The organism is Streptomyces sp. NPDC059398, from assembly GCF_042751845.1.
Taxonomy (GTDB): Bacteria; Actinomycetota; Actinomycetes; order Streptomycetales; family Streptomycetaceae; genus Streptomyces.
On record NZ_JBHYWP010000030.1, the window covers coordinates 1 to 57671 of the forward strand.

General features: G+C 71.0%; 45 protein-coding genes and 1 pseudogene (1 of these 46 running past the window's edge). 21 read left to right on the top strand and 25 right to left on the bottom strand.

The genetic code is table 11. The annotated features are described in order from the left end of the window. Positions 1-95: 95 nt before the first annotated feature. Positions 96-1292, bottom strand: coding sequence for an elongation factor Tu (gene tuf / locus ACFXBC_RS13725; protein WP_385023057.1), 1197 nt, complete (start codon positions 1290-1292; stop codon positions 96-98). A 385-nt stretch (positions 1293-1677) separates the two neighbouring features. Between tuf and ACFXBC_RS13730 the strand changes: the two genes are divergently transcribed. Both ACFXBC_RS13730 and ACFXBC_RS13735 read left to right on the top strand, forming a co-directional pair. After that, positions 1678-2382 carry a TVP38/TMEM64 family protein gene (locus ACFXBC_RS13730; RefSeq protein WP_385023059.1) on the top strand — a complete coding sequence of 235 codons (705 nt, stop codon included), beginning with the start codon at positions 1678-1680 and terminating at the stop codon, positions 2380-2382. Positions 2383-2688: 306 nt separating this feature from the next. Then, positions 2689-3156: a nucleotidyltransferase domain-containing protein gene (locus ACFXBC_RS13735; protein WP_385023061.1), complete on the top strand. Its 468-nt coding sequence runs from the start codon at positions 2689-2691 to the stop codon at positions 3154-3156. Positions 3157-3190: 34 nt separating this feature from the next. Here the strand turns inward: ACFXBC_RS13735 and ACFXBC_RS13740 are convergent, their stop codons facing one another. Genes ACFXBC_RS13740 through ACFXBC_RS13750 form a run of 3 tightly spaced genes read right to left on the bottom strand, consistent with a single transcriptional unit; the run spans position 3191 to position 6096 of the window. Next, entirely contained in the window at positions 3191-4315 is a 1125-nt protein-coding gene (locus ACFXBC_RS13740; protein WP_385023063.1) for a slipin family protein, read from the bottom strand. Positions 4316-4324: 9 nt separating this feature from the next. Beyond that, entirely contained in the window at positions 4325-4810 is a 486-nt protein-coding gene (locus ACFXBC_RS13745; RefSeq protein ID WP_385023065.1) for a hypothetical protein, read from the bottom strand. Then, positions 4810-6096, bottom strand: a complete 1287-nt coding sequence (locus ACFXBC_RS13750; RefSeq protein ID WP_385023067.1) for a molybdopterin-dependent oxidoreductase — start codon at positions 6094-6096, stop codon at positions 4810-4812. Before ACFXBC_RS13750 ends, ACFXBC_RS13745 begins: the two co-directional genes overlap by 1 nt. Before the next feature lie 194 nt (positions 6097-6290). Between ACFXBC_RS13750 and ACFXBC_RS13755 the strand changes: the two genes are divergently transcribed. After that, positions 6291-7688, top strand: a complete 1398-nt coding sequence (locus tag ACFXBC_RS13755) for a hypothetical protein (protein ID WP_385023069.1) — start codon at positions 6291-6293, stop codon at positions 7686-7688. 77 nt (positions 7689-7765) lie between these two features. Here the strand turns inward: ACFXBC_RS13755 and meaB are convergent, their stop codons facing one another. The 5 genes from meaB to ACFXBC_RS13780 form a co-directional block, all read right to left on the bottom strand. After that, a complete protein-coding gene (gene meaB, locus ACFXBC_RS13760; RefSeq protein WP_385023071.1) occupies positions 7766-8761 on the bottom strand; it encodes a methylmalonyl Co-A mutase-associated GTPase MeaB in 996 nt (331 codons plus the stop codon). Between the two features lie 141 nt (positions 8762-8902). Further along, on the bottom strand, positions 8903-11104 hold the full coding sequence (scpA, locus tag ACFXBC_RS13765) for a methylmalonyl-CoA mutase (protein ID WP_385023073.1): 2202 nt from the start codon (positions 11102-11104) through the stop codon (positions 8903-8905). Continuing rightward, a complete protein-coding gene (locus tag ACFXBC_RS13770) occupies positions 11104-13008 on the bottom strand; it encodes a methylmalonyl-CoA mutase family protein (RefSeq protein ID WP_385023075.1) in 1905 nt (634 codons plus the stop codon). Before ACFXBC_RS13770 ends, scpA begins: the two co-directional genes overlap by 1 nt. Positions 13009-13175: 167 nt before the next feature. Further along, positions 13176-16883: a S8 family serine peptidase gene (locus ACFXBC_RS13775; protein WP_385023076.1), complete on the bottom strand. Its 3708-nt coding sequence runs from the start codon at positions 16881-16883 to the stop codon at positions 13176-13178. A gap of 321 nt (positions 16884-17204) precedes the next feature. Beyond that, positions 17205-17987, bottom strand: a complete 783-nt coding sequence (locus ACFXBC_RS13780) for a crotonase/enoyl-CoA hydratase family protein (RefSeq protein ID WP_385023078.1) — start codon at positions 17985-17987, stop codon at positions 17205-17207. Between the two features lie 227 nt (positions 17988-18214). Here ACFXBC_RS13780 and ACFXBC_RS13785 point away from each other — a divergent pair, with 227 nt between their 5' ends. Further along, on the top strand, positions 18215-18745 hold the full coding sequence (locus tag ACFXBC_RS13785; protein ID WP_385023080.1) for a nuclear transport factor 2 family protein: 531 nt from the start codon (positions 18215-18217) through the stop codon (positions 18743-18745). A 123-nt stretch (positions 18746-18868) separates the two neighbouring features. Then, the gene (lnt, locus tag ACFXBC_RS13790) at positions 18869-20440 is read left to right on the top strand and encodes an apolipoprotein N-acyltransferase (protein WP_385023082.1); all 1572 of its coding nucleotides are present in this window, start codon (positions 18869-18871) and stop codon (positions 20438-20440) included. On the opposite strand, the gene ACFXBC_RS13795 is transcribed toward lnt, so the two are convergent. Continuing rightward, on the bottom strand, positions 20364-21269 hold the full coding sequence (locus ACFXBC_RS13795; protein ID WP_385023084.1) for a Gfo/Idh/MocA family protein: 906 nt from the start codon (positions 21267-21269) through the stop codon (positions 20364-20366). The genes lnt and ACFXBC_RS13795 overlap by 77 nt on opposite strands. A gap of 270 nt (positions 21270-21539) precedes the next feature. On the opposite strand from ACFXBC_RS13795, the gene ACFXBC_RS13800 reads away from it, so the two are divergent. Both ACFXBC_RS13800 and ACFXBC_RS13805 read left to right on the top strand, forming a co-directional pair. Then, entirely contained in the window at positions 21540-22052 is a 513-nt protein-coding gene (locus ACFXBC_RS13800) for a DinB family protein (RefSeq protein ID WP_385023086.1), read from the top strand. Positions 22053-22127: 75 nt separating this feature from the next. Then, positions 22128-22640, top strand: a complete 513-nt coding sequence (locus ACFXBC_RS13805; RefSeq protein WP_385023088.1) for a hypothetical protein — start codon at positions 22128-22130, stop codon at positions 22638-22640. 78 nt (positions 22641-22718) lie between these two features. On the opposite strand, the gene ACFXBC_RS13810 is transcribed toward ACFXBC_RS13805, so the two are convergent. The 6 genes from ACFXBC_RS13810 to ACFXBC_RS13835 form a co-directional block, all read right to left on the bottom strand. Further along, positions 22719-23159, bottom strand: a complete 441-nt coding sequence (locus tag ACFXBC_RS13810; protein ID WP_385023160.1) for a hypothetical protein — start codon at positions 23157-23159, stop codon at positions 22719-22721. 133 nt (positions 23160-23292) lie between these two features. After that, entirely contained in the window at positions 23293-23976 is a 684-nt protein-coding gene (ung, locus tag ACFXBC_RS13815; RefSeq protein ID WP_385023090.1) for a uracil-DNA glycosylase, read from the bottom strand. A gap of 191 nt (positions 23977-24167) precedes the next feature. After that, positions 24168-24923 (bottom strand): SDR family oxidoreductase, encoded by a 756-nt coding sequence (locus ACFXBC_RS13820; protein ID WP_385023092.1) that lies wholly within the window; start codon positions 24921-24923, stop codon positions 24168-24170. A gap of 24 nt (positions 24924-24947) precedes the next feature. Beyond that, positions 24948-25709: a 3-oxoacyl-ACP reductase FabG gene (fabG, locus tag ACFXBC_RS13825; protein ID WP_385023094.1), complete on the bottom strand. Its 762-nt coding sequence runs from the start codon at positions 25707-25709 to the stop codon at positions 24948-24950. A gap of 145 nt (positions 25710-25854) precedes the next feature. Then, on the bottom strand, positions 25855-26253 hold the full coding sequence (locus ACFXBC_RS13830; RefSeq protein ID WP_385023096.1) for a DUF3037 domain-containing protein: 399 nt from the start codon (positions 26251-26253) through the stop codon (positions 25855-25857). After that, positions 26250-27116 (bottom strand): HipA family kinase, encoded by an 867-nt coding sequence (locus tag ACFXBC_RS13835; protein WP_385023098.1) that lies wholly within the window; start codon positions 27114-27116, stop codon positions 26250-26252. Before ACFXBC_RS13835 ends, ACFXBC_RS13830 begins: the two co-directional genes overlap by 4 nt. A gap of 406 nt (positions 27117-27522) precedes the next feature. On the opposite strand from ACFXBC_RS13835, the gene ACFXBC_RS13840 reads away from it, so the two are divergent. The 7 genes and pseudogenes from ACFXBC_RS13840 to ACFXBC_RS13870 all read left to right on the top strand — a co-directional run bounded on the left by ACFXBC_RS13840 (position 27523) and on the right by ACFXBC_RS13870 (position 39111). Then, the gene (locus tag ACFXBC_RS13840) at positions 27523-28101 is read left to right on the top strand and encodes a GNAT family N-acetyltransferase (protein ID WP_385023100.1); all 579 of its coding nucleotides are present in this window, start codon (positions 27523-27525) and stop codon (positions 28099-28101) included. A 90-nt stretch (positions 28102-28191) separates the two neighbouring features. After that, complete coding sequence (locus tag ACFXBC_RS13845; protein WP_385023102.1) at positions 28192-28584, top strand: DUF3592 domain-containing protein; 393 nt, start codon at positions 28192-28194, stop codon at positions 28582-28584. Between the two features lie 848 nt (positions 28585-29432). Then, positions 29433-31394, top strand: coding sequence for an ATP-binding cassette domain-containing protein (locus ACFXBC_RS13850; RefSeq protein ID WP_385023104.1), 1962 nt, complete (start codon positions 29433-29435; stop codon positions 31392-31394). Positions 31395-31417: 23 nt separating this feature from the next. After that, positions 31418-32758 (top strand): annotated as a pseudogene (gene fxlM / locus ACFXBC_RS13855) (methyltransferase, FxLD system); the annotation flags it as partial. A 461-nt stretch (positions 32759-33219) separates the two neighbouring features. After that, positions 33220-33507, top strand: a complete 288-nt coding sequence (locus ACFXBC_RS13860) for an NUDIX domain-containing protein (RefSeq protein ID WP_385023106.1) — start codon at positions 33220-33222, stop codon at positions 33505-33507. A gap of 563 nt (positions 33508-34070) precedes the next feature. Then, positions 34071-34334 (top strand): NUDIX domain-containing protein, encoded by a 264-nt coding sequence (locus tag ACFXBC_RS13865; RefSeq protein ID WP_385023108.1) that lies wholly within the window; start codon positions 34071-34073, stop codon positions 34332-34334. Positions 34335-35892: 1558 nt separating this feature from the next. Further along, the gene (locus tag ACFXBC_RS13870; RefSeq protein ID WP_385023110.1) at positions 35893-39111 is read left to right on the top strand and encodes a DNRLRE domain-containing protein; all 3219 of its coding nucleotides are present in this window, start codon (positions 35893-35895) and stop codon (positions 39109-39111) included. 61 nt (positions 39112-39172) lie between these two features. Here ACFXBC_RS13870 and ACFXBC_RS13875 read toward each other — a convergent pair whose 3' ends face one another. The 3 genes from ACFXBC_RS13875 to ACFXBC_RS13885 form a co-directional block, all read right to left on the bottom strand. After that, on the bottom strand, positions 39173-39652 hold the full coding sequence (locus ACFXBC_RS13875; protein ID WP_385023112.1) for a hypothetical protein: 480 nt from the start codon (positions 39650-39652) through the stop codon (positions 39173-39175). Positions 39653-39973: 321 nt separating this feature from the next. After that, positions 39974-40729 carry a lysozyme gene (locus ACFXBC_RS13880; RefSeq protein ID WP_385023114.1) on the bottom strand — a complete coding sequence of 252 codons (756 nt, stop codon included), beginning with the start codon at positions 40727-40729 and terminating at the stop codon, positions 39974-39976. Positions 40730-41105: 376 nt separating this feature from the next. Further along, positions 41106-41555 carry a spore-associated protein gene (locus ACFXBC_RS13885; protein WP_385023116.1) on the bottom strand — a complete coding sequence of 150 codons (450 nt, stop codon included), beginning with the start codon at positions 41553-41555 and terminating at the stop codon, positions 41106-41108. Between the two features lie 736 nt (positions 41556-42291). On the opposite strand from ACFXBC_RS13885, the gene ACFXBC_RS13890 reads away from it, so the two are divergent. After that, positions 42292-42549 (top strand): hypothetical protein, encoded by a 258-nt coding sequence (locus ACFXBC_RS13890; RefSeq protein ID WP_385023118.1) that lies wholly within the window; start codon positions 42292-42294, stop codon positions 42547-42549. 262 nt (positions 42550-42811) lie between these two features. Beyond that, on the top strand, positions 42812-43726 hold the full coding sequence (locus ACFXBC_RS13895) for a hypothetical protein (RefSeq protein ID WP_385023119.1): 915 nt from the start codon (positions 42812-42814) through the stop codon (positions 43724-43726). Positions 43727-43843: 117 nt separating this feature from the next. On the opposite strand, the gene ACFXBC_RS13900 is transcribed toward ACFXBC_RS13895, so the two are convergent. After that, on the bottom strand, positions 43844-44527 hold the full coding sequence (locus ACFXBC_RS13900; RefSeq protein WP_385023121.1) for an alpha/beta hydrolase: 684 nt from the start codon (positions 44525-44527) through the stop codon (positions 43844-43846). Between the two features lie 74 nt (positions 44528-44601). Beyond that, positions 44602-45546, bottom strand: a complete 945-nt coding sequence (locus tag ACFXBC_RS13905) for an amidohydrolase family protein (protein ID WP_385023123.1) — start codon at positions 45544-45546, stop codon at positions 44602-44604. A gap of 59 nt (positions 45547-45605) precedes the next feature. On the opposite strand from ACFXBC_RS13905, the gene ACFXBC_RS13910 reads away from it, so the two are divergent. Beyond that, complete coding sequence (locus ACFXBC_RS13910; RefSeq protein WP_385023125.1) at positions 45606-46133, top strand: MarR family winged helix-turn-helix transcriptional regulator; 528 nt, start codon at positions 45606-45608, stop codon at positions 46131-46133. A gap of 86 nt (positions 46134-46219) precedes the next feature. Here the strand turns inward: ACFXBC_RS13910 and ACFXBC_RS13915 are convergent, their stop codons facing one another. The 4 genes from ACFXBC_RS13915 to ACFXBC_RS13930 form a co-directional block, all read right to left on the bottom strand. After that, a complete protein-coding gene (locus tag ACFXBC_RS13915) occupies positions 46220-46936 on the bottom strand; it encodes a DUF6215 domain-containing protein (RefSeq protein WP_385023162.1) in 717 nt (238 codons plus the stop codon). A 180-nt stretch (positions 46937-47116) separates the two neighbouring features. Continuing rightward, a complete protein-coding gene (locus ACFXBC_RS13920; protein ID WP_385023127.1) occupies positions 47117-48385 on the bottom strand; it encodes an ATP-grasp domain-containing protein in 1269 nt (422 codons plus the stop codon). Then, positions 48382-49632, bottom strand: a complete 1251-nt coding sequence (locus tag ACFXBC_RS13925) for an MDR family MFS transporter (protein ID WP_385023129.1) — start codon at positions 49630-49632, stop codon at positions 48382-48384. The genes ACFXBC_RS13920 and ACFXBC_RS13925 overlap by 4 nt, the downstream gene beginning before the upstream one ends. A gap of 71 nt (positions 49633-49703) precedes the next feature. Next, positions 49704-51524 (bottom strand): AMP-binding protein, encoded by a 1821-nt coding sequence (locus tag ACFXBC_RS13930; protein WP_385023131.1) that lies wholly within the window; start codon positions 51522-51524, stop codon positions 49704-49706. A 492-nt stretch (positions 51525-52016) separates the two neighbouring features. Here ACFXBC_RS13930 and ACFXBC_RS13935 point away from each other — a divergent pair, with 492 nt between their 5' ends. From ACFXBC_RS13935 to ACFXBC_RS13950, 4 genes are all read left to right on the top strand, one after another. After that, positions 52017-53294 carry a condensation domain-containing protein gene (locus ACFXBC_RS13935; RefSeq protein ID WP_385023133.1) on the top strand — a complete coding sequence of 426 codons (1278 nt, stop codon included), beginning with the start codon at positions 52017-52019 and terminating at the stop codon, positions 53292-53294. Between the two features lie 166 nt (positions 53295-53460). Next, positions 53461-55905 carry an ATP-grasp domain-containing protein gene (locus tag ACFXBC_RS13940; protein WP_385023135.1) on the top strand — a complete coding sequence of 815 codons (2445 nt, stop codon included), beginning with the start codon at positions 53461-53463 and terminating at the stop codon, positions 55903-55905. Between the two features lie 30 nt (positions 55906-55935). Beyond that, complete coding sequence (locus ACFXBC_RS13945; protein WP_385023137.1) at positions 55936-57615, top strand: carbamoyltransferase C-terminal domain-containing protein; 1680 nt, start codon at positions 55936-55938, stop codon at positions 57613-57615. Continuing rightward, a protein-coding gene (locus ACFXBC_RS13950; protein WP_385023139.1) for a KamA family radical SAM protein crosses the window boundary here: on the top strand, positions 57615-57671 show its start. It continues 1326 nt past the right edge of the window; 57 of the gene's 1383 nt are visible here — the first part of the coding sequence; it begins with the start codon at positions 57615-57617; its stop codon lies beyond the right edge, outside the window. The genes ACFXBC_RS13945 and ACFXBC_RS13950 overlap by 1 nt, the downstream gene beginning before the upstream one ends.

A 57671-nucleotide genomic window follows, 5' to 3' on the forward strand; every position in this document is an offset into this window, starting at 1 on the left:
GCCCCCCGTCACCCCCGCCCACTCGCGCCCGCCCGCGGGGGCGGGCGCCCCCCCCCCCGTTTCCGCGGGGGGGGGGCCGCACCGGGTCCGGCCGGTCAGGCCCCGTCGCCGGTGACCTCGGTGACGGTGCCGGCCCCGACCGTGCGGCCGCCCTCGCGGACGGCGAAGCCGAGACCGGGCTCCAGCGGTACGTCACGGCCGAGCGAGACGGTCATCGTGACCGTCTCACCGGGACGGGCCACCGAGAGCCCGCCGAGGTCGACATCGCCGACCACGTCCGCGGTACGGATGTAGAACTGCGGCCGGTACCCGGTCGAGACCGGGGTGGTCCGGCCGCCCTCGGCCGCCGACAGGACGTACACCCGCGCGGTGAACCGGCGGCGCGGTGTGACGCTGTCCGGGGCGGCCACCACGTCGCCACGGCGTACCGCGTCCCGTGGCACCCCGCGCAGCAGCAGCGCCACGTTGTCCCCCGCCTCGGCCTCCGACATCGGCTTGCCGAAGGTCTCAAGGCCGGTGACGACCGTGCCGTCCGGGCCCGCGTCGGCGCCCAGCAGCTGAACCCGGTCGCCGACCCGGATCCTGCCGCGCTCGACGGCACCGGTGACGACCGTGCCGCGGCCGGTGATGGTCAGCACGTTCTCAACCGGCAGCAGGAAGGGCGCGTCGGTGTACCGCTCGGGCATCGGGACATAGGTGTCCACCGCGTCGAGCAGCGCCTCGACCGAAGCGGTCCAGCGCGGGTCGCCCTCCAGCGCCCGCAGCCCCGACACCCGTACGACGGGGGCCGCGTCCCCGCCGTACCCGTGGGCGGAGAGCAGTTCCCTGACCTCCAGCTCGACCAGGTCGGTCAGCTCGTCGTCCCCGGCGTCCGCCTTGTTGAGCGCGACGACGATGTGGTCGACGCCGACCTGACGGGCCAGCAGTACGTGCTCGGCGGTCTGCGGCATGATCCCGTCGAGCGCGGAGACGACGAGGATCGCCCCGTCCAGCTGGGCGGCGCCTGTGACCATGTTCTTGATGTAGTCCGCGTGGCCCGGCATGTCGACATGGGCGTAGTGACGGGTGTCGGTCTCGTACTCCACGTGCGCGATGTTGATGGTGATGCCACGCCGTGCCTCCTCCGGGGCCCGGTCGATCCGGTCGGAGGAGACGAAGGAGGTGCCGCTGTCCGCGCGGTCGCTGAGCACCTTGGTGATGGCGGCGGTCAGGGTGGTCTTGCCGTGGTCGACATGGCCCATGGTGCCGATGTTGAGGTGGGGCTTGGTGCGCACGTATGCCGTCTTGGGCATGGCCTGTTCTTCCTCAGGATCTCGAAGCGTGGGACCCCCGGGTCCGGCCGACCCTCCCCCTGCGGGGTCCGCCGGACGATCCGGGAAGGGTCAGCTTCGGGCGCCGCCGAGGGTGGCGGCGGCAACGGCCTTGCCGTGCTTGGCCGTTGCCGGCGGAGCGAGGAGACCGGCAGCCTTCGGCGCGTCCGCGACTGCGGACGGCGCTGCGGGCAAGGCGTACCGGAACATGGTGCTGATCCTGCCCCGGGTCCGCCCGCCCGTCGACCGGTTTTCCGCCCGTGCGCGGCGCCGTGACGGTCCGCCGGGCGCTCCGGGGCGGGTCGGGGGTCGGCTCCCGGGCCTGAGCATTACGGCGATCACACGCGGGGTCGGTTAGTCTCCCGGGATGCTGGAGCCCGCTGCCCGCCCCACCGCCGGCCTGACCGCGCGCTGCGTCAGGGCGCTTGCCTCGCCCTGGTCCCGGCTCTCCCTGCTCGTGGTGCTGCTGGTCGCCGCGGCGACGCTGATGCTCCTCTTCCAGCCGCAGCGGCTGCTCGCCGCCGGCTGGCCTCCGCAGCTCAGCGGTGTCTCGGCCGTGGTGCTTTTCTCCGCCGCGTACGGCGCGTGCACGGCCGCGTTCGTACCCCGGCCGCTGCTGAACCTCGCCGCGGGCGCCCTCTTCGGCAGCCAGGCCGGGCTCGCCGCGGCCGTCGCGGGGACGGTGCTGGGTGCCGGTGTCTCCTTCGGTCTCGGCCGGCTGCTCGGGCAGAGCGCGCTGCGGCCGATGCTGCGGGGGCGCTGGCTGAGGGCGGCCGACGGCCAGCTGAGCAGACACGGCTTCCGCTCGATGCTCGCGCTGCGGCTCTTCCCGGGTGTGCCGTTCGCCGCCGCCAACTACTGCGCTGCGGTGTCCCGGATGGGGTGGCTGCCGTTCCTGCTGGCCACCGGGGCCGGATCGGTGCCGAACACGGCGGCGTACGTGGTGGCGGGCAGCCGGGCATCGTCCCCCACCTCTCCGGTCTTCCTTGCCGCGATGGGGTTCATCGTGGTGTCGGGGGCGGGGGCCGCGTGGATCGCCTGGCGCAAGCGGCACCGGCTGCCCGGTCGCTGACGGCGTACGGGGGCCGCGGGCGCGGCAGTCGGCCGGTGGGGCAGGGGGCGAAATGCCCGCGCGGGCGGCGGCCTCACCGCGTTAGGGGCTGTCCGGCGGATCAGGGCGCAGGTGTCGCCGGTTCCCAATCGGTCCTGGTGAGCGGGGTCTGGTGCGTCCAGCTGCAAGGCGGAGGAGGGCGGCGACGCGGAGCGTCGTCAACCGACGACAACGCCGCAGATGGGCGTGCCAGACCCCGCGTCTGCGGCATGATCCGCCGGACAGCCCCTAGTGTGCTGCTCGTGATGACCGCGCGGGACCTGCTCGATGATCGCCCTGCTGCGCCGGGCGGGCATCGGGGTCTGGCTCGCGGGCGGCTGGGGCATTGACGCCCTGGTGGGCGAACAGACCAGGGAACACCGCGACATCGACCTGCTGCACCGCGCGGAACAGGAGCCGGAGCTGCTGGCGGCGCTGTCGGCGGCCGGTTTCACCGAATCGCTCGACTGGCGCCCGGCCCGCTTCGTGTACACGCACCCCTCGGGGCGCGAAATCGACCTGCACCCCCTGGTGTTCGCCCCGGACGGTTCGGCCGTACAGCAGTCGCTCGATCCGGCGGAGCCGTTCCGCTACCCCGCGGAGTGCTTCGTCTCCGGCAGCGTCGCGGGACGGGCCGTCGACTGCGTCTCCGCCGAGCAGCAGGTGCTCTTCCACCAGGGATACGCTCCGGCCGACCGGGACCGGCACGACATGGCGCAGCTGCGGCGCGTCTTCGGGATCGGCACACCCTGCTGAGGGATCGGCACAACCTGCCTAGCGGGCGGCCGGCTCACCTTTCGGTCTCTTCTCCGGTCCCGGGGCCCAGGTCCTGATCGCGGGGCTGCGGTCCTGACAGGTCGTCGTCCGGTACGGGAGGACCGTCCTCGATATCGCTCCCGGTACCGCCCTCGGACTCTGCCCGGCCGGTACCGGGCGGGGCAGAATCCGGCCTCCGGGACTGTTCCAGCGCCTCCAGACCCGGCAGCGGTATCCCGAGCGAGGACAGGTCCACCTTCGCCGCCTCGACCTCGTCCGCGGAGAGACCCGGTACGGCCGCCTCCACCGCGTCGGCCACCGGAGTGTCGGATGTCTCGGCGGGGGCCTCGCCGGTGTCTGTGGTGGCCCCGTCCGCCGCATCCGCGCCCGGCGCCTGCTGGAAGCGCTGGGCCCGTTCCAGGAACCGGAGCAGCTCCACCGGGAACGGCAGGACCAGCGTGGAGTTCTTCTCGGAAGCGACCTCGGCCACGGTCTGCAGCAGCCGGAGCTGGAGGGCGGCCGGGTGTTTCGACATCACTTCGGCGGCCTGGGCGAGTTTCTTCGATGCCTGGAGCTCGGCGTCCGCGTTGATGACCCGGGCCCGCCGCTCCCGGGCGGCCTCGGCCTGCCGTGCCATCGACCGCTTCATCGTCTCGGGCAGCGACACGTCCTTGATCTCCACCCGGTCGATCTGTACGCCCCAGCCGATCGCCGGGCTGTCGATCATCAGCTCCAGGCCCTGGTTCAGCTTCTCGCGGTTGGACAGCAGATCGTCCAGGTCGCTCTTGCCGATGATCGAGCGCAGCGAGGTCTGTGCCATCTGCGAGACCGCGAACCGGTAGTCCTCGACGGCGATGACCGCGTCAGCCGCGTTGACCACCTTGAAGTAGACGACGGCGTCGACCCGCACCGTCACGTTGTCGCGGGTGATGCCCTCCTGTGCGGGGACCGGCATCGTCACGATCTGCAGATTCACCTTGTGCAGCCGGTCCACCCCCGGGATCACCGTGGTGAAACCCGGCAGCCGTTCCGCCTCGCGCAGTCGGCCGAAGCGCAGCACCACACCGCGTTCGAACTGCTTGACCACACGGGCCGCGGAGAGTCCGTAGACCGCGGCGAGACACACGATCACCACGATCACTGCCACCAGTACTTCCATGACGACTCCCTAGGGCACGAGTCGCTTACGTTTTCCACGATATGCCCCAAATGCCGCACTTGGCGATCGGCGCAGTGCCCTGCCCGCTCTCCAGAGGACCGCGAGCGCGAAGAGCGCCGCCGTGATCAGCAGCCACCGGGTCAGGAACACTCCGCCGGGCAGCCCCGTGGCCCGCCCATAGCGCTCCGGCGGCCCGAGGATGAGGGGGAACCAGACGAGCAGCAACAGCCCGGACAGCGCCGCCGGCACCCTCAGTGTGTTGGTCCAGCCCCGCCGCACCACGCCTGGCAGCGCCCGCAGGACCCGGTCGGCCAGCGAGTACAGCGGGATCAGCACCAGATCCTGGACGAGCGCGGCGCCCACGAACCAGACGACGGTCCCGTACGGGTCGCCGGACAGCAGCCGCATCCCCGCGTACGCCGCCACGGCGAAGGAGGCGAGCAGCACGGCGAGCTGCGGCGGCCTCGCCCCGTACCAGCGCTCGAACCGCCGCATCACAGCTCCCCGAAGGACAGTGAGGCCACCCATTTGGTGTTGAGCACACCGGGAGCGGCCGGGACGATGATCCGGGCCGGGTAGCCGTGGTCGGGCGAGAGGTCGGCGCCGTTGACTCGCAGCGCCAGCAGCGACCGCGGATCGCCGACCTGGTTGTCCCGCAGCGCCGCCTCCCGGAAGGAACCGTGCTGCTGAAGGGAGCGTACGAGCACTCCCGGCGGCCCGTCGGCGCCCACCAGGGCGGCCAGGTCCCGCAGCCGTACGCCGCGCCAGTCCTGGTCCGGTGTCGACCAGCCCTCCACACAGGCGATGGGGAGGTGCGCGCCGTGTTGCGGGAGGCGCAGCAGTTCCTCGCGCGTCAGCCGCACCGAACCTCCGGGACCCCGTACCTCAAGGCGCCAGCTGTCACCGGTGTCCCGGGACCTGATGCCGGCCGGCGCCGTGGTCTTGTTGATCTGGAAGCCGTTCGGGCCGGGCCCGGGCTCCGCGCCCCCGTGCGGCGCGAGCAGGGTCACCCGGCGCAGCGGCCCGCCGGTGCTCTGGCCCGCCGTCACCACGAGCAGCAGGAGTGATCCGCCGCCGACCAGCCCGATCAGCCCGCGCCGGGAGAGCGTCATCGGGGCGGGACGGGGCGTGACCAGGCCGGATCCGTCGGGCGGCTCCTGCTGACCGGCCGCCGGGTCCCGCAGCGGTGCCCGCAGCCCCCTCTCACGCAGGACCCGGACCGCCGCGGGAAGGCGGAGGGCCACATGTGCGGCGAAGGCTCCGGTGAACACCCAAGCCCCGTAGAAGTGCAGCGTGTAGAACGACCCGGGGAAGAGGTAGTCGAGCTGGATGTTGAGCAGCCCGGTGGCGAACTCGAAGAGCACCCCGCCGACCAGCAGCAGCAGCGAGACCCGTTCGAGGGCGTGGGCCACCGACCGGGCCGGCGGCAGCGCGAAGAGCTTCGGCACGACGGACCAGAGTTTGGCCAGCAGCACCGGCACGAGCACGACGCCGAGGGTCACGTGCGTCCCCTGCGTGAGGCGGTAGAGCCAGTGCGGCCGGGTGGGCCACGCGAAGAGGTAGAAGCCGAGCAGCCCCTTGCCCGGGGTCTTGTCGTTGACCGCGGCCAGATCCGGGTTGTAGGCGGCGTAGGAGAGCAGGCCCGTCACGACCAGCACGGTGATACCGGCCAGCAGGACCAGGCCGAGCAGCGCCGTCAGCCAGGGGCCGCGCAGCGGACTGCGCCAGAACCCGGGCGCGGTGGGCGAGATGATCTGCGGGGCGTTCTGCTTGGCACGCATGGCACTTCCCGGACGGCTCCGGCGGTGGTCGTCCACGGCCGCGCTCCGACGTTAGGCCGCAGAACCGGCCGTGCGAGGCCCGGAACCGATGACGAAACTCTGACGTCGACGGCGCCCGTACGGAGATCTGACGGTTCCGTGACGGACGGCGCCGCCTCGCCACCGCGCACCGGGCCGCCGCCTAGCGTGGGCCCGTGACAGCCCCCGCTCCCCTCACCCGGACATCCGCCGCCCCCGCGTCTCCCACGCGCCCCGGACGGCGTTCCGACGTCGTCGCCGCCATCGCCGGGGCGCTGCTCGTCGCCGTGGCCGCCGTCGTGGGCACCGTCGTCCAGAACACCGACGGCACCCTCCACGTGTCATGGCCGCCGCTGCTGGCCGAGTGGCTGCCGCATGTGGGGCCGGGCACTCCGGCGGCTCTCGCCGTCGCGGCCGTGGTGATCGTCCAGGGGCCGGTGCTCGCCGCCCGGCTGTCCTGGCGGACACTGACGTTGACGGTCTACGGGGCGTCGCTGGCCTGGATCTGGTCGCTGGCCCTGGTCGACGGCTGGCGGCGGGGCGTGGCGAACCGGCTCGTCAACAGGAACGAGTACCTCAGCGTCATCGACCGCTTCGCACACATCGGGCCGACGCTGCGGAGCTTCGACGAGCACATCCTGATCGGGCACCCGGGCAACTGGCCCGCCCATGTGGCCGGGCATCCGCCGGGCGCGACGCTGACCTTCGTCTGGCTGGACCGGATCGGCCTGGGCGGCGGTGGCTGGGCGGGCGTCTGGTGCATCACCGCCGGCGGATCGGCGGCGGTCGCCGTACTGGTCGCCCTCCGCGCCCTGGCCGGGGAGCGGACCGCGCGCCGGGCTGCGCCCTTCCTCGTCCTGGCCCCGGCCGCCGTCTGGATCGGGACATCGGCCGACGGCTACTTCGCCGCGGTCGCCGCCTGGGCGGTCGCCCTGCTCGCCCTGGCGGCCACCCGTACGGTCCGCTCCCCCGCGCTCGTCGCCCTGGCCTCCGGAGTGCTCTTCGGCTGGGCGCTCTATCTCTCGTACGGGCTGACGCTCTTCGCGGTACCGGCCCTCGCGGTGCTCCTCATCGCCCGTACCGCACGGCCGCTGGCGCCCGCGCTGGCCGGAGCCGCGCTGGTGGCACTCGTGTTCACGCTCGCGGGCTTCAACTGGTGGGAGGCGTACGGCCTGCTGGTGGAGCGCTACTACCAGGGGGTGGGCGGCGACCGGCCGCAGAGCTACTGGGTCTGGGGCAACCTGGCCTGCGCCGTGATCATCACCGGGACGGCGGCCGTGGCCGGACTGCGGCGGGCGGGGGCCGCGGCGCCGGGTGCGGTCCGCCGGTGGCGCGGGGCCCGGGACGAGGCAGCCGACCGGCTCGGGCTGCTGGTCCTGGCGGTGCTCATCGCGTTGCTCATCGCCGATCTGTCGGGCATGAGCAAGGCGGAGACGGAGCGCATCTGGATCCCGTTCGCGCTCTGGCTGCTGCCCGCGGCGGCGCTGCTCCCGGCCCGGGGCCGGCGCCGCTGGCTGGCACTCCAGGCGGCCCTCGCCCTGCTCGTCAACCATCTGCTGCTCACCACCTGGTGAGCCGCCCCACGACCTGGTGGGCACCGCCCGGCAATGCCCCGGCACCGCCCGGCGCCCCGCAGCTGGCTGACGCCCCCTCAGCCGGCTGACAGCCCCCGGAACGCGCCGAGGATCCGCTCGGCTGCCAGGGTCGGTGTCAACGTGCCGCCGCGCAGCTCCTGTTCGAGCAGCGGCGCGATCCGTCTGACCTCCGGATGCTCGTGGAGTTCCTTCAGCAGCCCCTCGCGCACCATCGTCCAGGCCCAGTCGACCTGCTGGTCACGCCGTTTGGCGGCCAGCCCGCCGGAGGAGTCCAGGACCTTGCGGTGCTGTTCGAGCCGCTCCCACACGGTGTCGAGCCCGAGCGACTCCCGGGCGCTGCAGCTGAGCACGGGCGGGGTCCACGCCGTATCGGACGGGTACATCAGCCGCAGCGCACCCGCCAGTTCACGGGCGGCGGAGCGCGCGTCGCGTTCGTGCGGGCCGTCCGCCTTGTTGACGGCGATGACGTCGGCCAGCTCCAGCACACCCTTCTTGATGCCCTGGAGCTGGTCGCCGGTGCGGGCCAGGGTGAGCAGCAGGAAGGAGTCCACCATCTTCGATACGGCGGTCTCGGACTGGCCGACACCGACGGTCTCCACCAGGACGACGTCGTAACCGGCCGCCTCCACGACGACCATGGCCTCCCGGGTGGCCCGGGCCACTCCGCCGAGGGTGCCCGCCGTCGGCGAGGGCCTGACGAAGGCGGCCGGGTCGACGGCCAGCCGCTCCATCCGGGTCTTGTCGCCCAGGATGGAGCCGCCGGTCCTGCTGGACGAGGGGTCGACGGCGAGCACCGCGACCCGGTGACCCAGCCCGGTGAGCAGGGTGCCGAAGGCGTCGATGAAGGTGGACTTCCCGACGCCGGGCACCCCGCTGATCCCGATCCGGCGCGCTCTCCCGGAGTGCGGGAGCAGCGCGGTCAGGAGCTGCTGGGCGAGGGCCCGGTGGTCCGCCCGGGAGGACTCCACCAGGGTGATGGCCCGTGCGACGGTGGCCCGTGACCCGTCGAGGACGCCCTGGGCATAGCGGTCCGGGTCGATGTGCGGTGCCATGGGCTGGGGCCTTTCGTTCGGGTCAGGCCGGACAAGGGAGCGGGGTCTGGCGCGTGCGGCTGCAAGGCGGAGGATTGAAGCAACGCGAAGGGGGTCCCCGTGCCAGACCCCGCGAGCCCGGCCTGACCCGAACGAGAGGCCCTACAACTCGTGGCCGAGTGCGGAGGCGAGCCGGACCACCAGGTCGTACGCCGCGTCCGGGATCACGGTGCCCGGCGGGAAGACGGCGGCGGCGCCCGCCTCGTGCAGGGCCGGGATGTCCGCGGGCGGGATGACCCCGCCGACGACGATCATGATGTCCTCCCGGCCCTCCGCCGCGAGCTCCTCCCGCAGTGCGGGGACGAGCGTGAGGTGTCCGGCGGCGAGCGAGGAGACACCGACGATGTGCGCGTCCGCCTCGACCGCCTGCCGTGCCACCTCGCCCGGTGTCTGGAAGAGCGGGCCGACGTCCACGTCGAAACCCAGGTCGGCGAAGGCGGTGGCGATCACCTTCTGGCCTCGGTCGTGGCCGTCCTGCCCCATCTTGGCGACGAGAATGCGCGGACGGCGCCCCTCGGCCTCGTCGAACGAGTCCACCAGCCGACGTGTGCGCTCCACGGACGGCGACTCCCCTGCCTCGGTCCTGTACACACCGGAGATCGTACGGATCTGTCCGGCGTGGCGCCCGTAGACCTTCTCCAGGGCATCGGAGATCTCACCGACGGTGGCCATCGCCCGCGCCGCGTCGACCGCGAGCGCCAGCAGATTGCCGTCCAGACCGGGTCCCGGTTCGCGGCCCGCGGCATCGGTCAGCGCCCGCAGCGCCTCCTGGCAGGCGTTCTCGTCGCGCTCCTCGCGCAGCCGCTTCAACTTGGCGACCTGCTGGGTGCGCACCGAGGAGTTGTCGACCTTGAGTACGTCGATCTCCTCGTCGGTCTCCACCCGGTACTTGTTGACGCCGACGACGGGCTGGCGTCCTGAGTCGATACGGGCCTGGGTGCGGGCCGCCGCCTCCTCCACCCGGAGTTTGGGGATGCCCGCGTCGATGGCCTGCGCCATCCCGCCGGCCGCCTCGACCTCCTCGATGTGCTGCCAGGCGCGCCGCGCCAGATCGTGGGTGAGCTTCTCGACGTACGCGCTGCCGCCCCACGGGTCGATGACCCGGCAGGTGCCCGACTCCTGCTGGAGCAGCAGCTGGGTGTTGCGGGCGATCCGGGCGGAGAAGTCGGTCGGCAGCGCCAGCGCCTCATCGAGTGCGTTGGTGTGCAGCGACTGGGTGTGGCCCTGGGTGGCGGCCATCGCCTCGACACAGGTGCGGGTCACGTTGTTGAAGACGTCCTGCGCGGTGAGCGACCAGCCGGAGGTCTGCGAATGAGTGCGCAGCGACAGGGACTTGGCGTTCTTGGGGTCGAACTGCCCGACCAGCCTGGCCCAGAGCAGCCGGGCCGCGCGCAGCTTCGCGATCTCCATGAAGAAGTTCATGCCGATCGCCCAGAAGAAGGAGAGCCGCGGCGCGAAGGAGTCGACGTCCATCCCGGCGGCGATCCCGGCCCGCAGGTACTCCACTCCGTCGGCCAGCGTGTAGGCCAGCTCCAGATCGGCCGTAGCACCGGCCTCCTGGATGTGGTAGCCGGAGATGGAGATGGAGTTGTAGCGCGGCATCTTCTGCGAGGTGTAGGCGAAGATGTCGGAGATGATCCGCATCGAGGGCTTCGGCGGATAGATGTAGGTGTTGCGGACCATGAACTCCTTGAGGATGTCGTTCTGGATGGTCCCGGCCAGCTTCTCCGGCGGTACGCCCTGCTCCTCGGCGGCGACGATGTAGAGCGCCAGTACGGGCAGTACCGCTCCGTTCATCGTCATGGAGACCGACATCTTGTCCAGCGGGATGCCGTCGAAGAGCTGACGCATGTCGTAGAGGGAGTCGATCGCGACACCCGCCATGCCGACATCGCCGGTGACGCGCGGGTGGTCGCTGTCGTAGCCGCGGTGCGTCGGCAGGTCGAAGGCGACCGAGAGGCCCTTCTGACCGGCCGCCAGATTACGGCGGTAGAAGGCGTTGGACTCCTCGGCGGTGGAGAATCCGGCGTACTGACGGATCGTCCAGGGCTGGTTGACGTACATCGTCGGATAGGGGCCGCGGAGGTACGGCGCGATCCCGGGGTAGGTGCCGAGGAAGTCGAGGCCCTCGGTGTCCTGGCCGGTGTAGAGGGGTTTGACCGGGATGCCCTCGGGGGTCTGCCACACCAGTTCGTCGACGCTGTGGCCGGTGGACTCCTTCACGGCCGCGCGCCACTGCTCGTCGGTCGCCCGGGCGGGGCCGGCGGGCCCCAGGTCGATCTCTGTGAAGTCCGGGATCTGCATTACGCCACTCCCATACGGTCGAGGACGGAGGTCAGCACGGCCACCACGTCTCCTCCGGCGAAGACGAACTCGTCCACACCGGAGGCCAGATACGCGTCCCGCCGCTCACCGGGGCGGCCGGCGAGGAACACCTGCCGCGCTCCGGCGTCCTTCAGCGCGGTGGCGGCGTCGGCCGCCTGTTCGGCGTAGACGGCGTCGCTCGAACAGACACAGGCCAGGGTGGTGCCTGCGTCGGCGAACGCCGCCGCGGCCGTGCCGGGGGCGCCCGGCACCGGTCCGTGCACCGGCTCGATGCCGCCCGCCTGGAAGAGGTTGGAGGCGAAGGTGGCCCGTGCGGTGTGCGCGGCGGCGGGGCCGAGTACGGCGAGGAACACCCGGGGGCGGGCACCGGTCGCCGCCAGATGGGCGTCCGAGCGGGCCCGCAGGGCTTCGAAGGCGTCGTCGCGGTGGACCACGGGAAGACCGCCGCCGGGGGCGGCGGGCACCGGGTCCCGGACGACGGCGCGCTCGTCGAGCAGCAGGAACTCGCTGACCCCGGTGATGGGCTCGCTCCGTACGGCCAGCTTCTCGCTGCGCCGCTCCCAGGTGGCCGCCAGCCGTCCGGCGATCAGCCCGGACCGCAGGGCCTGCTCCTGGCCCCCTCCGCCTTCGATCTCCTGGAACCACTCCCAGGCCGCCTGCGCCAGTTCACCGGTGAGCCGCTCCACGTACCAGGAGCCGCCCGCGGGGTCGATCACCCGTGCCAGGTGCGACTCCTCGACCAGGACGGTCGATGTGTTGCGGGCGATACGGCGGGCGAAGTCGTCGGGGAGGCCGAGCGTGTGGTCGAAGGGCAGCACCGTCACGGCGTCCGCGCCCCCGGTACCGGCCGCCAGACAGGCGACCGTCGTACGGAGCATGTTCACCCACGGGTCGCGCCGGGCCATCATGACCGGCGATGTCACCGCGTGCTGGTGCTGCGCCCCGGCCGCCGGAACGCCGCTCGCCTCGGCCACCCGGGCCCAGAGGCGGCGCGCCGCGCGCAGCTTGGCGATCGTCAGGAACTGGTCGGCGGTGGCCGCGTAACGGAATTCCAGCTGTCCGAAGGCGGCCGCGGTGTCGAGTCCGGCCGCGGTGAGCGCGCGCAGATACGCCACGGCGGTGGCCAGCGCGCACCCGAGTTCCTGGGCCGCCGATCCGCCTGCCGTGTGGTACGGCAGCGCGTCCACGACGACTGCCCGCAGCTGCGGATAGCGCTGGTGGCACAGCCCGGCCAGTGCGGCGGCCTGCGCGGTGTGCCCGGCGAGGCTCTCGTACTCTCCGGTCCGGGCCGCGTGGCCCAGCGGGTCCGCGCCGAGGGTGCCAAGCGCCGCCCCGGGGGCGACACCGCGCGCGTCGAAGAGCCGCAGCAACTCCCTTGCCGCGCTGTCGAATTCACCGCCCGCTTCGAGGACGACCGGGGCCAGGTCGAGATGGACCCCTTCGAGGGCGGTACCGAGACCGGTCACCGGTACACCGGCATCGCCCACGGTGAGCCATACGGAGGAGACACCGTTCTCCAGATCCGCGAGCACGGCCTCGTTGGTGCGCGCGGCGTCCGGCCTGCTGTGCCGCTGGCGTACGTCCCAGCCGCCGGTCACCCGGCCGGCCGGGGTACTGCCGCGGGTGAACGGGGCGAACCCCGGCAGCCCGGCCGGGGCCGTGGACGCGGTGGCCCCGCCGTCGCCGCCCTCCGGTGCGGTGTAGAGCGGCTGTACGACCAGACCGTCGTCCAGCTCGGTGGAGAGTGCTGTTTCCGCCGCCGTATCCGGGACATCCTTACCCGATTTGCGCAGCACACCTTCCACAAGGCGCTGCCACTGCTCATGGGTCGCATGCGGGAATCCGGCGGCCAGGGGGAACCCGTTGTCGGGCAGGACCGTCATGCTCAGATGCTAGGCGAGGGTGCCAGGTGTGCAGTTGAGAGAACCACTGTGACCTTGGACTCTCTCGCCCGTGCGGGAGCCCGGCACGGTCTGCGCCGTACCGGGCCCCTGGTCCGGACCGATGGCCCGGAGTCGCGCCGCTTCCGCTATGTCACGGCTGCTTTCGGCTACTTCACCCCCACTGCCCGGATGATCTCCTGCTTCACCGAGCCGCCCCGGTCGTCGGTGGCGGAGGCGCGCAGCGAGACATACCCGGCGTCCCTGGGCACCCGCAGCGAGCCCTTCCAGGCGGCTGACGCGCCGTGGACCGCGCTGAGCCCGACGGACTTCCAGGTCTTGCCGTCGTCGTAGGAGACCTCCAGCGTCCCCGACCGGATCTTGCCGGTGTCCGCGGCGCCCTTGACGTACTCGGCGCTGATGGAGACCGGCAGTGTCCGTCCGGCGCGGACGTTCCCCGCGAGGTCGGTGGCGACGCCGAAGCCCAGGTTGAGCAGGGGCAGATAGGTGGCGTGGTCCGCCGGGGTCTGCGCGGAGCGGAAGGTCCACTCGGAGTGGCCCTTCGTGGACAGCACCCAGGTGCCCGGGTCACGTGTCGTGTCGGTGACCACCTTGTACGTGGTCTCGGCCGGATCGGCGTCCCAGGCGTAGGCGCCCGAGCTGGTCTTGTGGTCGACCTGAACGCCGTTCGCGTACACATCGGTGGTCTGGGTCATGGAGTCGTCGTTCCAGACGTCCCCGAATCCGGTGTGGTCGGGGCCGGAGTCGCCCCAGCCCGGGGTGTTGAACTGGAGGTCGTTGCCGGTGCGCTGCTGACCCCAGCCGAGCCCGGTGCCGAGCCAGGGGTGCAGCACGGGCCTGAACCAGTCGAGCGGCCCGCGGCTGCCGCCCCGGTAGGTGACCAGACCGCTCCGCTCCTCCAGCGAGGACTCCGGTCCCGCGGTGACGGACTGCATCCAGGTCTGGCCCTTGCCGGTGCTGACGTAGTCGGTGCGCGTGGCCGGGTAGTGCATCCGCTCCGCGAATCCGAAACCGACCGGGAAGGTGCCGGTGACCGAGTAGCGGAACTCACCGCCGTCGACGGGCTTGGCGGCGTAGAACGTGGAGTCCAGTGTGGCGAGGTCCTTCTTGCCCGGCTTGTACGTCAGGTTCTTCGGTACCGCCCCCGGGTGGCCTTCGGAGAGGTCGTAGACATAGGGCGTGTACTGGGTTCCGGTGAGCTCGACCGTGCCGTGGCGGCGGGCGGTGGCGGCCAGCAGTGCGCCGTCCGCCGCGTTCACGGACGCCACCTGCAGCGGAGTGTCCGACCCGTCGTCCGCGCCGAACCAGGAGCTGAGCCGCCCCGGTGCGTCGTCCGTGACGAACAGCGAGACCGCTCCGGCCTGCTGTGCGGCGGCGGTGAGCTGCTGTGGGGTGACATCGGGCGTGGCACGGACCAGGACGGCCTTGCCGCGTACGTTCTTGCCCTGGTAATCAGCCGCGGTACCGGTCCCGAGATCGGCGATACCGGCCCGGTGCCGGCCTTCGAGGATGGTGGACCCGGCCTGTACGAGGGTGTCACCGAGCCGCTTTCCGCCCGCGACCGCCTCAAGGAGCGGCTTGCCGAGGCGCCAGACGGTGCGGTACTCGAAGGTCCCGTCGGTGACCTTCCTGGTGGGCGCGGCGAAGATGCTGTCGTACATGAGGGGCACCTGGACCGCTCCGCCGAAGTCCGCGCCGTTCGCCTTGCGGTCGAACTCCATCAGCAGCTGACGGGTCTGGGTGCGCCGGGGTACCTCCGCCTTGATCTGGTGCAACCGGCGGCCGTCGAGGGTGATCTCACGGTCGCGGTCCATGGAGATCTGCGGGTCGGTGAGGAAGCCCATCCCGAGCGAGTCCTTGCCCTTGGCCCCCCGTACGTCGAGGAAGGACGCCACCGAGTAGGTGCCGGGCTTCAGCCGCAGGGTGAGGGTGCCGGACTCGCCGACGGACGCGCTGTACGGGTCGGTCCCCTTGGCCAGTTCCTGTACGGCCAGGTCGGCGGCGGTGGGCGCGCCGTCCCGGTCCTTCACATGGACGGTGAGGGTGTACCGCTCCTCCTCCTTGACCAGGCCGAAGGCGGTGTGCGCGACGACTTTGCCGCCGGCGCTCGCGGTGATCTGCCCCGAGGTGTTGCCGACCGGTGCCTTCGCGCCGTCGCCCGTGACGGTGGTCTGCGCGGTGGAGTGCGCGGGCACGGTCAGGCTGGTGTCCTTGAGTTTCACGGTGCCTTCGGCGCCGCCCTCGGCGGCGAGCGCCAGGGTCACGGGGGTGTCCGAGGAGTTGGCGTAGGTCACCGTGCGGGTGACCGGCTTGTCGTCCTCGTAGGGCCATGAGTAGAAGCCGAGGTCGGCGCTGCCCGTGGCGGTGATGCTCGCGGTGGTGGCCGCCGGGACGTCGACGCGGCCCGCGCCCAGTGTGTACACCGGGTCGGGCAGCGTCTTGGACGTGGACATCAGCGCGTCCTTGAGCTGCTGTCCGGTCCAGTCGGGGTGCTTCTGGGCGAGCAGCGCGGCGACTCCCGCGACATGCGGGGTGGCCATCGAGGTGCCGCTCATGGTCTGGTACGGGCCACTGCCCTCGGCGTACTGCGAGCGGGCGGCGAGGATGTCCACACCGGGGGCCGACAGGTCGGGCTTGAGCGCGTTGTCCCCGAGCCGCGGCCCCTGGCTGGTGAAGTAGGCGGGCTGGTCGGCGGAGTCCACCGCGCCGATGGTGAGCGCCGAGTCGGCCGCGCCGGGCGAGCCGATGGAGGTGGGGGCCCCGGTGTTGCCCGCGGCGACCACGAACAGCGCGCCGGTGTCCTTGGAGAGGGTGTTGACCGCCTCCGCCATGGGGTCGCTGCCGTCACTGGCCTCCTGGGAGCCCAGGCTCATGCTGATGATCTTGGCGTGGATGTCCTTGGCGGCCCACTCCATGCCCGCGATGATCTCGGAGTCGGTGCCGGAGCCCTCGTCGGAGAGCACCTTGCCGACGGCCAGGTCGGCGTCGGGGGCGACGCCCTTCTCCTTGCCGTCGGAGGCGGCGCCGCTGCCGCCCACGGTCGATGTGGTGTGGGTTCCGTGGCCGTTGCGGTCGGTGGTCTCCTCACCCGCGATGAAGGACTTGGACGCGCTGATCCGGCCCTTGAGGTCGGGGTGGTCGGAGTCCACCCCGGTGTCGAGGACGGCGACCTTGACGCCCTTGCCGGTGAGTCCGGCCTGCCAGGCGGCGGGGGTGCCGATCTGCGCGTTGCTCTCGGCCATGTCGGCCTTGACCCGGCCGTCGAGCCAGACCTTCCCGACGCCGTCGCCGAAGGAACGGGCCTGCCGGGTACGGGAGTCGGTGATCGACTTCCAGAAGGTGCCGGAAGCGGCGGCCCGTACCGCGGCGCCGCCCACGCTGGGCAGGGACCGGACGGTCGTGGCGCCGTGCGGTGCGGCGCTGCGGGCGCCCTTGCCGTACGTGACGATGAGCGGCAGCCCGGCGGCCTTTCCGGTGCCGAGCCCCTGCTCGATGAGGCCGGTGACGTCGAACAGCCGCTTGTCGAGGACGCCCGAGCGGAGATAGGGCAGGGCCTCGTCGGGCAGCACGGTGATCCGCCCGTTGGACGTCTGGCTGCGGACGGCTCCGCTCGCACCCTTCGGGCGCTCGACGGTTACCGTGCTGTGGCCGCCGCCGATGTCGGTGACGGTCACCCGGTCGCCGGTGATCAGCGTGACGGCGTGGGTGGCGTGAGCGGTGGCGGACGGCGCGGTGCGGGACGGCGCGGGGGTCTTGCCCGCCCCTGTCGCCGCGAGCGCCTGCCCTGCCGGGAGCAGTACGAGCGCGAGTCCGGCGGAGAGCCATCCGGCTCTTCGCCACGCAGGTGCTCTGGTCATGGTGCCCCTCTCTCCGGGGCCCGGCCTGAAGGGGGTCGCGCCGGGCACTGCGAAGAGTCTCGGGGCGCTCGCGGCGGCCGTGGGGTGAAAGGGCTGGCGGATAGGTGCCATGGCGGTTAACTGCCAGCGGCCGACGTGCGGGCAGGTCAGTGGCGGACCGGGGCTGGGGCGGGTGCGGGCCGGGGGCGCGCTGTGGGCCAGGGACCGGGCAGCGGGCCGGGAACGGTCGGCCGGCGGGGGACCCGGCAGCGGGCCGGGGCGGGCTGTGGGACAGAAACCGACTACGAGCCAGGGACCGGCCAAGCAAGGACCGGTGGCGGGTCAGGGATCCGGCGGCGGGTCGAACGATCCGTGCCGGCCCGCGCCCGCGGCGAACTCGTCCGCTCCTCGCCGGGCCCGGGTGAGGGAGACCAGGCCGTGCCGCAGTTCGCCCGCCAGTGCGTCGGCCTCGGAGAGACCGCCCTGCTCCAGCAGGGCGAGGCGGTCCTCCCGCAGACACATCTGAGGGAACGCCGCGATGGACACGGCGAGTTCCTCGGCGGCCGCCCGCGCCGTACCTGCGGGGACCACCCGGTTGGCCAGCCCGATCGCGAGCGCCTCCGCGGCATCGACCGGGCGGCCGGTCAGGACGAGGTCCATCGCCCGGCTCTCACCGATGAGGCGCGGCAGCCGTACGGTCCCGCCGTCGATCAGCGGAACGCCCCAGCGGCGGCAGAACACCCCGAACACCGCGTCCTCATCGGCCACCCGCAGATCGCACCAGAGCGCGAGTTCGAGCCCTCCGGCCACCGCGTGACCGGAGACGGCGGCGATCACCGGCTTGCCGAGTCGCATCCGGGTGGGGCCCATCGGGCCGTCCCCCGCGCCGACGGTCGCCGTGACGGTGTTGCCGCGCGGGGTGCCGATGGCCTTCAGGTCGGCGCCCGCGCAGAAGGTGCCTCCTTCACCCCAGAGCACGGCCACAGAGGCGTCCGGGTCGGCGTCGAACGCACGGAAGGCATCGGCGAGAGCGCGGGCGGTCGGGCCGTCGACGGCGTTGCGCGCCTCGGGCCGTGCGAGCACCACGGTGGTGACGGGGCCGTTGCGTTCGATGCGTACGGTCATCCGGGCAGCACTCCTCCATCGCGGCCGGGGCAGGCCCGGACCGGACAGGGCGGGCCGGGTCTCCTCCGGGCGAGCAGCTCTAGCACGGTGACCGGCGGGCCCACAAGCGCGGGCCCACAAGCGCCTGCCCACAGGCGGAGTTGCGGCCACCGGGGCCGGCCGTCCAGAACCGCGGGCGGCCGTGCAGACCCCTTGGCCCGGGGCACCGGGTGCCGGAGACTGAGCCGATGACTCAGCGCGTGGAACTCGCTACCGTGATGGACCGCCTGGACATCGACGACCTGATCACCGGTTACGCGGCAGCCGTGGACGACGGCCAATGGGACGACTACCGGGCCCTGTTCGCCCCGGACGGCCGGGCCGACTACCGCTCGGCCGGCGGGGTGGAAGGGCCCGCGGCGGAGGTAGCCGACTGGCTGGCGGAGACGATGCGGCTCTTCCCGGTACGCCAGCACCTGATCGTCAACCGGCGGCTGCGGCTCCAGGACCTGGGCGGCTACCCGGGAGACCGGGCGGAGCTGCGGGCCGACTACCTCAACCCGATGCGGCTCCAGTCCCTGCCGTCCCAGCCGGCCCAAGGTGCCGGTGAGGCCGGGGCGGGTGGTTCCGGCGAGGGCGACGCACCGGCCGCGCCCAACTTCGTCTCCGCCGGCCGCTACGCCTTCAGCCTGGTGAGGACCGAGCCCGGGTGGCGGCTGCTCCGGGTCGTCGTGCAGGAGAAGTGGCGGCGCGTTCCGGGCGCGCCGGGCGACGCCTGATACGCCGTACGGGTGGGGCGCACTGTCGGCAACCGTTCCACTCCCCCACACTGTGGGAAACGACAACTCGGCGGAGACCATCCGCACGAGGCTGCTCACGGGGCGGGAGCGAGGAGGCGCTGGATGCGGATCCCCCTGGAGCGACTGCGCGGGGCCGGCCTCTCGCCCTGGTGGCGCGGCGCCGCGGCGCTGCTGGCCGGGGCTCTTCCGGCGCTCGCCTTCCCGGCGCCGTCCCTCTGGTGGTTCGCCTATGTGGCCCTGGTGCCCTGGATGCTGCTGGCACGCGGGGCGCCCACGGGGCGGCGGGCCGCGCTGGACGGCTGGCTCGGCGGCACCGGGTTCATGATCTCCGTACACCACTGGCTGATTCCCAGCCTGAATGTCTTCATCGTGGTCCTCGCGGCGCTGCTCGGGCTGCTCTGGGCGCCCTGGGGGTGGCTGGTCCGCTGGATGCTGGGCGGGGCCGCGGGCGCCGCGCGGGTGGCGGCGGCGCTGCTCGTGGTCCCCTCCGGCTGGCTGATGGTGGAACTGGTGAGGTCGTGGCAGGGACTCGGCGGCCCCTGGGGCCTGCTCGGCTCCAGCCAGTGGCAGGTCGCTCCGGCGCTGCGGCTCGCGTCGGTGGGCGGGGTCTGGCTGGTGAGCCTCCTCGTGGTGGCGGTCAACACCGGGGCCGTGGCGCTGCTCGTGGTCGACTCCGCGCGTACGACGGCGGTGGCGGGGGTGCTGGCCTGCGCCGTCCTCACCGGGGCGGTCTGGCTGTGGGCGCCGCGCCCCGAAACGGGCGGCGGGACCCGGGTCGCGGTCGTCCAGCCGGGGGTCGTACCCGGCGTCGATGCCCGGTTCGACCGCAGCGAGGCCCTGACAAGGCAGCTGGCGGGCCGTCATGTCGACCTGGTGGTGTGGGGTGAGAGCAGCGTCGTACACGATCTGACGGCCCGCCCGGACCTGACGGCGCGTATCGCCCGGCTGTCCCGGCAGACCGGCGCGGACATCCTGGTCAATGTGGATGCCAGACGGTCCGACGCCCCGGGCATCTACAAGAGCTCCGTACTCGTCGGGCCCAAGGGGCTGACCGGCGACCGCTACGACAAGATGCGGCTGGTCCCGTTCGGCGAGTACATCCCGGCACGTTCACTGCTCGGCTGGGCGACATCGGTGGGCCGGGCCGCGGGCGAGGACCGCAGACAGGGCACGCACCAGGTCGTCATGAAGCTGCCCGGCGGACTCCGGGTGGGGCCGCTGATCTGTTTCGAGACGGCGTTCCCCGACATGAGCAGGCAGCTGACGAAGGACGGCTCGCAGCTCCTCGTCGCCCAGTCGTCCACCTCGTCCTTCCAGCACAGCTGGGCCCCCGAGCAGCATGCGTCGCTGGCGGCGCTGCGGGCGGCCGAGAGCGGCCGCCCGGTGGTGCACGCGACGCTCACCGGGGTGAGCGCGGTGTACGGCCCTGGGGGCGACCGGGTGGGCCCGTGGCTGGGGACCGGCCGCAGTACGGCGCAGCTGTACGACATCCCGCTGGCCCACGGCACGACGCTCTACGTCCGGTTCGGTGACTGGCCGGTCCACGGCGCGCTGGCCGTCCTCGCCGTGCTGTGCGCGGTCGAGGGGCTGCGCTCGGTCAGGCGGCCTGCTCCTGAGCCCGCAGGACCACACGCTCACAGAGTTCATGGGTCAGCAGGGCGTCCCTGGCGCTGAGCAGCCTGCCGGCCGCCACCGCATCGAGGAAGCCCCGTACGGACTGCTCGATACCGCGCTGGCGGGCCACCGGGACCCAGTCGCCGCGCCGGCGGATGGTCGGTTGCCCCTTGTGATCGATGATCTCCGCGAGATTGACGACCTGTCGCTTGGCGCCGCCGCCCGAGACTTCGAGGATCTCCTCGGTGGAGCCGCTCAGCCGGTTCATCGAGCCGATCGCGGAGAAGCCGTCACCGGAGAGGTGGAGCACCACATGGTGCATCAGCCCTTCGCGGATCCGGGCCCGTACGTCGATGTGCTCGACGGGGCCCGGTGCGAGGAAGCGCAGGGTGTCGACGACGTGGATGAAGTCGTCGAGGACCAGGGTGCGCGGGTCCTCCGCGAGGTCCGTCCGGTTCTTCTGCATCAGGATCAGATCGCGGGGCTGTTCTGCGCACTGGGCGTAACCCGGCGCCAGCCGCCGGTTGAAGCCGACGGCGAGGCTCACGCCACGGTCTTCGGCGAGGTCCACCAGCCGCTCGGAATCGGCGAGTTCGTAGGCGAGCGGCTTGTCGACACAGGTCGGCACACCCGCTTCCAGCAGCCGGCTCGCGATCTCGGGGTGCACGGCGGTCGGGGCGTGGACGAACGCGGCGTCCAGCCCCTGAGCCAGCAGGGAGTCCAGGTCCCGGTGACAGCGGTCCGCCGGGATGTGGAAGGTCTCGGCGGTACGGGTGAGGGTGGCCGGGGTCCGGGTCTGGAGGTGCAGTTCGACCCCGGGCAGGGCCGTCAGTACCGGCAGATACGCCTTCTGTGCGATGTCCCCGAGCCCAATGCAGCCGACCTTCACAGGGGCCTCCCCAACCGTGTCTCGCTCGTATGCCGATGCCGTCGGGCCGGCTGATCCAGCCGACCTGGTCGATGTGTCCGTCTGTCGATACGCCGCTCAGCCGACCGGTCGTGGACCGGCCTGCCAGGCCCGGGTGCGACCCCGGTGCCGTGCGCCTGGGCAGCATACGTGTGCCGGTCCCGCATGCCGTCGGGGCATGTACGGGGCATGGATACCGGGGCCCGGATATCGCGTGGCGGGGCCGCCGGTCCGTGGGTGATGATGCTCCGCATGACGACACCCGAACGCCAGGAACCCTCCCTCACGGCCGACGAACGCACCATGCTGGAAGGGTGGCTCGACTACCACCGCGCGACGCTGGCCGTCAAATGCGCGGGCCTGGACGACAAGCAGTTGCGCCAGGCCTCCGTGCCTCCGTCGGAGCTGTCCCTGCTCGGGCTCGTACGGCATATGGTCGAGGTGGAACGGGGCTGGTTCCGCGAGGTGCTGGCGGGTGAGGACACCCCGCCCCTCTACTTCAGCGAGGAGGACCCGGACGGGGAGTTCCATCTCACCGACGCGGACACCTGGGACGAGGCGTACGGCACCTGGCAGCGGGAGATCGCCCACGCCCGTGAGGTGGCGGCCGGCTACTCGCTGGACGACCTCTCGAAGGGGCGCGGCCGACAGGGCGAACCCTTCAGCCTGCGGTGGATCTACACCCATATGATCGAGGAGTACGCGCGCCACAACGGGCACGCGGATCTGCTCCGCGAATGCATCGACGGCGTCACCGGCGACTAGCCCCACTCACCCGTGCGGGGTCAATCTCCGCTTCCGGTACGCAGAACAGCTCCTGTGGGCAGCAGAGTTGGACGGGTGCACTCCACGAAGATCGTCGCCCTGGCCCTGCTGGCGGCAGCCGTCTCGGCCGCCTCGGGATGCGTAGCCGTCCCTCCGGAGCGGGCACCGGCACCCGGGCAGTCCAGGACGCCCGGCCACCATGCGCAGCGCACCGGCCCGCAGATCGTGCAGAGCCCCCCGGTCGAGGCGCTGGAGACCGTATCCCCCCGGCCGGGGGCGGGGAGCGGTGCCGGGAGCCGGGACGCGGCTCCGGCCGCACACCGTCCGTCCGGCGAAGCCGGGCCCGGAAGCGGGACGGAGCGGGACGCGGGCCCCGCACCGGTCCGCCGTGCGGTCCGGCCCGCACGCCCCCGTGCGGCACAGCCCGGAAGCGGGCACCCCGACCGGCCGCTCCCGCGGCGGCATCCGGAGCGGGCGGGTCACCCGTCCGGCCACCCGGCGGGCGTCTGCGCGCTCGGCGAAGGCTACGGAGGCTGGCCGGCGGACAGCCCGCAGGCCCGGATCTGCCGCCAGACGTACGGCCGGTGACTCCTGCCCCTCCGTACGTCCGGTGACCCCTGCCCCTTCCGTACGGCCGGTGACCCCTGCCCCTTCTTGTCCGCCCGCCTACCCCTCCTCCCCCAGCCGCCACTCAAGACGCTCGATCGCCGCCCGTACGCCGTCGCCGTAGCCGTCGTCGGCCAGTGCTCCCGTCGCGGACCGCGCCTGCCGCAGATGCAGGCGCGCCGCCTCTCTGCGACGCAGCTTCAGGTAGTCGGCCGCCAGGTTGAGGTGCAGGGAGGGGTAGAAACCGCGGACGGCGGCTGCGGCGTCATGACGGCCGACCCGCTCGTCATCCAGGCCATCGGCCGCGGCCAGCGCCCGCAGATCCCAGAGCAGTTCGTCCTCGGCGTCGTCCTGGGTGTCCGCCATGTAGTGCGCGAGGGTGCACCGGTGCAGTGCGTCGCCGGACTCGCCGATCTCGGCCCACAGCCCGGCGAACCGGTTGCGGGCCTCCTCCCGGTCGCCTCCGTGCAGCAGCATGATCACTTGGCCGATCCTGCCCATGACGGCGTCCCCCGGTGTCTCCCGTTCCGACTCCTGCTGCGACTCCGCCACCGCTGCCTCCTCTACCCGTACCCACGCGGATGTCCGGTTTGTCCCGGCGTGCCACCGACACTACGGGCTGTCCCGGTGCCGGTCAGCCCAGGTCGGGGATCCGCCAGTCGATCGGCTCGTGGCCCTGCTCCGCGACAGCCTTGTCGATCTGGGTGAAGGGATGCGAGCCGAAGAACTTCTTCGCGGACAGCGGCGAGGGGTGTGCGCCCTTCACCACCACATGACGCTCCTCGTCGATGAGCGGGAGCTTCTTCTGTGCGTAGTTGCCCCAGAGGACGAAGACCGCGGGGTCCGGCCTTGCGGCCACCGCGGTGATCACCGCGTCCGTGAACCTCTCCCAGCCCTTGCCCTTGTGGGAGTTGGCCTCGGACGCGCGCACCGTGAGCACCGCGTTGAGCAGCAGGACGCCCTGCTCGGCCCAGGGCATCAGATAGCCGTTGTCCGGGACCGGGTGACCGAGCTCCTCCTTCATCTCCTTGTAGATGTTCCGCAGCGAGGGCGGCGTCCGGACACCGGGGCGGACCGAGAAGCAGAGACCGTGGCCCTGGCCCTCGCCGTGGTACGGATCCTGGCCGAGGACCAGCACCTTCACCCGGTCGTACGGCGTGGCGTCCAGCGCTGCGAACACCTCGTCGCGCGGCGGGTAGACCGGCCCCTTGGCCCGCTCCGCCTCGACGAACGCGGTGAGCTCCTTGAAGTAGGGCTTCTCCAGCTCATCGCCGAGGACGCCGCGCCAGGACTCGGGCAGCATGTCGGTACCGGTCACGTCAACAACCTCCGGGGTGCGATCCGTTCTTCAGCACAGAACCTACCGGCGACCACTGACAACGGCCCCGGACAGCTGTCCGGGGCCGCGCGGTGGGCGGGCGCAGCCGTGGTCGGCAAGGCGCAGCCACGGTCGGCAGGCGCAGCGGGTGGGACCGCTGCTCAGCCGACCCGGCCGTCCGGGACGGCGGCTCAGCCGACCCCGGCGTTGAGGAAGATCCCGCCGTCGATCACCAGGGTCTGCCCGGTGACCCAGCCCGACTGGTCGGAGGTGAGGAACGCGGCGGCGCCCCCGATGTCCGCGGGCACCCCGAGCCTGCCCAGCGGGTAGGCGGCCGCGGCCTCCTCCTCGCGGCCCTCGTACAGCGCCTCGGCGAACTTGGTCTTCACGACGGCGGGCGCGAGGGCGTTGACCCGTACCGCCGGGGCGAACTCGTGCGCGAGCTGGAGCGTGAGGTTGACCATCGCGGCCTTGCTCATGCCGTAAGCGCCGATGAAGGGCGAAGCGGAGACCCCGGCGACGGACGCGATGTTCACGATCGCGCCGCCGTTCTCCTTCTGCCACGCCTTCCAGGTCTGCTGGGCGAAGCCGAGCGCCGAGATGACGTTGGTCTCGTAGACCTTGCGCGCCACGTTCAGGTCCATCTCGGCCATCGGGCCGAACACCGGGTTGGTCCCCGCGTTGTTGACCAGGTGGTCGACCCTGCCGAACGTCTCCATGACCCGCTCGACGGCCGCCGCCTGGTGGGCCTCGTCATGGGCCTTGCCTGCGACGCCGATCGCCCGGTCGGCGCCGAGCCTCTCCACGGCCGCCTTGAGCGCGTCCTCGTTGCGTCCGGTGATGCAGACCCGGTCGCCGCGGGCGACGAACGCCTCGGCGATGCCGTATCCGATGCCGCGGCTCGCGCCGGTGATCAGCGCGACCTTCCCGCTGTCCTGTGCAGTCATGTCCGTTGTCCCTTGATTACCTGATCAGTTGAGCGGGCCGCCGGCGACGTACATGACCTGGCCGGACACGAATCCCGCGTCCTCACCGGTGAAGAAGGCGATGGCGTTGGCGATGTCCTCGGGCCTGCCCACGCGCTGCACCGGGATCTGGGTCGCGGCCGCCGCCTGGAAGTCCTCGAAGCCCATGCCGACGCGCGCCGCCGTCTGCGCGGTCATCTCGGTGACGATGAAGCCGGGAGCGACGGCGTTGGCGGTGACGCCGAACTTGCCGAGCTCCTTGGCGAGGGTCTTGGTGAAGCCCTGGAGGCCGGCCTTGACCGCGGAGTAGTTGGCCTGGCCGCGGTTGCCGAGCGCGGAACTCGACGACAGGCTGACGATCCGTCCGAACTTGGCGTCCACCATGTGCTTCTGGACCGCCTTGGACATCAGGAACGCACCCTTGAGGTGGACGTTCATGACCGTGTCCCAGTCGGACTCGCTCATCTTGAAGAGCAGGTTGTCGCGGAGGACGCCCGCGTTGTTGACGAGGATCGTCGGGGCGCCCAGCTCCGCCGCGACCCGGTCCACCGCAGCCTCGACCTGGGCGCTGTCCGAGACGTCACAGCTCACGGCGATGGCCCGGCCGCCCGCGGAGGTGATCTTCTCGACGGTGTCCTTGCAGGCCGCCTCGTCGAGGTCGAGTACGGCGACGGCGCGGCCCTCCGCCGCCAGACGTACGGCGGTGGCCGCGCCAATGCCGCGCGCGGCCCCGGTCACGATGGCAACGCGCTGCTCGGTGGTGGACATACTGGCTCTCCTCGCCCTCGGATCGCGGCCCTCGATCACTGAGCAACCGCTTAGTACCTTCAGCAGACGAGACGCTAGAAGGCCTGGCACCCGGTGTCAACGGCACACGGAATCAGGAGTGAACGTCACACCGGGTGCCACCCTCTCAGCGCACCAGCAGCCGGAGCAGCCGGTCGGCCTCGGCGGCCGGATCGGTGGTCAGCCCGATGTGCACGGGACCGGGCTGCACGACCGTCGAACGGGGTGCGATCAGCCAGCGGAACCGCCGCCCGGCATCCTCGGGGCCCGCCTGGCCCGCCGCCTCGCCGCCGTCGCAGACCCCTACGACGGCACGCAGCGCGGCCCGCACCCCGACGACGTCGGCATCCGGGTCGAGCATCTTGAGCTTCGCCTCGTCCAGATACGTACGGGCGGCGACGAACGACCTGGCCCGGCAGTAGACCAGCACCCCGGCGTTGAACATCTCGCCGCGCTCGACCCGCGGCACCACACGCAGCAGGGCGTACTCGTAGACGTCCCGGCGGCCGGGCCCGCCCCCGGTCATCGGGTGCCGTCCTTCTTCTCGCCCTGCTGCTTCTCGCCCTGCTGCCGCGCGGGAGGAGCCAGCCGCTCGGCGAGCCAGCCCGGGGCGCGGGACGGCCCGGTGGGTGTCTGCGGCCCGATCGTGATCCGGGTGTGCACCGACGCGGCCCGCTCCAGCAGGACCTCCACATACGCGCGGCGCAGCTCGCCGGTGCTGCCGAACCCGGCCTCGTCCGCCAGCCAGGCGTCGGGCACATCGGCGGCGACCTCGGTGAGCAGTTCCTCGGTGACGAGCGGCGCCAGCCCGGCCGCCGCCGCGGCGATGTCCGGGGCGAAGGTCGCCAGGACGTGGTCCGAGGCGTCGTACGGCTTGCTGCCGTAGTTCTTCGCGGACGGCCAGTTGTGGTGCCAGATCATGGTGGCCCCGTGATCGATGAGCCAGAGATCGCCGTGCCAGACGAGCAGGTTGGGGTTGCGCCAGGACCGGTCGACGTTGTTGATCAGCGCGTCGAACCAGACGATCCGCCCGGCCTCCTCGGGCCCCACCTGGTAGGCGAGCGGGTCGAAGCCGAGCGACCCGGGCAGGTAGTCCATCCCGAGGTTCAGCCCGCCGCTCGCCTTCAGCAGCTCCTGCACCTCCTGGTCGGGTTCGGAGAGCCCGATGACGGGATCCAGCTGCATCCGCACCAGCTCGGGCACGCGCAGCCCCAGCCTGCGGCCCAGCTGCCCGCAGATGACCTCGGCGACGAGCGTCTTGCGGCCCTGCCCGGCGCCGGTGAACTTCATGACGTACGTACCGAGATCATCGGCCTCGACGATCCCGGGGAGCGATCCGCCCTCACGCAGCGGCGTGACATAGCGGGTCGCAGTGACCTCTCTCAGCATTTTCCAGGCCACCTGTTTCTTCAGCCTTGCCGTACACGACCAGCTCGGGAAGGGCGGAGCTGCGGGATTCACCCGTCAACGGAGCTGGGGAGAATCCGGGGAGTTCCGACCGGCAAGCCGCTCTCCCTACTCCCCGAGCAGTCCGTCGATGGCGGTGCGCCCCTGGCTTCCGGCCTCCGGCATGAGGTGAGCATAGTAACCGGGGGTGACCGCCGGGCACCCGGCCCGTCAGCGATGAGGACCGGCGTCGAGCCGATTCCGCATCGCCGTCACTGATCCGTGACCGCCATCGTCGCTTCCGCCCGGCACGCCTCGGCGTCCGTCCCCCCGTCGCCGACGGGCCGGCCCGAGGGCGGGCGGCCGGAAACAAGTTGCCGTACGGCAGGCGTGCTGCTCGAATCGCCGCGTGAGCACCTACTTGGAAACGGAGCGGATGACGCTCCGCCGCTTCACCGGGGCAGACATCGACGCCCTGGCAGCCCTGCACGGTCACCCCGACGTCATGCGGCACATCGATGACGGCCGCCCCGTGTCCAGGGACGCCGTCGGACAGCAGCAGTTGCCGCGCATCCTCCGCGAGTACGACGAACTCCCGGCCGGCCAGGGCTGTTTCGCCGCAGCGGAGAAGTCGTCCCGGGCGTTCTTGGGGTGGCTCTCGCTGCGGCCCGCGACCAGCATCGGCCTGAACGGCGGAACAGAGCTGGGCTACCGGATACTGCCGTCCGCCTGGGGCCTGGGCTATGCCACCGAGGGCGCACGGGCGCTGGTGCACCACGCGTTCACCGAGCTGGCGGTGGACCGGATCGTGGCCACCACGATGACGGTCAACACCGCCTCCAGGCGGGTCCTGGAGAAGGCCGGCCTGTCTCTGGTCCGCACCTTCTTCGAGGAGTGGCCGGAGCCGATCGAGGGAGCCGAGCACGGCGACGTGGAGTACGCGGTCACACGCGAGACCTGGACCCGGCGACGGGCCCAGGTCTCCTGACCAGGAACCGCCTCCAGCCGATGGAGCGTCCTCTCTCCTGCGACAGGAGCTTGCCGGAGAGCCACCCGAGGCAGGGAAGGGAAGGCAGCGGTGTGGATTGCGATGGTACTGGTGGGAGGCATCCTCGGCCTCGGGGCCGGCGCCCATGAGGCCATGATCCAGCACCGCCTCCAACGCGAGGGAATCCGCGTCAGGGGCCTGGTGGTCCGCCACCACATGGAATCCGGAAAGGACGGCCCCAGCTACTTCGCGGTGGTCGAATTCGTTGATGTGCAGGGCAGTCGGCACACGTTCCGGTCCAGCTCATCCGGGATCAGGGGCCTTCCCGTGGGCGGTGCGGTCCCGGTGAGCTACCTTCCCGATGCCCCGGCGGGCGCACGAATCGCCCTTACCGGCAGACGGGTCTGGGATGTCGCGTTTCCTCTCGCGATCGGCGCCCTGTTCACAGCCATCGGGATCTGGCTGCTCGCCACCGGCCACTGAGCTTGTTCCTCGGACCGTGCGCTGCCGGATGGTCGGCTTGAGCAGCTTGCAGGAGCACAGGGCACTGCAAGGCACCAAAGGAACACGGTGGTTGGGGCGCCGGGGGCCCAACCAGCCAGCCAGCCAGCCAGCCAGGACATGGTGCCTTCGATGCGCCCCTATGCCACTCAAAGCGTTCAAGTAATCCACTGAAGTCGACCGCTCTGCAGGCGAGTTGACCGCCACCAGAGCTATCCGGCTATCCGGCAGGCCGTGCGCCTCGGATCCGGACGTTAAAGGTACGGGTGCGGGGCGCGGCCCGAAGTGACCGGGCTCAGCTGCGACCTCGTACAGCCGCTGCCACTCGGCCAGGCCCTCCCGGGCGAGGTCGTCGCCCTCCGGCCGGAACCGGCTGCGCCATGACCGCCGGGGCCGCACTTGGCAATCCCCCGGAGGAAGTACCGGAACCCACACGAGTGATCGAACGCAGCATCACGACACCGCGCCCCCGCCCCACCAAGGGTCACCCGGCTCATTCGAAATCGAGTTCTAGATTTCGCCCCCGCGCACCCGTAACGACCACGGGAGAGGCCCAGTTAACCGATCACCTGTCCGCATCGTGCCCGAGGAGGCCCCCATGCATCGCTTGCACCGCCCTGCGCTTGTTCATCCTGCGTTCGAAAACGCCGCCTGCCCAGCGGACATCTCCGCTCGCCCCGCTGACGGCTGCACCGCCTTCCTCAGGAACGGTTCACAACCGGATACGAGGTACCTGGCATGACCGAACCCACCGAAGGCCCCTCGTACAGGGCACTGAACCGGACCGACTCGGGAGGCACCCTTTGAAGCGCTTCTTCAGACCCGTACGAATGGCCGAACCCCAGGTCTCCGGCGCCGAACAGGAACTGTTCGGCGGCCCATTGCGTTACGACATGGGCTGGGCCGAACACGAGCACGCACGGCTCGACTTGACGATGCTCTCGGCCATCCGCGCCATGCCCCGCCTGGTGGGCGGCACCTTGCGCCGCGCCTGGGCCGTGGACCGGCCGGCCCTGCTCACCGTCGGGTTCAGTGAGATCGGGCAGGGCGTCGCGGCAGCCGTCAGCCTACTGGCGGTCAATGCCGTCATGCACGCCCTACTCGGTGGCGGCACGCCCACAGACCGCCTGCACAAGGCGCTGCCCGCGCTGGTCGCCGCAGCTGTCGTCGCGGTCGCCAACGCCGGCCTCGCGGGCTGGTCCACCTCACGCGCCGGCCGGCTGGAGCCACTGGTGGAGCGGGTCGCGACGACCGAGTACCTGGCCGCTGCCGCCGCGGTGGAGCTGGAGGCCATCGAGGACCCCGAGTTCCGGCGGCTGATCGACGTCGCACAGTACGGCGCCGCGTCCGCCCGCCGCATGATCAGTGCCTGCGTCGCCGCCCTGAACGGCACGATCTCCCTGATCGCCACGGCAAGCATCCTGACCGTGCTGCATCCCGCTCTGCTGCCGATGCTGGTTCTGATCGCAGCCCCGCGCGGCTGGGGAGCCATGCGGGTCGCCCAGGAGCGCTATGTGTCCATGATGAACTGGATCGAGCACGTGCGCGCCAGTCGCCTCATCGGCAATCTGCTCACCGAGCGCACCGCGGCCCAGGAAGTGCGGATCCACTCCGTCGGTCCCTTCCTTCTCGACAAGTACCGGGACATGGCCGAGAGCGCCGAGGCCGAGCAGAAGCGCCTCGCCAACGGCAAGGCCCTCACGGAGCTGGTGGCCGCAGCCCTGTCCGGGGTGGCGATGGCCTGCACATACGCGGTGATGTTCTGGCTGGTCACGACCGGGCGTATGAGTCTCGCCGTGGCCGGGACCGCCGTGATCGCGGTCCGCTCCGGCTCTGCGAGCCTGGGCGCGCTGGTCATGAACGTCAACCAGCTCCACGAGGAGTCCCTTTACGTCCAGGACCACGACCGGTTCCTTGACGTAGCGGCGCGCCGGGCCATCCCCGCCGGCGGCGCACCGGTGCCACGCCGGGCAGGCCGGGTCGTCCTCGCCGATGTCACCTACCGCTATCCGGACCGCGACGAACTGGCGCTGGACGGGGTCTCACTCACCCTCCCCATGGGGTCGGTCACAGCGGTTGTGGGTGAGAACGGCTCGGGCAAGAGCACCCTCATGAAGGTCCTGGCGGGGCTGCTGCTGCCGCAGAGCGGCACGGTGCACTGGGGGGAGGCGGAACTCTCCGCCCTGAACCGGTCCGGGGTGTTCGACCGTGTCTCGCTGCTGACGCAGGACTTCCAGCGCTGGCCGGTGACAGCCGCCCTGAATATCCGCATCGGCCGCCCCGGACAGGCGGCGACCGATGACGAACTGCACGCCTCAGCCGACTACGCCGGGGCCTCACCCGTCATCGCGAAACTCACCGACGGCCTGCGGAGCCTGCTGGCCCGGATGTTCCGCGGTGCCACGGAACTCTCCGGCGGCGAGTGGCAGAAGATCGGCCTGGCCCGCACCCACTGGCGCAGCTCCACATCGGATGCGGACAGCGTCCTCATCGTCGATGAACCCACCTCCGCCCTCGATCCCGAGGCAGAGATCGCCGCCTTCGACCGCATCCGGCGGCTCGCCGGGCCGCATCGGGCGGTGGTCCTCGTCACGCACCGCATGTCCGGCGTCCGGCACGCCGACCATATCTACGTACTCGACCGGGGCCGTCTCGCGGAACAGGGACACCACAACGAGCTGATCGCCGCTCAGGGACGTTACGCATCGATGTTCCACGCTCAGGCGGCCCAGTTCGCACCCGGCCCCGGCGTCCCGGGCCCCGCCACTCCCACCGTCGCCGATCCCGTGTGACCGCCGAAGACGAAAGGCCCACCGTGACGCCTCCTCCCATCGCCGGACTTCACGAAGCGAGCGCTCTGCGCGACCGGCTCACCGACCAGCTCCTGACCGCAGGTCACATCCGTACCAGCCGGGTCGAAGATGCCTTCCGCACCGTGCCCCGTCACGCATTCGCCCCGGAAGTCCCCGTCGAGAAGGCATACGCCGATGCCGCCATTCCCACCCGTCACACGCCCGACGGCCGGGCCACCAGCTCCATCAGCGCACCATGGCTCCAGGCCGCCATGCTGGAAGCAGCCCGCGTCCGGCCCGGCCACCATGTCCTGGAGATCGGCTCCGGAGGCTACAACGCCGCGTTGCTCGCCGAACTCGTAGGCCCTGGCGGAAGCGTCACCACCCTCGACATCGACCCGGCCGTCACCGACCGCGCCACCAGCCTCCTGGCCGGTACCGGATACGACCACGTCCATGTGGTCACCGCTGATGCCGAGCACCTTCCCTCCGAAGTCATCCCAGCCGGGGGCTTCGACGGGATCGTGGTCACCGTCGACACCTGGGACCTACCCTGGATCCATGCCCTGGCAGAGGGCGGGCGCCTCGTCGCACCACTGCGTCTGCACCAGTACGTCTGGGCCATCGGCTTCACCGCGCGCGACGGCACCCTCCACAGCGACGAGCCCCTCACGGTCTGCGGATTCGTCCCCATGCAGGGCGCCGGAGCATGGGACTCCCACCAGCGCACCATCCCGGGCACCGGCATCCGCCTCGCGTTCGAGGACGGAGCACCCCTGAGCGTCGACCGGCTCGCCCCGGCCTTCGGCAGTGCGCCCACCACGGTCCGCACCAACGTCACGGTCGGGGGCCGACAGCCCTTCGACCTCCTGCTCCTCTACCTGGCCGGAGCGCTTCCGGGCTTCTGCCGTCTGTCCGTCGCCCCCGAGAGTCACCGCACGTTCGTCAGTCCACCGCCGCCACACTGGCCCGCCGCTGCCCTCGTGCGCGGCGCCTCGCTCGCACGCCTGGTCACCGAGCGGATCGGGGACGGCGAAGACGGCAACGGAAGGTACGAGCTGGTCGTTCTTGGCCACGGTCCGGCCGGCCGCCCGGCCGCCGATGAGATGGCCGGACACGTCCAGCACTGGCAGCGCAACCACCGCGCGGCTCGCTGCCCGCGCATCACCGTACGGCCCCACGACACCACTTTGACGGCCACCGCCCCACACCTGTTCCGCAAGAAGCACACACGGATCACGGTCGACTGGCCAGTTGTCCCCAGCACAGCGGCCCTGCTCACCGACGACCAGGGCCGCTGTCTGCTCCATCTCCGTGACGGGAACAAACGCATCTGGCGCCCTGAGCACTGGGCCCTGCCCGGCGGGGACAACGAGCAGGGTGAGCATTGCGACGAGGCCATCGTCCGGGAGCTGTCCGAGGAGATCGGCCTCACCATCCCCGACCTCACCGGCTTCGTCACCCTGGACACCCACGACGCCGCCGGGGTCTTCAAGAACCGTGTCCGCGTCTACCGCGGCACCCTCAACCGGGCCGCACACGAGATTCAGCTGACCGAGGGCGTCCAACTGCGCTGGACCCGCATCGAGGAGACAGCGGCGATGACCATGGATCCCGGCACCACCGCCGTCCTCCAAGCACTTCAGGACCATCCGCACCCGCCTCCCGGCAACGAAGGCCCGCTCCCGACCGTGCGGGTCCGTAAGGCGAGAGGTCACCGCAACCGGAGCACCGTCGGCGCTCACGTCGTCCTCACCCGTAACGGGTCGGTCCTCCTCGGTAAACGCAACGCGGACAGCGCCTTCGCCCCATCGGCGTGGCCTGCGTGGTCCGGGAAACAGCGGAAGAGACCGGACTCGCCGTCGCCGAAAGCGACCTGTCCCTCGTACACACCCTGGACCTCGTCGATCCCGTCGGCCCGGTCCCTCGCATCCAGCTGTTCTTCACCGCGACCCGGTGGCAGGGCGAGCCCGCCGTGCTGGAACCGGACCGGTGCACCGAATGGCGCTGGTGGCCGCTGAACGCGCTGCCCGACCCGACCGTGGACTACACCCGCACCGCCCTGGCGGCCATCTCCCACGGCACCGCCTACACCGCGATGGGCTGGACCTGACCACAGCACGGCCCTCCACTGGGGCGGCCGGGCGGCGTCGCATTCCGCCGCCCCCTGTGCGCCCCCGTGGAGTCCAACGTTCCTGGGAAGGCCCCCTCATGGTCTAGACACACGACAAAAAGGCACCGGGGATCCCGGGGCCGCCGGAACCGCATCATCGCGTTGGCATGACTTCTCTCTCGGGAGCGCTTACGGGCAGGTGGAGTCGGGCCGAAGGACAATCGGGGTGTACGCCGGCATCACCACGAAGCCGGGCGTCGAAGCCGGCGACACGGTCGTCTTCCATGACCGGGACAGCGGCCGGGAGCTCGACATCCTGGTGAAGCGGATCACCTCCTACGCCTCGTTCGAGGCGCTGTTCACCGTGGAGGACCTCGCCAGCGTCGCCCCGGACGCACCAGGCGGGGAACTGCTGTCCGCCCTTTGGGCCCACTGTCCTCCGCCCAAGAAGCCCCCCGGCCCCCTCGGCTTCGAGTTCGACCACCGCCCCGCTTTGCCCGGCCGCCGTCCCGCACCACACGGTGTACGGCTGCCTGCGCATACGGGACGAGCACGACCGGCCGGTGCAACGCTGGGTCTACAGATCGCGGCTCTGGCAGTTCCCGGGCAGCAACCTCGACTCGCAGGGGAAAGACCCACTGCAGGCCGCCCGCCGCGAAGCCGTGGAGAAGACTGGCCTCGAACTCGGCCTGGGTACGCCCCGGCTGCTTCTCACCCGCTTCCTGCATGCGGGCCCCCAGACGCCTCTGAAGAGGATGGGGCTCGTCTTCGACGGAGGCCAGCTCAGCGCGAACCAGCTGCGCCGGATCCGCCTTGAGCATGCTTAACACGACATATGCGCCATCCACTCCCGCCCCGAATGGTAGGAGCTGACTGCGCCCGGGGCCTTCACCCGTCTCGACGCCGTCGAACGGGCCAGGCTCGGCGAGGACCCCGCGTATCTCATCCAGTCGCCGTCGATGGCCCATCACCCCGTGCCCGGTGAGGCCGCGCGGTTGCCGTATCAATCGGCCACCACGTCATGGAGACCGAAATGAATTCGCCAGCTCAACGCACCCAAACAAGGCCCAAAACAGCCAAGGATGAGCCAGGATGACTACGCCCGCCGAGCGAGCACCCCTCGTCTGAAGTACGAGGTCTGCGGTGAAGTTCGCCAGAGGAAGAACACGCGCCAGAGAGAATCTGCCGCCGTTACGTCGCGTCGATGCGGAGGTCTGAGCCATGGCGGGACCGTCGAAGCCGCGGCCGCTCCCACGCACGGTTCAGCACCACCACCGGGATCGTCGCCAGCGGTCCGACGGACCACTGTGCACCCACTGCCGACGCCAGGACCGGAATGCCGAACACCTCTGCTGGGACTACGGGCTGAAGGGCCGGTTGGGCATGTATCGATCAAGTCCTGGCCAACACCCGCCGTCTGCCTCCCCTGCAACAGCCCAGGGTCGCCTTCCTGTACCACGACTACCACGACGGCGACCCCGTTCGTGCCGAGTGCGACAGGGCCCGCCCCCTACCGTTGTCGCATCAGCCCTGGCTTCCCACGACTTGACTGCGACGCACGCTGCCGCGCGCCTGACCGTCCAGAGTCAGCTGTCGTACTCTCCACTACCCCGGTCACTGGGGCCGTACCCTTCGCGCACGAACAGCTCGCCTGCGACATCACCGTCCACGCCACTGCAATCGACCCTGGCTTCCGGCTCGGTTCACCCGCGCTACGGCAACTGCCCCCTGATGCAACTCGCCCAACACCCCAAACGCCATGGGCAACCCCTCACCAAGGGACAACGGCCCACCTTCTGGGTCGCCTTCGCGTAGCCCGACAGTTCCTCGTCCCTCGCCACAGCAACGGCAACGGCAACCGTTCTCATCGACTGCATGAGGCCCGCTGCGAGCGGTGGGTCGCCCAGCACTGCCCCTGGCAGGCAGAACTCCAAAACTTCCTGGCCTGGTCGGCCGACGCCCACCTGCCCGAACACGTATCGCCGTCGCCGCAGCCCAGTGCACGAAAGACCGCTCGGCCATGAGCGACACCGAACGTGTTTAAACGGCCCTCCAAAGGCAGACCGGCGGCCGCACCCCACCGACCGTCTTCGCCCGCGCCACCTATCCCCGGATTGCCCAGCGCCGCGCTGACTGCCGCTTGTCTGGGGCGACTCACCACCCGTCTCCCCGGGCACCGCAACGTGATCGTGATATCGCCCTGCGCAACCGTGACGTGACTCACGACCGAGTTGACCGGTAGGGCCGTCATGCCCTTTCTGATCCGGTTGCTTGCCGATCAGGCCACCACGTAGGCATGCCATGCCCCAACAACACCCCAAGGAAGGTTCAACCTTGTCCACCGGAAGTCAGAGAAAACGAAGATTCCGCTTCACGGCGCTGTCAGTGGCGCTGCTCACCGTGACGCCGCTGGCGATCGCAGGCCCGTCTCACGCGGCGTCCGCGACCGGCGGGGCGGGCAGCACCGGAGTGTTATCCACACGCCAGGCAGAGCTGTCGAAGAACGAGGTCGAGAAGGCGGGACGGGAGTGGGCCGCGAAGCACTCCAAGGCTGGCATTCCCTGGGCGTTAGCCCAGGCGAAGAAGACCGGGAAGAAGCTCCTGGTCCCGAATGAGACCACACCGACCAACCTCACCTACGCCAACCCCAACGGCTCGCTCACCTCCGAAATGACCGCAGGCCCCGAGCGCATCGAGAAGGACCGCAAGTGGGTCGCGGTCGACGCCACGTTACACAGGACGGCGGACGGCACCGTCAAGGCCAAGGCGCACCCCAATAACCTGGCACTGACCAGGGGCGGCGGCACCCGGCCCGCCTCGATCAAGGCCGCCGAGGATGCCGCACCCCGTGACCTCGCCACCCTCCGCGGCTCGGACGGCGAGCAGGTCACGCTCCGGTGGAAGGGCGGTCTGCCCTCCCCCGAAGTGAACGGCACGACCGCCACCTACAAGGATGCGGTGCCAGGTGCGGATGTGATCGTCGAGGCCACCCGTACCGGCTTCGAGCAGTACACCCGGCTCAACAAGCGCCCCGCGGACGGCTACAGCTACACCCTGCCGCTCCAGGCCGAAGGCCTCACGGCCAAGGCGAACGCCGACGGCACGGTGACACTCACCGATACCAAGACCGGCGCGAAGAAGGCCACGATGCCGGCGCCGATGATGTGGGACGCGGACGTCGACAAGGTCTCCGGCAAGCACGAGAACCGGCACCGGGTCGGCATGAAGGTAGTCGATCACGGGGCAGGGAACATCGATCTCGTCGTCACCCCCGACGCCAGGTGGCTGGACGCCCCAGCCACGCACTACCCGGTGACCATCGACCCGTCAACCTCCGTGCTGGGCAACACCTTCGACACCTACGTGCAGCGTGGCGAGACCACCGACCTGGGCTCACAGACCGAGCTGGACTGGGGCAACCCCGGCACCACCAACGCCGACGGCACCACCCGTGTCGCCCGGTCGCTGATGACGTGGAACACCGAGCCATTCTCCGACGCGCTCATATCGTCGGCGAAGGTCGAGTTCTACAACACCCACTCCGGCAACACCGACTGCACAGCGCATGGCTGGGACGTGTGGAACACCACGGCCGGCTCCTCCGCCTCGCGGTGGACAAAGCAGCCGGACTGGCTGCAGAAGGTCGCCACGTCCACCGAGACCAAGGGCAACGCTCAGGGCTGCTCCGACACCTCCGACGGCTGGATCAAGGCGGATGTGAAGACCCTCGTCCAGACGTGGGCGAGCGCGAAGCAGACACGCGGCTACATGGGAATCAGAGCCGCCGAGGACCAGGCGAAGGCTTGGAAGATCGTCAACTCCCGGAACGCGACCATCAACCAGCCGAAGCTGACGGTCAATTACAACTACCGACCCGGGGACGGTACCGCCCAGCAGGCAGGCCCGCCGTTCAAGTCGTACAGCGGCGTATGGGGCGTCAACACCCTCACCCCGACGCTGCGCGACAAGTTCGCCGACGCCGACGGCGACAAGGTCAACGGCACCTTCCAGGTGTACGACGCCGAAACCAACAAGCCCATCAACACGCCGGCCGGTGAAGGAGTCCTGGTCTCCGACTTCGTCGCCCCCGGCACCTGGGCGACGGTGAAGGTGCCCGCGGGTCAGTTGCTGGATGGCAAGACCTACAAGTTCCGCACCAACTCCTTCGACGGCACCCACTACAACCTCAACTGGTCCCCATGGCGTGAATTCGTCGTCGAAACCGCCGCTGCCGGCCAGCCCACGTCGCTCAAGCCCGGCGACACCTATACGATCACCAATCGCGCGCTGGTTGCCGACCCGGACAAAGTTCAGGTGACGTTCAAGCGCGACGGCAACCTGGAAGCACTGGGGATCAAGCCGAACGGCCAGGCGACGACCGCCAAGAGTATGCAGCCGAAGGCCGCCTGGGAGCGCACATACACCACACCCAGTACGAAGTTCATCCGAGGCCGTAACCCGGCGGACCCCTACCAGTACATCAGCAGCGTCGCCGAGTGCCACGACTCAAGCGACTCGGACAACGACTCCGGCTGGATCAAAAACCGCTTCTCGTACTGCCAGGAGACCCTGACATTCCAGCCGGCCATCAAGTGCGGTCTGTGGCCGCCCGGTTGTTACGTCCAGGGCCTGTTCATGTCGCGCAACACGCTGATCGGCCAGGGCAAGGTGGGCGGCCTGGACGGAAGCGCGTTCACCCGGTACGCCGACTTCGACCTGAACGTCAACGTGTGGACGGCCGAAGGTGACTTCAACAAGCCCGGCGCGTCCATGAAGGCCACCCTGGAGTGCGAAGGGTCCTGGCAGGGCGGGGGCGGCAACGACGAAGAAGCCTGCGACAACGGAATCCATGACGGGCGCACCGATACCGCCGCCGGATGGGACGCCGACGGGGACACCAAGTTCGACCTGTGGTCGAGTACGCCGAAGCTGCCGGACGAGGCCGACGATGAGCAGATTGCCACGGGCCTGTTCAAGCCGGTCTTCAAGTTTACGATCCCCGGCTACGGCCAAGTCCTGCCGACCGAGGGCGAGCAGGGCGAAATCCGCTTCGACAGCGCCGTGTACAACCGGCGCGCCCCCCTCGGTTCGGTCTTCCCCGACGCCACACCCGCGTTCCGCTACGACAAGAGCGACACCAGCAACGCGGGCAACGGCACACAGGAGCCGTACCTGGGCGTGGCCGCAGTCGCCAACCACATCGACGAGGCCCGCAAGGATCCAGACAGCACATACCCGAAGAAGGACGGCAAGAAGCTGCCCGGCGGGTCGGCGCTCGACCCGCTGCACCGTATCGCCGGGGTCCCCGGATCCAGCGCACGGGAGCGCATCGACGCCAACCGTGCTGTGGTCAGATCTCTCTGCAAGAGCGACGCCGTACCTGGCGGCCCCGCGGACGGGCTCGACTGCGACGAGTACCCCTTCGCCTCCACCACCGAAGGCGCCGCGCGGTACAAGTACGAAGGCGACCAGTACCAGGGCGACGTCTCGCTACGCTTCATCGACTCGGTGGAGAACCAGGAGGCTGGCGGCCGGCTCGGCGCCTGGTACGAGAACGACCGCATCCTGAATTGGGACTCGTTCATCGTCACCATCGGTGACTGACTGAGATCCGTGAAGGCGTTCTAGCCGGACTGCGGGCTGCCCTCAGGGGCGGCCCGCAGTGTCACGTCTGACTAATGCGCCAGATCTGCACGAGGCAGTACTGGTCCTCACCGTCGAGTTCTTCTTCACGTCCGAGGGGTGTCTCCACCGGGCCTGGGGACGGGATGAGCGGTGAGGTGAACGGGCCGTTCTCACGGTTGAACACCCAGTGCCAGCGCATTCCGTACCTCCCGGGTGAGGGCAGGATCAGGGGGATCGGGTCCATCCCGTCGGTGATGACCTCAATCCCGAGCTCGCCCGTGGGAAGTTCAACCTCTACCTCGGCCTGGCCGGACCACGGACCCGGCCCTGGCGCGGGCTCGGTGGACCAACTCTCCAACCGCACAGGGGCCCGGATGACCTCGGACGGGACCTGCAGATAGACCATGCCGGGAGCAGAGAGCAACCACTCCGAGAAGTCCACGTTCGGGGTATACGTGTCCACACTGGTGTCGACCAGCCCAAACCGGCGATAATTCGGATGGACCGTGGTCTCGAACACATCCAAGAGCCTGCCCAACTGCCCACCCCTTCAGCGCTGATACGGATGAGGGCAACGTAACACCCTCAGGAATCAGCACAGTTACCCACCTTCCTTGTCCTGGGCGGGCCTGATCGGAAACTGGCACCCCTACGAACGGAATACGCTCTGAGGGTCTCGCAGCACCATGGAGCTCCCTGACCGGCGACCTCGGGCCCCAGCCAATGCCAACTGCCCCCCCCTTCTGCATCAACTAAAGATCCGCTCCCACCCTGACCACCAGAGGCGGAGCGCGAAGGGGAGGCCCTGCGGTGCAGGGCCTCCCCTTCCGGACGTCGGCGGTCAGCCGTTTGCGAGGGCCTTCACTCGGCTGAGGTTTCCGTTGAACCGGTTGTGGTCACCGACCGTCGCGCCCTTGGAGGTGTACTGCCAGATGGTCTGGTGCTTCCAGCCCGCGGGCAGGGCTCCGGCGGACGAACCGTAGTGCGGTACCCAGAGCGGATTGGTGCCGGCGAAACCGGAGTTGTTCCCTGTGCAGGACTTCCACCAGTTGGTGGAGGTGTACAGGACGACGTCCCGGCTGGTCTTCGCCTTGTAGGTCCTGGCGAAGTCCCTGATCCAGTTGACCATGCTCTGGTGGCTCAGTCCGTAGCAGGAGGCGCCGTAAGGGTTGTACTCCAGGTCCAGTGCGCCGGGCAGCGTCTTGCCGTCCTTGGACCAGCCGCCGCCGTGCGCGAGGAAGTAGCGGGCCTGGGTGGCGCCGGTCGAGGTGTTGGGGGTGGCGAAGTGGTAGGCGCCGCGGATGATGCCGGCTCTGTACGATCCGTTGTACTGCTGGGCGAAGGACGGGTTCCGGTAACTGGTGGACTCCGTCCCCTTGATGTAGGCGAACTTCACGCCCGACCTCCACAGCCGGGACCAGTCGACGCTGCCCTGATGGCTGCTGACGTCGACCCCCTCCGTCCCCCAGGACTTGGTGAGTGCGACGCCGCCCCTGCTGGTGTCCTCATGCCTGAGGATCTGGGAGCCGGCGAAGTCGTCTCCGGGATGAGAGGGCTCTGGGGCGCCGACTGCGGCGCCCGCGGTACTGGAGAACATGAGGGCAAGGGCGGGGGCACCCACGGCCAGAGCGGCCAGGACAGTCGACTTCCGGCGAGGTGCGCAGGCGGGAACAGACATGAGACGCCTCCAAGGGTCAAGCCCAGCCTGCGCGGATTCCGGGGTGACTCCTTGAGGCGCGCGGAGAGCGCGGCTCACGTCACCCGATACGCCGTACGGTGGACGGCGGGGGCCGGGTGGCGTTCGGAATTCAGTACGACAATCGAACAGTCGACCTCGATCCGCGGGCCCGGCTCCCTGGGCTCTGACGGAACGCGTCGAGGCCGGGCCCCCTCGTCTGCGGGGGCCCGGCCTCTCCCGTAACCGGTAGACCGACGTCAGCGGACTTGCGGCTGAGCGCCCGGCCCGGCCCGGCTCAGCGGGTGCCGGTGACCCGGTACTCCTTCAGTGCGGCGCAGTTGGAGTGCTCGACCGAGACATAGACATTGCTGATACTGCCGCCCCAGCTCACGCAGTGGCCCTTGCCGTAGACGTAGGCCGGCCCGGCGTAGGACGTATAGGTGCCGTCGTCCCCGGCCGAGGCATCCGTGTCGGGGACATAGATGTACGTGGACACATACGTGGCCTTGCCCGGACTGTTGCGGATGGTCGCGACGCAGTTCTTGCCGTTCGAGGAGTTGTACGTGAGGTAGACGGTGCCGAGCGAGCCGACGGGCGCCGAGTTCACGGTCTTGTACGAGCTGCCGCAGACGCCCTGCGGTGTGACGTTGGGTGCTGCCGAGGCGGTGGTGCCGAGCGCGGTCGTCGTGCCCACCACGAGTGCGGTCAGTGCCCCGGCGGCCACGATATTGCGTGCGATCCTCATATTTCCCCCTTGCCTCCCCGAGAGCGGTTTGCTCCCACTTGATGGGACCCGCGAACTGCGCCGATAGTTGTACCGGGTGCGGGCCCGGTCCCGCAGAGGCTCTCCGGCCCGCCGGGGCCGGTTCTCAGGCCGCGCCTTCTCCCGGAGTGCCGAGGGCGAACACGAGCCGGGCGGTGGCGCAGACCGGTGCCGAGATGAGCAGGGCCCAGTCGGCCCCTGCGCCAAGGGCGGCGCCCATGACGGCCATCCGAAGGTCGCGCCGACCTGGCGTGCGGCATTGAGCACGCCGCCCACCGCTCCGGCGGTTCCCGGCAGGGCGGAACTGACGGTGGCGCCCACCAGTGCGCCTCCGGCGATGGGTCCGGCGGCGACGGCCGCTCCGCTGACCGCGGCCCAGGTGGCGACCGCGCGGGCGCGCTCGCCGGGCTCCGGACAGAGCTGGGCGATCATCGCCATGGAGGCGGGTACACATACCGTGGCGGCCACTGCGAGGGATCCCGCGCCGCGCGACCAGGACCCACAGCTGAGGTGCGCACGCACTGAGCAGGGAGACCAGGGTGAACAGCGCGACGCCGGTCCTGAAGAGCCGCTCGGCGCCGAACCGGTCGGCCGCCGCACCCGCGGAAAGCAGCAGCGCGGCGAAGGTCACGGTGTATCCGGTGGTCGCCCACGCAGACCGGCGAGCGAGGTGTGCAGCGATGACGCCAGGTCGGGTTCGGCGACCGACAGTACGGTCATGTCGAGCAGCACCATGAAGCAGCCCAGCGAGATGCCTGCCGGCGCGCGGGCGCGCACCCGGCCCGTGGGTACCCCGCTCTCCGCGGCCCTGGAGCGGCTGCGGAAATGGGCGCGGTCCCTGCTGGACCAGGCCGAGCGGGCGGTCCGTGATGTCAGGGACGAGCGCCAGGTGCTGCGGCTCGGCGCTCTGGAAACCCTGGCCGGCGCCCATGTGCCCCAGGTCCTCGCCCGGTTCGCCGCACGCCGGCGCCCCTGAACTCCCCGTATACACAACGGCGTTACGCATCTCCGCGGGTCAGGCCACCATGCTGCGCGGACTCTGCGGTCTTCACGACAAGCACACCGTTCGCCGTCTTGGCAGGCACTGGTCCAGGCCATAACGTACGTGACGTATTGCGCTCGGTCATGGCTCTTTTCGAGCAGAATTCGACATTGCGAGTGCGCGGATCGGCGTGGTTCCCGCAGCCGCTTCCCAGGGTCGCGCGGTCGCCCACCGCTGCACTCCGGACGGAGACACCATGCCCACGAAATCCCGGATCGCCGCGCTGGCAGCCGTGGCGTCACTCGGCGCGGCCGCCCTGGCCGCGCCCGCCTCCGCACACACCCCGCAGTCGACGGTCCTCACCCCGTACGGACGCGTACCCCAGCCCGATGTCGTACAGGTCGACAGCCACCAGACCCTGAAGGTCGTCAACGGCCAGGTGGAGAAGGTGGATCTGCGCAGCCACGCGGTCCTCGCCCACCTCGGCGCGGCGGCCTCCGGTCCGGCATCGGCCGACCCGTACCGCCATGCGGCGAGCCTGCGCGCCCAGGCGGGTGTCGCGGCCGGCCCGAGCAGCTCCGATCTCGGCGGCAACTGCCCGGCCGACTGGGGCCCGACCGACATCCAGTCCTTCCGAACGACGTGGACGGTCCCGCCGAAGCCCTCGGACTCGACGAGCACGACCACGTACTTCATCTGGAACGGGCTGGACGGCGGCGCGTTGCAGCCCGTTCTCCAGTGGGGCAACGGTACAGCGGCCTACCAGATCGCGAACTGGTACTACGTCGGAGGCAAGTACGCCCACGGCACCTATCTGAGCGTGTCTCCCGGCACCTCGCTGACCGGAAAGATCGACTACGTCTCCGCGAGCAACGGCACGTACACCTATAAGGAGTCGTTCGCCGGGTACCCCTCGGCCGATGTCACGGTGGAGCGGACCAGCGCTGCCAACGGCGTCATCGAGTGCTTCGAGCCCTACACCGACGGGGACGCCTCGAAGAACCCGAACGCGGCCGATGTGGCGATGAGGAACATCAGCCTGACGGACCAGCCGGGACACACCGCCCCGTCCACCCTCGCCTGGACCGGCAACAGTTCGGCAGCCGGCACCAAGGTCATCAGCGACAGCAGCTCCAACGGCGAGGTGGACCTCTACTTCAACGGCGTCTAGGGGCTGCGGCTCTTCGGACGGCTTGCCCGTCGGCTCTTGGGACGGCTTGCCCATCTGCTGGGGCGCCGGGCCCGCCTCCGCAGGCCGTCGGAGTTACGCCCGGTGGCCCGCCGGCCCTCAGGGAGCGGTGAGTTCGATGAGGTGCCGGGCGGTGCCGGCGGGGTCGGCCAGCTGATGGAGGTGCTCACCGGGCAGGTGCGCGGTCCGCCAGCCGCGTTCCCGGGCGTCGGTGGCCGTCTCGTCGTAGGGGGGACCGAACAGCAGATAGGAACAGGGGTGGTCGTCCCACCCGTCGGGGACCGGGACACGCTGCTCGTAGTAGGTGAGCGGCAGCCTGGGCTGCTCGGCGACGACCTTCTGCCGTACGGCCGGATCGGAGAACATGGGCGCGATGTCCGCCTCGTCCCACCAGTCGGTCCAGCGCGGCAGTATGCCGTCCACCGCCATGGGCCGGAGGAGTTCAAGGAGTTCGGGCGGGGCCGCGGGGGTCGGTCCGGTACGGGCCGGCAGTGCGGCGTCGACGAAGACGGAGCGGGTCACCCGCTGGTCCAGCCCCGAGGCGACGCACGGGTGGAACAGCCCGGCGTTGCTGTGTGTCACCAGCGTGAGGGGCTGGTCGGCCGGGACGTCCGCCAGACCGTCCCGGACGGCTTCGACGATCCGGGGCCAGAACGGTGGCCCGCCGGCGCCCACGTGCAGCAAGGACGGCACGCGCACCTGGTGCCCCCCGGCGGTCAGCCGTTCGGCCACCGGGTGCCAGGTGGAAGGGCCCACCGAAGGACTGTGTACGAGAACGAACATCGGCCGCATGGTTTGCATGGGTACATCCTGCCGCGCCAGGGCGGCCGTGTGCATCCATGCCGGTCCGGGCCGGGTCAGCGGGCGAGGCGCGGGAAGAGGACCTCGGCGCTCCCGCGGTTGATGCCATCGGCCTGGCCGGGGGTGAAGTGCTGGTATGTCTCCAGGAAGTGGTTGTAGTAACTGCCCGCCTCCTGCGGGGCGAAAGGCCAGTCGCTGCCGTAGAGAACGTGGCCCGGCTCGGCGAATTCAAGCAGGGCGGGGAGCGCGCTGGGGCTGGCGGAGAGCGCGGTGTCGAAGTAGAACCGCTTCAGATCGCGCAGGATGTCGTCGGCGCCGCGCTCGGGGTCCACGACGGTGGAGATCAGGCCGGAGAAGCGGTACGCGGCGTAGGGGAGGAAGCCGCCGCCGTGGGAGAGGATCACCCGCACGTTCGGGTAGCGGCTCATGACGCCGCTCAGTACCAGGCCGAGGGCGCTGCGCGTGGTGTCGAAGACATAGTCGGCGAGCGGGGCCGGGGTGCCCGGGAGCAGGTGCATCGGGGGCTGGGCGGGGTGGACGAAGACGTTCGCGGCGCGGCGGTCCAGCTCTGCCCAGAGCGGCTCGAAGTCCGGGTCGTTGAGGTAGCGGCCACGAGCGTTGGACATCAACACGACCCCGTCGGCGTGCAGATCGTCCAGCGCGTGGACGGCCTCCGCCACTGCGGCGTCCGTGTCGGGCAGCGGGATCGCGGCGAAGTGGCCGAAGCGGTCCGGGCTGTCCTTGACGATCTCGGCGCTGTACTCGTTCGCGGCACGGGCGAGATCCCGGGCCTGCGCGTCGTCGCCGAGGTGGACGCCGGGGGCCGTGACGGACAGGACGCCGGTGGCGATGGACTGCTGGTCCATCATCGCGACGGCACTCTCCGGGCTCCAGTCCGGGATCGCCCAGCCGCCGGAGTCGAGACCCTGTGCGGCGAGCGTCCGGGCCCAGACGGGCGGAACGATGTGCTGGTGGACATCGATACGTGCGGGGAAGGGCACGATACTCAGCCTCCTCATTATTAGCTTGCTAACGAATCACATTTAGTAAGCTAACAACCATGCGACAGACAGGCAAACCCCCGGTCGGCAACGCCCCCGGCCGGCCCGCCGAGCCCGGTGTCGAGGACCTGGCCCGTGCAGCCGACCGGCTCTTCTACGCCATGCGGCGCTCGCGGGCCGCCACGGCCGGACAGTCCGCCGCCGGACTCTCCATGTCGCAGCTGGCGCTGCTCGCCCCGCTGAGCGAGGACGCCGATGGCGAGGGCCTGCCGGTCGGCCGTCTGGCCGCACGCGCGGAGGTGAGCGTCCCCACGGCCACCCGGATGCTCCAGCAGCTGGAGGCCAGGAGCATGGTCACCCGCCGCCGCTCACCGCACGACGAGCGCCAGGTACTGATCCGCCTCACCGACGAGGGCGCCGGGCACCTCGCCGCCATGCAGGCCGAGCTGCGCGCCCGGCAGTATGCGGCCCTGTCGCGGTTCACCCCGCAGGAGCGTCACGTACTCGCCGCACAGCTGCACCGGCTCGCAGGCATCATCGGGGAGACGGTGCCACGGGCACCGGATTCCGGGCACGACGAAGGGTGAGGTATCCGCACTCGCCCGCACGCCCCCCTCACCCGCGCACCCCTCACCCGCGCGCCTTCCTGCCCGGCCGCGGGGAGGGAGAGCCGTCACACGGCGGCTGACCAGCCCCGGACCGCCGGCAGTACCTTCCGGGCGACGCGCAGCAGCACCTCGTCGTCCGGGGGCCAGCCGTCCGTACGCCACACGGCGATCTCGATGGAGCCGCCGCTGTCCTTGGCGTCCTGGGCCACGCTCAGGACGCGGGCGGGGGATCCGGGGAGGTTCTCGGTGTCGCTCCCGTCCAGGCGGAACCTGAAGCTGATGGTCGTCTGCGAGTAGAGGACCGCCGGGCGGCCCAGAAACCTCCGCTGGTGCGCGTCGCTGCCCAGAAGGCCGACGGAGTCGGCCACCGGAAGGTGGTCGTAGGCCACCGTCAGGTTCACGGTGTACGTGTCGAACTCGACCTGGGCGGACGGAGTGGCGGTCACCTTGCCGTCGGCACCCTTGTCGGAGCTGTCACTGCCGTAGGCGTTCTTCGGGATCTCCTCCCGGGTGCCCAGGAGTCCGGCGAGATCGGGACGGTTCAGCGCCTCGCACAGCTGCGCGCCGGAGGCATGCCAGCCGGACTCCTCTCCCGGCTTCGCGTCCCCGCAGGTGGCAGGTTTCGGTCCGGTGTCGGCGTCGGCGGACGAGGAGAGGGACGAGGCCCATGACACCCAGAACCAGACGCTGAGACCCCCTACCAGCAGCAGCGCCGCTATGGCCTGCTTCCACGCGTTCGCTCTCTCCCCGGGCGCTCCGGGCGCGTCGATATGGCCGTCCATGTCCCCCACTTGTGATGATCCCCCGATACGTGCGTGGAGACCATAGCCCGTGATCAAATAAGCGAACAAGGGGAGTTGGCCGCGGTGAACGCCTGGTCAGCGCCGCGCGAGCGCAGCCGTGGCGCGGCGCGGCGACCCGGTCGGTCCGCTGACGACGCCCATGTCACGCCCCGTCAGGTCTCACCACTGCGTCACCATCTCCACCGTGATCGCCTCCATGGCCTCGGCCGCCCGCTTGTTGACCTCGGCCGAAGTGGCTCCGCGGAGCATGATCTGCCCGATGCGCCCCATGTTGTCGCAGGGGCCGCCCACTTCGTCCCCCGGCATCTTCGACACCGCGGTCGCGACCACATGGTCACCGCAGGGCAGTGCGCTGATCCACCGGAGAACTCCGGCCTCGGGCGCGGTGATGAACCGGATGGCGGCGGCCGTACGGTGGCGAACCGCGACGTCCGGCCGCAGGCCGAGCGCCGTCTGCAGCAAGGCGCGTGCCTCGTCGATGCCCAGTGCCTCCTTCACCAGCCGCATGATGTGATCGCCCGGTGGCCGCGCGCCCACCTCGATGACCCTGGGGGCGCCCGCGGTGCCGAGCTTCACCTCGGTGTGCGCGACGCCGTTACGCAGCCCGAGTGCCCTGATCGCGGCGGTGGCCGCCGCGTACAGCGCGGCTCCGGCGGCGGGGGTGGTATCCGCGGGCACGGTGTGGCCCAGTTCGGCGCGGCTCACGCCCCCGGTGGTGAACTTCTCGGTGGCCGTCAGATGGTGGATCTCACCGTCGGAGATCACGGACTCGATGCTGAACTCGTCGCCGTCCACGTGTTCCTGAGCCAGCAGCGTGGTGTCGATGGCCAGCCCGTGCGAGGTCTTGTGGGTCTGCGACTGCGCCCGCCGCGCGGCCTCGGGGAGTTCCGCGGGCGCGTGGACGACCGAGACTCCGATGGACGCCGCGTTCTCCGCCGGTTTGACGACGAGCGGGAACCCCAGCCCGCTCTCCGCCACGCGGCGCGCCAGCTCTCCGGGGTCCTGGGCGACCACGGTGCGCGGGGCGGGGACCCCGTGAGCATCGAACGCCTCGGCCATGAGCCGTTTGTTGCGGCAGGCGTCGGCCTGCTCCGGCCGGTGGCCGGGGAGCCCCAGCCGGTCGGCGAGGCGGGTGGCCAGCGGGGTGAGGAACTCCCAGCAGGCCACGACTCCGTCGATCCCCGCCTCCCGGCAGAAGCGGGCCAGGTCGTCGAGTGCGGTCTCCTGATCCGAGAAGTCGGTGAAGACCGTGCCGCTGATCCTCGACCTCAGCTCGGGCCGGTAGGAGCGGAACACGTCCTCGTGGGTGGCCACATGGGCTTCCACACCGAGCTCCGCCGCGGCGGCCAGGATGTCCTCGCCCGCGGATACGTCGGCCTCTATCAGCAGCACCTTCGGCATGGCAGGGGTCCCCTTCGATGACGTCATGAGGTCGGTGGAGCCTGCGCCGTTCTGCGGCGCAGGACCGGAGCCAGGGCCAGCTGGCCGGCCGCCGCGACGAGACACAGACACGCGGCGGTCAGCCAGAGCGTCGTGGAGCCGACGAGCAGCAGCCGGGTGCCGACGACCGGGGCCAGCAGAAAGCCGGTCCCCCAGGCCATGCCGATCAACCCGTTGTAGCGGCCCCGCAGTCGGGGCGGTGCCAGGTCGGCGACGACAGTCGATGTCATGGCGAAGACGAGGATCTCCCCCAGCGTCCATACGGCGATGGCGAGGCCGTACGCCAGGGTCGTGGAGGCGAACGCCATCACGGTCGTACCGGCTGCGGCGACGCCGAAGCCGGTAGCGAGCACCCGGCTCTTGTCGAAGGCTCCGAGCCGGTGGCCGATCAGCGGCTGCGCGGCGATGACCACCACCCCGTTGACCGCCATGACCGTGCCGTACGCGGTACTGGACAGGCCCTCGCCCCGCATCGCCAGGGGCAGCGTGGCGAAGGCCTGCTGGAAGACGGTCGCGTAGACCACGATGATGCCCGCGAACGCCAGCATCGCGCGGTCGCGCACCGGGGTGAGGAAACCGCCGGGGCTGTGTTCCCCGGGGGGCGGCCGGGTCTCGGGGACCGCGAGCCACACCAGCGCCGCGAAGACCGAGCAGGCGCCCGCGTCCAGCCAGAAGATCAGCTGGTAACCGTGGGCCGCGAGGTAACCGCCCAGCGCCATCGCCAGGGAGAACCCGAGATTGACCGACCACAGCAGCAGGCCGAAGGCACGGGTCCGGTCGGCGAGGGGGACGGTGTCGGCCACCAGGGCCTGGGCAGCGGGCCGGAAGAAGTCGATGGTGATACCGAGTACGAAGCAGGCCGGGACGAGCACCCGGAGGTCATGGGCGTGTCCGAGCGTCAGGAGGGTCGCACCGTTGGCCAGCATGCCGCCGCTCAGCGCCACCCGGCGGCCGAAGCGGTCGGCGACGAACCCGCCGAGCGGCTGCGAGACGACCGACCCGACGCCGACCGTGGCGAGGATGAGTCCGGCGGTACCGATCGGGACCCCTCGTATCCCGGTCAGATAGAGGCTGAGGAACGGGTTGACCATGGAGCCGAGCCGGTTGACCAGGGTCCCGCCCCACAGCACCCAGAAGGCCCCGGGCAACCCGCCCGCGCGCACCCGCACGAAGGTGCGCAGCCGGCCTTCCACGGGCTCGGTGGGGTGCGGGGCGGGCGCGTCGGTTCTGCTCAAGCTCTCTCCTACGGGGCCTGTTCGGCCTGGGGGCGCGATTGCCCACCAGGGCGTTCGATGGCGGGGTTCCGTTACGGGGTGAGGCGCGCCCGCTCGCCGTATTCCGGGCGGGCGCTCTCAGCGACCGCACCCGCGCAGCACGGCGGGGGCCCGGCCCGGTGGCACGGGTTGCCGTACGGAGTCGGGGTGAGCGCCGGAAACTGTACGGAGCCGGGATCCCGCACCGGGCCGGTGCCTGCTGCCAGCGCCGCGCGGTCGACCTTGCCGTTCGGTGTCGTGGGCAGCGTGTCCACCACATGGATCTCCTGGGGGACCATGTACGGCGGCAGGGCCTGCGCGCAGAATTCCCGCAGGGCGCCCGCGTCCACCGCCCTCCGCGCCTCGGGGGATCCGTCGGCCGGCGCCTGCCGGGAGAGAACGGTGAAGGCCGTCAGCTGCTGTCCGCCCCCGGCCCCCGGCAGTGCCATCGCGGCCGCCGCCGTGACCCGGGGGTGGGCCTGCAACTGCTGCTCCACCTCGCCCAGTTCGACCCTGTTGCCGTTGATCTGCACCTGGGAGTCGGCCCGGCCGCAGAAGTAGAACGCGCCGTCCTTGCCCCTGGTGCCCAGATCGCCGGTGCGCAGGACCTGCTGGCCCGACTGCGGGGACAGCGGATCGGGCACCAGCGCCGCGCGGGTGGCGGCAGGGTCGTCCCAGTAACCGGTGAAGAGCGCGGGGCTGCGCAGATGGAGTTCGCCGGCCACACCGGGTTCCTCGATGGTCCGGCCCGTATCGTCGACGAGAAACAGCTCAGCGCCGGGGTGGGCGATGCCAATGGAGAGCGGCTCCGCCGTGTCGGGAAGCGGCCGGGGCACGGGCTCGAAGGAGCATGCCATCGACTCCGTACTGCCGTAGCAGTTGGTGAACTCCGTACGCGGCAGCAGTTCCTGGAGCCTGCGCAGCTCGGCCGGCGGGAACACCTCACCGCAGAAGAGGATCCGGCGCAGCCCGTGGAGCGCAGCCAGCCGCCCGGGTTCGTACCGCAGTGCCTGGCGCCAGATGGACGGTACGCCGTTGACCTGCGTCGTCCCGGTCTCGCGCAGCACCCGCAGGAAGTGCCGCGGCCAGCGCACCAGTCGTGGCGGTACGGGGACGACGGATGCCCCGGTGCCCAGTGCCAGACCGATGTTGAGCAGGGAGAAGTCGAACTGGAGCGGAGAGGTACTGGCGATGCGGTCGTCGGGCGCGGCCAGGCGGTGGGCCAGCATGCCCCGGTAGAAGGCGACTACGGCACGGTGGCTCATCACGACACCCTTGGGCCGGCCCGTGGTGCCCGACGTGAAGATGATGTAGGCGGGATCGGTGACGACGGGGGTCCGCCGCCGGGGCGCCCGCCACTGCGGCATCCGCTCCACGGCCAGTCCCCCTGGCCCGAACCGGGCCGTCCCGACCTCCTGCGGGATGCCCTTCCGCTCACCGTCCGCCGTCTGGAGATGGAGTGCGGGCCGGGCGGTCCCGATGATGGACCGCAGCCGCCCGTCCGGCATTTCGGGGCTCACCGGGATGAAGGTGAGACCGGCCCGTGAACAGGCGAGGAACATCGCGAGGGACAGGGCGGTCGTTTCGGCCTCCAGGACCACCCGGGCGCCGGTCTCGATACCGAGTTCCTCCAGTGCACCGGCATAGGTGTGCACCAGGGAGCCGAGTTCGCCGTAGGTGGTCACGGTGGTCGTTCCGGCCCGGGGGGACTCGATGACGGCGGGACGGTCCGGAGTCCGCTCCACCGCTCCGAGCAGGAAGCTGTGCAGGGAGCCGGGCACGTAGTCGGGCAGACAGTCGGGAAAAGGGCCGGGCAGGGAACCGGGCGGGGACTCCCCGGCGGGACCGGCCTGCGGGTACGGCTGTTGCGTCACGTTGGTGGGACCCCTCGTCTGGTGCGGGAACGACGGCCCGGCGGGGCCGGTGCGTCCGGGTCTCCGGCGGGCACCGGGCCCCGGTCGCGTCGCGCGGGCCCGGCCGACGGTTACCGCCGCGCTCTTCTCGTATCTGACGTCCGCATATTTCGTATAGCGGAATTCAACTTCCGAAGGTGAGCCCAGACTCTCATGCGGGCGACACGGATGGCATGTGATGTGGATCACTCAGCAGGTCGGGCGGGGGCGCGCCACGCGGCGGGCCACGGAAGAACGGCACGTCCAGTCCGGCCCCATCCCCCGTGGAAATAAGGGGTGTTGCGGGGTGTCGCGTGACAAGCAGTGAGACCACGGTGACCCGTTCGCCCTGGACAGGCTTCAACAGTGTGTGGCAGCGTCAGCGGCGTATGGAATTCACATTCCACCATGTGAAAGTCTGCTGGGGTACCGGGAGTTGGCCCGGATCCATGTCGACGGAGGGGGTGCGTGTCCGTGGCAGGACCGCTTTCGCTGGGCCAGCTCTCGGTCTGGCACGACATCCGGGATCTGCCGGGCCCCCGGCGCCATGAGGCGAACAACGCCGCGCTCTGGGCGCTCCCCCGCGGCACCGGCACGGAGCAGGTGCGTACGGCCCTGCGCGCCGTCGTCGCCCGTCATCCGTCGTTGCGGACGCGCTACGGACTCCAGGACCCGGACACACCCACGCAGTTGACGCCCGACACCGGCTTCTCCGACGCGCTGCCCGTGGTCGAGACGGGTGACCTGCCGCCCGACGGGTTCATCGCGGGCCCGGTAGCCCGGCCGTTCCGGCTCGGCGACGAACACGGCTGGCGGGCCACGCTGTTGACCCGGGCGGGTACCGCCTCGCATCTGCTGTTCGTCAAACACCACATCGCCGCGGATGCCTGGGCCCAGGAGGTGCTGCGCCAGGAGTTCACCACGGCGCTCACCGACCCGTCCGGCACCGGGTCCACTCCCGTGCCCGGCCCCGCGGAGCTGGCCGCCGACCAGCGCACCCCTGCCGGACTGCGCCGGCAGAGCGCGGCGCTCGGCCACTGGCACCGGCTGCTCGACCAGGCACCGCCCGCCGCCCTGCCGGCCGCGACGGCCGCCACCGGTACGGGCGTCGTACAGGTCACCCTTCGCTCCGGCCCCGCACGCGCCGCTGCCCGTTCGGTCGCGGCGGCTGCCGGGGTCTCCGTCTCCAGCGTCGTCCTCGCCGCCTACGTCCGCGGTGTGGCCAGAATCTGCGGCACCGACGCCCTGCTGGTGCGGCTGATGAGCGCCAACCGTTTCTCGGCCCGCTGGAAGAATGTCGTCACCTCGATGAACCAGTGGGTGCCCGCCCTGATCGAGGGCGCCCGTGGGAACGACCTGCGCAGACTGGCGACCGCCGCGCACTGGAGCAGCCTCGGCGCCTTCCGGCACGGCGCGCACGACGTCACCGCCGTCGCCGCGCTGCTCGCCCGCAGGCCGGGCGCTCCCGAACCCGTCTGCGCCTTCAACCATGTGGCCCTGCCGGAGCAGCGGCCCGCGTGCTCCGGCGATCCGGCCCCCGTCGCCCGGCCCCCCGTCGAAGCCGACATCGAGCCCGTTCTCGTCTGGGAGGAGCCCTTCACCACGATCGGCCCGCGCTGTTACGCCCGCTCCCTGGAGGGCCCGGCCGAGCTGTCGGTACGGCTCACCGCCAAGGACATGGACCGCGAGCGGTGCGCGGAACTGCTGTGGGACATGCACCACGCGCTCGTGTCCACCGCCGGAGCGTGCTGACCTGGCGCCGCCCGCGAAGCCAAGGGCGTGAGACATCCGGCGGGAGGGACCCGGTACGGGACATCCGGGCCCAGGACGTCCGGCGCGTCCGGGCCCCGTCGTCCCGTGCCCCTCTCCCCCGCCGTCCCGCCCGCCCGTGCTCGTTCCTGCCCCAGGAGGCGTCCCAGTGCCCGAACACGTGATGGTCATCCACCGCTGGACCGACCGGTACGCCGACTACACCGCGTACCTGGACCACACTGTCCACCGCGTCAGCTATGTCACCACCGAACGGGCCGCCCGCCACCTCCCGCACGAACTGGCCGCCGGTGTACGGCTCGTGGACAGCACCGAGAACGTCAAACAGGTCCGTGAAGCGATCGGCTCGCTGACGAGGCGGAGCGGGCCGCCGACCCGCATCGTGGCGCTCCAGGAGACCGATCTCGATCTGGCGGCCGATCTGCGGGGCGAGTTCGGCCTGCCGGGACAGCGCAGCGACGATCTGGAACCGCTGCGCGACAAGCTGCTGATGGCGCGGCGGCTCACGGCCGCGGGTGTCGCCGTTCCCGCGACCGCCTGCGCACCGGACCACCAAGCGGTCGAGTCCTTCGCCGGACGGCACGGCTGGCCGGTGCTGGTCAAGCCTCGGCGGGGCACCGCCAGTGCCGGAATCCGGCGGCTCGACTCCCCCGGTGAGCTACGGGCGTACGCCTTCCCGCGCGACACCGAGATGCTCGTCCAGCCGTGGCTGCCCGACCGGGTGCTGCACGTCGACGGCGTGTACACCGGCGACGGCCTCGGCGCCTGGCGCGCCTCCCGGTATCTGAGCACCTGTCTTGAGTTCACGGCCGGTACCGCCCTGGGCTCGGTCGAGATCGACGACCCCGGCCTCATCGGCCGGGTGGGCGGGATCGCCGCCGCGACCGCCCGTGCGCTCTTCGCCGGTCCCGCCGTCTTCCATCTGGAGCTGTTCGAGAGCAGCGACGGTGCCCTGACCGTCCTGGAGATCGGGGCCAGGCCGGGCGGCGCCGAAGTCCCCTTCATCTGGCGCGAGGTGCACGGCGTCGACCTGATGGCAGTGGCCGTCGCCCAGCAGACGGGCATCGGCACCGGCACGGCACCGCCCTTCGACGGACCCACCGAAGTGGCGGGATGGCTGCTGGTGCCGCCCTCGGTGCCGATGCCCTGCCGGGTCGTCACGGCGACCGGCCACCGGGACCCGGGTAGGGACACCGGCCCTTACGCCGAAGTGCGCCCGCATGCGGGGGCGTTGCTGAGCGAGGGCGGATACGAGAATGCCGGGATCCGGTTCCGGTTCCGCGGGCGGGACAGCGCCCGGGTCGAGGAGGCCGTCCGCCGTACGATGCGGGACGCGTCGCTGGTGTGCTCACCGGTCGATGTACGGCGGCCCGGCCGGCTCGCCGTCGTGGGCTGCGGCAATCCGCCCTACCGTGCGTACGCGCTGAGCGCCGTCGCCGCACGGGTCGAGACCGGGCTCGTCCAGAGCACCGCTGTCGACTGGCAACGGCCTTACGTGGGCGACCGGTTCAGGACCGCCGACACCTCCGACGCCGCCGCCACCGCCCAGGCCGTGACGGAGCTGCTGGACGGTCACGGCGGCCCCGGCGCTGTACTGACCTGGGACGAGACTCTCCTGGAGACCACCGCCGAGGCGGCCCGGCTGCTGCGGCTTCCGCATATGAGCCCCGAAGCCGCCCGCCGCTGCCGCGACAAGCTGGCCACCCGGCGGCTGCTCGGTGCGGCGGGGGTCCCTTCGGCCGCGTACCGCCATGTGCACAGCCATGCGGAGGCGGTGGAGGCCGCCGAGGCTCTCGGCCTGCCGGTCGTGGTGAAACCGCGCGGGCTGGCCGGCAGCATCGGGGTGAGCCTCGTGACGGACCCCGGCGGGCTTGCCCGCGCCTTCGAGCAGGCGTGCACCTCCTCGTTCCCCGGCATCAGCGCCCTGGACGGCGCCATCGTGGAGGAGTACCTGGAGGGCCCGGAGATCAGCGTGGACTGTGCCGTGTCCGAGGGGGCGGTCCGGATCGTGAACGTCGCGCGCAAACAGCTCGGATTCGCGCCGTACTTCGAGGAGACCGGCCATCTCGTCGCCCCCTGGCGCGACGAGCCGTGGGCGGACGAGATCCGGTCCGTGGTGGCGCGGGCCCACACGGTCCTCGGCATCCGCACCGGAGTGACCCACACCGAGCTGCGCCTCACCCCCACCGGGCCCCGTGTCGTGGAGGTGAACGGCCGGCTCGGCGGCGACTTCATCCCGCTGCTGGGCACCCTCGCCACCGGTGTCGACCCGGTCACGGCCGCCGTGGACATCGCGCTCGGCCGCGCCCCCGGCCTCACCCCCACCCGGGACCGCTGCGCAGAGGTGCGCTTCCTCTACCCCGAGCACGACGCCACCGTGGACTCCCTGGACCTGACCGCAGCCGCCGCCGAACCCGGCATCGCCCAAGCGGTCCCCCTCGCCACCCCGGGCAGCCGACTGCTGCTGCCCCCGCGCGGCATCGTGCCCCGCATCGCCGCGCTGATCGCCGTCGGCGCCACCCCGGCCGCGTGCGCGGACGCACTCGGCCGCGCCCGGCGTGCCGTGCGGTACACCCTCACCCGCCTTCCGTGACCGACCGACAGCCAACGAGGAGAGACGCGCATGACGTGGATTCTTGGAGTCAACGCCCCTCCCGCCGGGTGGCACGACAGCGCCGCCTGCCTCATCGACGGGAACGGCGAGATCGTCGCCTTCTCCGAGGAGGAGCGCTGCAACCGGCGCCGGCACTCGCTCTACCGCAAACCCCTGGGCGCGGCCCGGTTCTGCCTGGCACAGGCCGGGATCTCCGCCGCCGACATCGATGTGGTCGCGCTCGGCTGGGACAGCGAGCAGCTGTACCCGCGCCGGTTCGCGGACGACGCCGAGTTCCTGGAGTACGCCGTCGGCCTGGACTTCGGCGGCCGGACCCCCGAGGTGGTCCGCGTACCCCACCACCAGGCGCACGCCGCGTCGTCCTTCTACGCGTCACCCTTCCCGAAGGCCGGGGTCCTGGTCGTCGACGGGCACGGCGAGAACGAGTCCTCCACCATCTGGACGTACGAGGAGGGTGCCGAACCCCGCCTTGAGCGGAGCTGGCAGCGCACCGCGTCGCTCGGGTACGCCTACGACGCCGCCTCCACCTGGCTCGGCTTCTCCTTCCTCAACGCGGGCAAGACCATGGGGCTCGCCGCGTACGGTCGCGCCGCGGGCCTCGACGTCGAATCGCTCGTCGACACCGGGGCCGACGGATTCCGGCTCGCCGTCGAGCCCCTGACGGAGAGCACCGGACACGCCACCGCAGGCGAGATCAGGGAGCAGTACGAGAACACGGTCGCGCGGTGGCGGGAGCGCTACACACGGATCGCCGGCGCCGACGCGCCGAGCGCCCCCGAGGAGTCGCTCACCGACGACCCACGCGCGGTCCTCGTCGCCTACACCGCGCAGCGCCTCATCGAGGAGACCGTCAGCCATCTCGCGGCGCTGACCCGCAAGGCGTCGGGTGTCGAGCAGCTCTGCATGAGCGGAGGTGTGGCGCTGAACTGCAGCACCAACGGCACGCTGCCCGGACCGCTGTACGTGCCGCCGGTGCCGCACGACGCGGGCGTCGCGCTCGGAGCCGCCTGGACCGTACGGCCGCCGAAGCGGCGCACCGGGGCGCTCAGCCCCTATCTGGGCACCGACATCCACGGCTACGACCACACCAACGGGCCCGGAGCGCCCGACACTTCGGGCCTGGTCCGCAGCGGACTCGACACCGACGAGCTGACGGCGCTGCTCATCGACGGGCGGGTCGGCGCCGTCGCCCAGGGCCGGGCCGAGGTCGGTCCGCGTGCGCTGTGCCGCAGGTCGATCATCGCCGTACCGGACACCCCCGCGGTGCACGCCCGGGTCAACTCGGTCAAGAACCGTGAGCAGTGGCGGCCCTTCGCGGGGGTCACCCGGCCCGACTACGGCGCCCTGCTCTGGGAGCAGCAGGAACATCTGAGCCGCTACATGCTCGGCGCGGCCAGGGCCACCGAGCTGGGGCGCAGCGTGGCCCCCGGGGTCGTGCACGTCGACGGCACCACCCGCCCGCAGGTGCTGCACGGCGACGAGGCACCGGCGGTGGGCGCGGCCCTGGACGGTCTGCGGCGCAGCGGTGTGCCGCCCGTCCTGCTCAACACCTCCTTCAACGACAAGGGCGAACCGGTGGTCAACACCGCGGCCGACGCGGTGCGGGCGTTCCGCTCCATGGACCTGGACTTCCTGGTGCTGGGCGACGAGCTGTACCGCAAACCGAACCGGGCGGGAGGTACGCGCTGATGCCGGCCGGCCGCCAGGATCCGGAGAGGTTCAGGGCGTTCGGGCCGCGCCATATC

Coding starts and splice junctions, on each gene's coding strand:
- tuf (WP_385023057.1), bottom strand. CDS start 1,292: ATGCCCAAGACGGCATACGTGCGCACCAAGCCCCACCTCAACATCGGC.
- ACFXBC_RS13730 (WP_385023059.1), top strand. CDS start 1,678: ATGCTGGAGCCCGCTGCCCGCCCCACCGCCGGCCTGACCGCGCGCTGC.
- ACFXBC_RS13735 (WP_385023061.1), top strand. CDS start 2,689: ATGATCGCCCTGCTGCGCCGGGCGGGCATCGGGGTCTGGCTCGCGGGC.
- ACFXBC_RS13740 (WP_385023063.1), bottom strand. CDS start 4,315: ATGGAAGTACTGGTGGCAGTGATCGTGGTGATCGTGTGTCTCGCCGCG.
- ACFXBC_RS13745 (WP_385023065.1), bottom strand. CDS start 4,810: ATGCGGCGGTTCGAGCGCTGGTACGGGGCGAGGCCGCCGCAGCTCGCC.
- ACFXBC_RS13750 (WP_385023067.1), bottom strand. CDS start 6,096: ATGCGTGCCAAGCAGAACGCCCCGCAGATCATCTCGCCCACCGCGCCC.
- meaB (WP_385023071.1), bottom strand. CDS start 8,761: ATGGCACCGCACATCGACCCGGACCGCTATGCCCAGGGCGTCCTCGAC.
- scpA (WP_385023073.1), bottom strand. CDS start 11,104: ATGCAGATCCCGGACTTCACAGAGATCGACCTGGGGCCCGCCGGCCCC.
- ACFXBC_RS13770 (WP_385023075.1), bottom strand. CDS start 13,008: ATGACGGTCCTGCCCGACAACGGGTTCCCCCTGGCCGCCGGATTCCCG.
- ACFXBC_RS13775 (WP_385023076.1), bottom strand. CDS start 16,883: ATGACCAGAGCACCTGCGTGGCGAAGAGCCGGATGGCTCTCCGCCGGA.
- ACFXBC_RS13780 (WP_385023078.1), bottom strand. CDS start 17,987: ATGACCGTACGCATCGAACGCAACGGCCCCGTCACCACCGTGGTGCTC.
- ACFXBC_RS13785 (WP_385023080.1), top strand. CDS start 18,215: ATGACTCAGCGCGTGGAACTCGCTACCGTGATGGACCGCCTGGACATC.
- lnt (WP_385023082.1), top strand. CDS start 18,869: ATGCGGATCCCCCTGGAGCGACTGCGCGGGGCCGGCCTCTCGCCCTGG.
- ACFXBC_RS13800 (WP_385023086.1), top strand. CDS start 21,540: ATGACGACACCCGAACGCCAGGAACCCTCCCTCACGGCCGACGAACGC.
- ACFXBC_RS13810 (WP_385023160.1), bottom strand. CDS start 23,159: ATGGGCAGGATCGGCCAAGTGATCATGCTGCTGCACGGAGGCGACCGG.
- ACFXBC_RS13820 (WP_385023092.1), bottom strand. CDS start 24,923: ATGACTGCACAGGACAGCGGGAAGGTCGCGCTGATCACCGGCGCGAGC.
- fabG (WP_385023094.1), bottom strand. CDS start 25,709: ATGTCCACCACCGAGCAGCGCGTTGCCATCGTGACCGGGGCCGCGCGC.
- ACFXBC_RS13830 (WP_385023096.1), bottom strand. CDS start 26,253: ATGACCGGGGGCGGGCCCGGCCGCCGGGACGTCTACGAGTACGCCCTG.
- ACFXBC_RS13835 (WP_385023098.1), bottom strand. CDS start 27,116: ATGCTGAGAGAGGTCACTGCGACCCGCTATGTCACGCCGCTGCGTGAG.
- ACFXBC_RS13850 (WP_385023104.1), top strand. CDS start 29,433: ATGGCCGAACCCCAGGTCTCCGGCGCCGAACAGGAACTGTTCGGCGGC.
- ACFXBC_RS13880 (WP_385023114.1), bottom strand. CDS start 40,729: ATGTTCTCCAGTACCGCGGGCGCCGCAGTCGGCGCCCCAGAGCCCTCT.
- ACFXBC_RS13885 (WP_385023116.1), bottom strand. CDS start 41,555: ATGAGGATCGCACGCAATATCGTGGCCGCCGGGGCACTGACCGCACTC.
- ACFXBC_RS13890 (WP_385023118.1), top strand. CDS start 42,292: ATGTCGAGCAGCACCATGAAGCAGCCCAGCGAGATGCCTGCCGGCGCG.
- ACFXBC_RS13895 (WP_385023119.1), top strand. CDS start 42,812: ATGCCCACGAAATCCCGGATCGCCGCGCTGGCAGCCGTGGCGTCACTC.
- ACFXBC_RS13900 (WP_385023121.1), bottom strand. CDS start 44,527: ATGTTCGTTCTCGTACACAGTCCTTCGGTGGGCCCTTCCACCTGGCAC.
- ACFXBC_RS13910 (WP_385023125.1), top strand. CDS start 45,606: ATGCGACAGACAGGCAAACCCCCGGTCGGCAACGCCCCCGGCCGGCCC.
- ACFXBC_RS13915 (WP_385023162.1), bottom strand. CDS start 46,936: ATGGACGGCCATATCGACGCGCCCGGAGCGCCCGGGGAGAGAGCGAAC.
- ACFXBC_RS13920 (WP_385023127.1), bottom strand. CDS start 48,385: ATGACGTCATCGAAGGGGACCCCTGCCATGCCGAAGGTGCTGCTGATA.
- ACFXBC_RS13945 (WP_385023137.1), top strand. CDS start 55,936: ATGACGTGGATTCTTGGAGTCAACGCCCCTCCCGCCGGGTGGCACGAC.